General features: G+C 61.4%; 35 protein-coding genes (1 of these 35 running past the window's edge). 19 read left to right on the top strand and 16 right to left on the bottom strand.

What is annotated here, in order from left to right:
- Positions 1-1,025 carry the 3' portion of an MFS transporter gene (locus D3654_RS16780; RefSeq protein ID WP_120522600.1) on the top strand. It extends 328 nt beyond the left edge of the window, so 1,025 of the gene's 1,353 nt are visible here — the last part of the coding sequence; its start codon lies beyond the left edge, outside the window; its stop codon occupies positions 1,023-1,025.
- Between the two features lie 67 nt (positions 1,026-1,092).
- Here the strand turns inward: D3654_RS16780 and D3654_RS16775 are convergent, their stop codons facing one another.
- The 3 genes from D3654_RS16775 to purN all read right to left on the bottom strand — a co-directional run bounded on the left by D3654_RS16775 (position 1,093) and on the right by purN (position 5,621).
- Entirely contained in the window at positions 1,093-3,675 is a 2,583-nt protein-coding gene (locus D3654_RS16775; RefSeq protein WP_120522599.1) for a DUF2156 domain-containing protein, read from the bottom strand.
- Positions 3,672-4,976, bottom strand: coding sequence for an alpha/beta hydrolase (locus tag D3654_RS16770; RefSeq protein WP_162943772.1), 1,305 nt, complete (start codon positions 4,974-4,976; stop codon positions 3,672-3,674). The genes D3654_RS16775 and D3654_RS16770 overlap by 4 nt, the downstream gene beginning before the upstream one ends.
- Before the next feature lie 72 nt (positions 4,977-5,048).
- A complete protein-coding gene (gene purN, locus D3654_RS16765) occupies positions 5,049-5,621 on the bottom strand; it encodes a phosphoribosylglycinamide formyltransferase (protein ID WP_120522597.1) in 573 nt (190 codons plus the stop codon).
- A 38-nt stretch (positions 5,622-5,659) separates the two neighbouring features.
- Here purN and D3654_RS16760 point away from each other — a divergent pair, with 38 nt between their 5' ends.
- Complete coding sequence (locus tag D3654_RS16760) at positions 5,660-6,088, top strand: hypothetical protein (RefSeq protein WP_245413296.1); 429 nt, start codon at positions 5,660-5,662, stop codon at positions 6,086-6,088.
- On the opposite strand, the gene D3654_RS16755 is transcribed toward D3654_RS16760, so the two are convergent.
- Entirely contained in the window at positions 6,085-7,401 is a 1,317-nt protein-coding gene (locus D3654_RS16755; RefSeq protein ID WP_120522595.1) for a cell division protein PerM, read from the bottom strand. The two genes, D3654_RS16760 and D3654_RS16755, sit on opposite strands and share 4 nt — an antisense overlap.
- A 189-nt stretch (positions 7,402-7,590) precedes the next feature.
- Here D3654_RS16755 and D3654_RS16750 point away from each other — a divergent pair, with 189 nt between their 5' ends.
- The 3 genes from D3654_RS16750 (at position 7,591) to D3654_RS16740 (ending at position 10,023) form a co-directional block, all read left to right on the top strand.
- Positions 7,591-8,052: a DUF4383 domain-containing protein gene (locus tag D3654_RS16750; RefSeq protein ID WP_120522594.1), complete on the top strand. Its 462-nt coding sequence runs from the start codon at positions 7,591-7,593 to the stop codon at positions 8,050-8,052.
- A gap of 286 nt (positions 8,053-8,338) precedes the next feature.
- Positions 8,339-9,775, top strand: a complete 1,437-nt coding sequence (locus D3654_RS16745) for a flotillin family protein (RefSeq protein WP_120522593.1) — start codon at positions 8,339-8,341, stop codon at positions 9,773-9,775.
- A complete protein-coding gene (locus D3654_RS16740; protein ID WP_120522592.1) occupies positions 9,772-10,023 on the top strand; it encodes a hypothetical protein in 252 nt (83 codons plus the stop codon). Before D3654_RS16745 ends, D3654_RS16740 begins: the two co-directional genes overlap by 4 nt.
- Positions 10,024-10,069: 46 nt before the next feature.
- On the opposite strand, the gene D3654_RS16735 is transcribed toward D3654_RS16740, so the two are convergent.
- From D3654_RS16735 to D3654_RS16725, 3 genes are all read right to left on the bottom strand, one after another.
- Complete coding sequence (locus D3654_RS16735; protein WP_120522591.1) at positions 10,070-10,447, bottom strand: hypothetical protein; 378 nt, start codon at positions 10,445-10,447, stop codon at positions 10,070-10,072.
- The gene (locus tag D3654_RS16730; protein ID WP_120522590.1) at positions 10,444-10,926 is read right to left on the bottom strand and encodes a J domain-containing protein; all 483 of its coding nucleotides are present in this window, start codon (positions 10,924-10,926) and stop codon (positions 10,444-10,446) included. The genes D3654_RS16735 and D3654_RS16730 overlap by 4 nt, the downstream gene beginning before the upstream one ends.
- Before the next feature lie 221 nt (positions 10,927-11,147).
- Entirely contained in the window at positions 11,148-11,570 is a 423-nt protein-coding gene (locus D3654_RS16725; RefSeq protein ID WP_120522589.1) for an Hsp20/alpha crystallin family protein, read from the bottom strand.
- Between the two features lie 140 nt (positions 11,571-11,710).
- Here D3654_RS16725 and D3654_RS16720 point away from each other — a divergent pair, with 140 nt between their 5' ends.
- From D3654_RS16720 to D3654_RS16705, 4 genes are all read left to right on the top strand, one after another.
- A complete protein-coding gene (locus D3654_RS16720) occupies positions 11,711-12,154 on the top strand; it encodes a MerR family transcriptional regulator (protein ID WP_120522588.1) in 444 nt (147 codons plus the stop codon).
- Between the two features lie 121 nt (positions 12,155-12,275).
- The gene (locus D3654_RS16715; protein ID WP_120522587.1) at positions 12,276-13,457 is read left to right on the top strand and encodes a glycosyltransferase family 4 protein; all 1,182 of its coding nucleotides are present in this window, start codon (positions 12,276-12,278) and stop codon (positions 13,455-13,457) included.
- A complete protein-coding gene (locus tag D3654_RS16710; RefSeq protein WP_120522586.1) occupies positions 13,454-14,836 on the top strand; it encodes a UDP-glucose dehydrogenase family protein in 1,383 nt (460 codons plus the stop codon). The genes D3654_RS16715 and D3654_RS16710 overlap by 4 nt, the downstream gene beginning before the upstream one ends.
- 821 nt (positions 14,837-15,657) lie before the next feature.
- Positions 15,658-17,055, top strand: a complete 1,398-nt coding sequence (locus D3654_RS16705) for a hypothetical protein (RefSeq protein WP_162943771.1) — start codon at positions 15,658-15,660, stop codon at positions 17,053-17,055.
- A 69-nt stretch (positions 17,056-17,124) separates the two neighbouring features.
- On the opposite strand, the gene cspE is transcribed toward D3654_RS16705, so the two are convergent.
- Entirely contained in the window at positions 17,125-17,328 is a 204-nt protein-coding gene (gene cspE / locus D3654_RS16700) for a transcription antiterminator/RNA stability regulator CspE (protein WP_074586232.1), read from the bottom strand.
- Between the two features lie 216 nt (positions 17,329-17,544).
- Complete coding sequence (locus D3654_RS16695; protein WP_120522584.1) at positions 17,545-18,393, bottom strand: trypsin-like serine protease; 849 nt, start codon at positions 18,391-18,393, stop codon at positions 17,545-17,547.
- Between the two features lie 175 nt (positions 18,394-18,568).
- Here D3654_RS16695 and D3654_RS16690 point away from each other — a divergent pair, with 175 nt between their 5' ends.
- Entirely contained in the window at positions 18,569-19,339 is a 771-nt protein-coding gene (locus tag D3654_RS16690) for an alpha/beta fold hydrolase (RefSeq protein WP_120522583.1), read from the top strand.
- 9 nt (positions 19,340-19,348) lie between these two features.
- On the opposite strand, the gene D3654_RS20860 is transcribed toward D3654_RS16690, so the two are convergent.
- On the bottom strand, positions 19,349-19,804 hold the full coding sequence (locus tag D3654_RS20860) for a PKD domain-containing protein (protein WP_245413295.1): 456 nt from the start codon (positions 19,802-19,804) through the stop codon (positions 19,349-19,351).
- Positions 19,805-20,321: 517 nt separating this feature from the next.
- Complete coding sequence (locus D3654_RS20555; protein ID WP_162943770.1) at positions 20,322-20,957, bottom strand: DUF6318 family protein; 636 nt, start codon at positions 20,955-20,957, stop codon at positions 20,322-20,324.
- Between the two features lie 169 nt (positions 20,958-21,126).
- Between D3654_RS20555 and D3654_RS16680 the strand changes: the two genes are divergently transcribed.
- The 7 genes from D3654_RS16680 to drmB all read left to right on the top strand — a co-directional run bounded on the left by D3654_RS16680 (position 21,127) and on the right by drmB (position 36,429).
- Positions 21,127-21,903, top strand: a complete 777-nt coding sequence (locus D3654_RS16680; RefSeq protein ID WP_120522581.1) for an alpha/beta fold hydrolase — start codon at positions 21,127-21,129, stop codon at positions 21,901-21,903.
- Complete coding sequence (locus tag D3654_RS16675) at positions 21,890-23,173, top strand: flavin-containing monooxygenase (protein WP_120522580.1); 1,284 nt, start codon at positions 21,890-21,892, stop codon at positions 23,171-23,173. The genes D3654_RS16680 and D3654_RS16675 overlap by 14 nt, the downstream gene beginning before the upstream one ends.
- Before the next feature lie 275 nt (positions 23,174-23,448).
- Positions 23,449-24,558, top strand: coding sequence for a DNA cytosine methyltransferase (locus D3654_RS16670; protein ID WP_120522579.1), 1,110 nt, complete (start codon positions 23,449-23,451; stop codon positions 24,556-24,558).
- Positions 24,559-24,673: 115 nt separating this feature from the next.
- The gene (locus D3654_RS16665; RefSeq protein WP_162943769.1) at positions 24,674-29,338 is read left to right on the top strand and encodes a DEAD/DEAH box helicase; all 4,665 of its coding nucleotides are present in this window, start codon (positions 24,674-24,676) and stop codon (positions 29,336-29,338) included.
- Positions 29,328-31,136, top strand: coding sequence for a UvrD-helicase domain-containing protein (locus tag D3654_RS16660; RefSeq protein WP_120522577.1), 1,809 nt, complete (start codon positions 29,328-29,330; stop codon positions 31,134-31,136). The genes D3654_RS16665 and D3654_RS16660 overlap by 11 nt, the downstream gene beginning before the upstream one ends.
- Positions 31,137-31,145: 9 nt before the next feature.
- Positions 31,146-34,346, top strand: a complete 3,201-nt coding sequence (locus tag D3654_RS16655; RefSeq protein ID WP_245413294.1) for a helicase-related protein — start codon at positions 31,146-31,148, stop codon at positions 34,344-34,346.
- The gene (gene drmB, locus D3654_RS16650) at positions 34,339-36,429 is read left to right on the top strand and encodes a DUF1998 domain-containing protein (protein WP_245413293.1); all 2,091 of its coding nucleotides are present in this window, start codon (positions 34,339-34,341) and stop codon (positions 36,427-36,429) included. The genes D3654_RS16655 and drmB overlap by 8 nt, the downstream gene beginning before the upstream one ends.
- Positions 36,430-36,484: 55 nt before the next feature.
- On the opposite strand, the gene D3654_RS16645 is transcribed toward drmB, so the two are convergent.
- The 5 genes from D3654_RS16645 to D3654_RS16625 form a co-directional block, all read right to left on the bottom strand.
- Entirely contained in the window at positions 36,485-37,411 is a 927-nt protein-coding gene (locus D3654_RS16645) for a protein NO VEIN domain-containing protein (protein WP_162943768.1), read from the bottom strand.
- A gap of 97 nt (positions 37,412-37,508) precedes the next feature.
- Entirely contained in the window at positions 37,509-39,767 is a 2,259-nt protein-coding gene (locus D3654_RS16640; protein ID WP_205571839.1) for a 3'-5' exonuclease, read from the bottom strand.
- Between the two features lies 1 nt (position 39,768).
- On the bottom strand, positions 39,769-46,143 hold the full coding sequence (locus tag D3654_RS16635) for a DEAD/DEAH box helicase (RefSeq protein ID WP_120522575.1): 6,375 nt from the start codon (positions 46,141-46,143) through the stop codon (positions 39,769-39,771).
- Positions 46,143-50,864 (bottom strand): DNA methyltransferase, encoded by a 4,722-nt coding sequence (locus D3654_RS16630; protein ID WP_120522574.1) that lies wholly within the window; start codon positions 50,862-50,864, stop codon positions 46,143-46,145. The genes D3654_RS16635 and D3654_RS16630 overlap by 1 nt, the downstream gene beginning before the upstream one ends.
- Positions 50,864-53,725: a helicase-related protein gene (locus D3654_RS16625; RefSeq protein ID WP_120522573.1), complete on the bottom strand. Its 2,862-nt coding sequence runs from the start codon at positions 53,723-53,725 to the stop codon at positions 50,864-50,866. Before D3654_RS16625 ends, D3654_RS16630 begins: the two co-directional genes overlap by 1 nt.
- 264 nt (positions 53,726-53,989) lie before the next feature.
- Here D3654_RS16625 and D3654_RS20550 point away from each other — a divergent pair, with 264 nt between their 5' ends.
- Positions 53,990-55,417 (top strand): hypothetical protein, encoded by a 1,428-nt coding sequence (locus tag D3654_RS20550; protein WP_162943767.1) that lies wholly within the window; start codon positions 53,990-53,992, stop codon positions 55,415-55,417.
- A 106-nt stretch (positions 55,418-55,523) separates the two neighbouring features.
- Positions 55,524-57,422, top strand: a complete 1,899-nt coding sequence (locus D3654_RS16615) for a DUF262 domain-containing protein (protein WP_120522571.1) — start codon at positions 55,524-55,526, stop codon at positions 57,420-57,422.
- Positions 57,423-57,671 lie beyond the last annotated feature (249 nt).

The following is a 57,671-nucleotide window of genomic DNA, read 5'->3' as shown; positions in this document are numbered from 1 at the left end:
TCGCCCCGGATTTGCTGTGGTTCTGCGTCTTCCGGTTCATGGCCGGCTTCGGGCTGGGCGGCTGCATCCCGGTGGACTACGCCCTGGTGGGCGAGTTCACGCCGCGGAAGCAGCGCGGACGGGTGCTCACCGCGATGGACGGCTGGTGGCCGGTGGGTGCCGCCTTGTGCGGTTTCGTGTCCGCCGGGCTGATGGCCGCCTTCGCCGACTGGCGCCTGACCATGCTGGTGATGGTGCTGCCGGCCCTGCTGGTGTTCTGGGTGCGGCGCAGCGTGCCCGAATCCCCGCTCTTCCTGATCCGCAAGGGCCGCCGCAAGGAGGCCGCGGAAGTCATCGACGCCCTCGTCGCCGCCACCGGCGCACCACCACGGGCCTACAGCCTGCCCGACCCCCAGGCCGCTCCGCGGCTTTCCGCCGGGAGCGCCTGGACCCAGTTGCGCAGCCTGTGGCAGTTCAGCTGGAAGATCACGACGGCGGCCTGGGCTTTGTTCTTCACCGTCCTTCTCGTGTACTACCTGAGCCTGACCTGGATGCCGCGCATCCTGATCAGCGCCGGGTTCGAGGAGTACAAGGCCTTCCTGACGACGGCGGGAATGGCCGCCGTCGGGCTCCTGGGCGTGGTGGCGGCAGCGCTGCTGGTGGAGCGCCTGGGCCGCAAGTGGATCCTGGCGGTCACCGGTCCGCTGTCCGCCGGGACGCTCGTGATCGTGGCGCTGGTGGTGGACATTCCGTCCGCGGCGGTGTTCTGGCTGCTGGTGTTCGGCTTCGTGGTGCAGGTGGCCATCCCGGTGCTGTACGCCTACGTCTCCGAGCTCTACCCCACGGAGCTGCGCGGCTCGGGCTTCGGCTGGGCCTCCACGTTCTCGCGCCTCGGGGCGGGCTTCGGGCCCCTGGTGTTCGCCTCGTTCTTCTGGCCCACCTTCGGCCTGGCCACGTCCTTCGCGCTGGCCGGCGGCCTGGTGCTGCTGGCCGTGATCTGGATGGGGCTGTTCGCCCCGGAAACCAAGCAGCGCGCGCTCGACTGAACCCGGGGGACCTGAACCCCCGGCGCACTGAACCCCGGCGCACTGAACCCCGGCGCCGCCGAAAAGCTCAGTCCCGGCGCCCCAGCACGCGGGCGAGGACCATCCTTTCCTTGGTGGACACCTCGGGCAGGTAGGCGCGTGCCAGGGCCATACCGATGCGGGGCAGGGCCGAGAAATCGGGGAAGGCCATGAACAGCGTGGAGTATTCGGGGTGGAACTTCGCCTTGAATCGGAACAGGGAACCGAAACCGTAGGCCGGCTCCAGCGTCCTGGAAAGCCAGGCAAGGAAGGCGGCGATGCCTGCCGCGGGGGCCTCCGGCTCTGCGTCCGCGGGCACGGGCTTGGTGGCCAGCGGCGCACCGGACAGGCTCACGAACCGTGCGCCAGCCTCCTGCAGGTGCAGCGCGGCGGAGGCGATCAGGAATTCCATGACGCCGTTGTGGGACTCGGGGGCACGGCGCATGAAGTCCAGCGTCCAGGCCACGACTTCGCCCTCTTCGTGCACCGGCATCCAGGACGTCAGCGCTTCGATGCGCCCATCCTCGGCAACGGCAAGCATGAGGCGGACATCCGGGTCCTTGAGTTCTTCCAGGCCGCCGAGGGTGAATCCCATCTCGGGCAGCTTGTTCTCCGCCACCCAGGATTCGGAGATCGCCACGATCTCCGTGGTTGCCGCGAAAGGAAGCTCTCCCCACGAGGTCCACACCGCCGTCCTGCCCTCACGGATCGCCTTGTTGAGTGCGGTCCGCACGCTCTGCCAGTGTTTGCCCTTCATGGTGAGTCCCTCGGTGTGAATCACCGTCTCTTCCCCGACCGGCATGTGCCGCCAGCCGAGGCGCTCAAAGACGGGCAGCAGCCCGGAATGGAAGGAATAGAAGACGGGGGTCCAGTTGTGTTCATCGCAGAACACCAGGAACTCCCGGACGGTCTGCTCCACCCGGTCCGGGGCGCAGACGGGCTCGCCTAGGACGATGGCCTGCCCGTTGACCTCGCGGTACGCCAGGGCCCCCTCGCCGTCGCGGGTGAACCACGGCGTGTTGCCTTCCCAGGTGGTCATATGCCCCAGCGAGCCGCCGCCGCGGCGGCGCAACAGCGCACGGAACTTCTCGACGTCGTGCGCTACCGCGAGGCGGGGCGAGCGCGAGAGCAGCCACAGGGCGGCCACAACGAAAACCGCCCAGAAGGCGGGTCCGGTCCATTGGTAGGCCCAGCTCACCAGCGTGTGCCGGGGCAGGACGAAATGTCCCGCCCCGCCGAGGAAATGCGGCGGGACGAAGCGGCGCGGCGCATCGAGGAACACTCCTGAGGCGGTGATGCGCGGGGCAATCGACTTCAGCGCCGAAAGGGCGGCCACCGTGCAGGCACCAGCCAGGACCAGGAAGGAGCCCAGCAGCACCAGGAGGAACCGGCGGAAAGCCCGCCCGGGCGCACGGATTCCGAAGTGTCTGCGTTTGAACACGAGCATGATCAGGGATGCCGCCGGAACCAAGGCAGCCGTGAGCATCCAGATGACGAGTTCCTGGCCGTTGAACGGGCGGTGCACGCCAGTTCCCGCCTGCCCGATGAGCCGTACGACGCTGAAGGATCCGGGGGAAACCAGCAGGATGGCCGTGTTCACGCCCACCGCGAGCCACCAGCCGAACCGCCGGCCGCGGTACAGTCCCCACGCCGCCAGGCCCAGGAGCACCACGGGCACGAAGGCAAGGGCCACCATGCCCGGTCCCTGCGAACCGATCCGGGCCAACTGGTGGATGCAGAGCCGGGACAGCGGCAGATCACCGTGGCAGGCGGCGGCGAGCGTGCCGGGATCCACGGGGTCGTTCATGAACAGGTAGGAACCGAACGCGAAGGGCGTCAGGTCCGTGCTGCCCAGGAAGGCCACCAACGGGCCCACCGCCGTGACCAGGACGACGGCGGCAACGAGGGTGCGGGTCTCCCGGTGGGAGCTGTAGGCCACGTGGAGAGGGCGTTTGCTGGTCCTCAGCAATGCCCCCAGCGGGAGGCCGGCCAGCACGGCAAGGAGCCGGTAGAAGTCCTCGGGATCCCCCGAGTAGAGGACGAAGATGAGGACGAACGTCAGCAGGACCACCCTGATCCGGCGCCTCCACAGCAGCCCCATGCTGCCCGTGGCGGTGGAGAGGGCGCCCAGGACGCCGGTCAGCGGATCCACCGTGGCGGAGGCGGAGGCGCTGGTGGACCACCATTCCCAGGTGAGGGTTCCCAGCCACTGCAGCAGGATGCCCAGGAACCCGCCCGCCAGCCCTGTTGTGAGGAAGGCGAGCGCGGCCTTCCGGGTCCCGAGGGTCCGTTCCGCCAGGCCAAGGAGCAAGACCGCCCCGATTGCCGCCAAGGCGGTTGCCGTGGCGTCCTGGGGAACCAGCAGCGCCGTGAGCAGGGTCCACCACCGGCCTCCCTCGAAGGTGGTGTCCACGCCCTGGCCCCAGAGCCGGGCGGCATCCACGCCGAACAGCGTGCGGCTGAACACCGCCGCGGCGAGGAACACGGCCGCCATCAGGAACGAAAAGGGGATGCGCCGGAAGAAGCCGTCCAGGCGCTCCTTGGTGTTCTGCAAGTGGCTGTGCCGCCCCGCCGGCAGGCTCTCCGCTCCGCTTTGGGCGGGTGGATGCTGCCGGGTGATGTTGTTGCTCATGACGGCGACAATCCCCAACGCGGGTAGAGGATCCGGAAGGCTTCGGCGAGCCCTCCGGCGACGGCGTTGCGGACGTGGCCGGCTCCCGGAACGCTGTAGAAGGATGCCTTGATTCCCACCTGCAGGGCCGTGGCGAGCATGCGTTGCGCCTGCTTGGTGTAGTCCGGGTCCTTGCTCCCGGCCGTGTACACGGCGACCATGTCTTCGTAGCGGCCGTGGGCGAGCATGATGTTGCGGGGCTTCACGGCGTCGTATTCCTGTTGCTTCCCGCCGAACACCGTGGCCAGGTTGTAGGCGGGCTTTTCGGAACCCTGGAACTCTTCCCCGGAGATCGATATGAAGCTGCCGAAATCCTGGGGGTACTTGGCCGCGAAGTAGCTGGCGCAGACCCCGCCGTCCGAATATCCGGCGAAGGCCCAGTGCTTCCTGTCCTGCATGATGGGCAGGTTGGCGCGGGCCCAGGGCAGGACGTCCTGCATCACGTAGCTCTCCACCTTGCCCCGGTTCGTGTCCAGGCAGAGCGGGTCGCTGTAGGGATCTCCGAGCTGGTCGACCACCAGGATGATGGGCGCGAGGCCGTGGTTCTTGGCGGCCATCGCGTCGGCCACATTGGCGGCGGGCTGCGGACTCGGCGCTCCCGGCTGCCCCATCATCATGATCATGAAGGGCAGCAGCGGTGGATGCTTCACCAGGGCCGCGGGCGGAAGGTAGAGCCCGGACCAGCGTGCCTGGAAGCCGGAGTGCTTGGCCGGGATGGGCAGGGGCGTCTTGCCCCTCAGGCCGGCTCGCGGCATGTCGGCAGGGGCCGTCCAGGTCTTGTACAGCGGCAGCTCCGAACCCTTGAGCCACGAGGAGCGCAACGGGATGCGCACGGTGTTCGCGGTGTTGATGTTCAGCACCGACCCCAGGGTCTGGTTCAGCCCGTAGGCCGCGTTGACCTGGAACGCCGCGGTCGCCGCGAACACCAGGACCGATCCGGCCGCGAGCACGCTGCGCCACCAGCGGCCGCCCCGGAAATTGGCGATGGCCAGCGCGATTGCGGCGAAGGAGGCAGGCGCCCAGAACCAGACCTCGGAAATGAGGGGTCCCCCGAAGGTGTTGTCAACGAAGACGCAGTACCAGAGGACTCCGAGCCCCAGCGCGGTCCCCCCGGCCAGTGCGCCCGCGGCCACCGCAAACCAGCGGACCTTTCGCCTCTTGAACAGCAGGTAGGCCAGCAGGAGCGAACTCAGGAGGGTCCAGGCGAGCAGGAAGCGCGGACCCGTTACCGCCATATCCAAGACGGGTTTCCAAAATCCCATGACCATTCCTCGCAAGTCCGCCGGTGTTCCTCAAGGCGCGCAATGGCCTGTTCCGCCCGGCGTGCGATGTCTTTATAGCAAGCGATTCTGGGCGATGTCTGACAAAGTGCTGACAAGCAGCTTGCGCTCAACCACCTTGATGCGTTCGTGGAGGGAATCCTGGTCGTCCCCGGGGAGGATGGTCACGGCTTCCTGGGCGATGATGGGGCCGGTGTCCACGCCGGCGTCGGCCCAATGGACGGTGCAGCCGGTGACCTTCACGCCGTAGGCGAGGGCGTCGCGTACACCGTGGGCACCGGGGAATGCGGGCAGCAGGGCCGGGTGGGTGTTGAGGTACTTCCCGTGGAAGGTGTCGATGAACTCGGGGCTGACGATCCGCATGAAACCGGAGGAGACCACCACGTCCGGCTGGTACGAGGCCACCTTCGCGGTCAGGGCGGCGTCCCATTCGGCGCGGGTTTCGAAGGAGTTGAAGTTCACCACGAAGGTTTCCAGGCCGGCGTCGGCCGAGCGCTGCACGCCATAGGTGTCTTCGCGGTCGGCGCCCACGGCGGCGATCTCGACGTCGAGCTCCCCTGCCTTGACGGCGTCGATGACCGCTTGGAGATTGGAACCGGTGCCGGAGACGAGGACAACAATGCGCATTGCAATAGCTTATGGCTGCCTCGCGTAGGCTGGAAAACATGAATCCCGACGCCGGACCCCGCCCGCAGCTGCCAGCTCAGCGGGAGGCGGCGGAAGCCGCGCAGTCCCGTACCCAACTCCTGTTCCGCAGCTTCCTGTTGACCGTGCTGGGCGCGGCGTTCGTCTACAGCCTCAACGTCAGCTACGTATGGCTGTCCGGCATCCTGACCCTGGCAGCCTGGGTGCTTGGCGTTGTGGTGGTGGTCCGCACCGTACGGCTGCGGCAAAGCCGGATCCTGCTGTACGGGACCATTTCCGGGCTAGTGGTTTCGGCGGTGCTCGGCTCTTTGGTGGCCTTCTCGGCGATGTTCTTCAGCCAGGTCAGCGCCGTCCAGGAGTGTTCCCGCAACGCCCTGACGGACCGGGCCCTGAACAGCTGCACGGCGGACTTCGGGAAGTCCCTGCCCCCGGCGCTGCGCCAGCCCTAGAACTTGGCGGTCTCCAGGTCCGCCTCGCGCAGCTTCTGCCGGCGTTCCAGCCACGGCCCGGCCGAGCAACCGATGACGACGCCGGCCCCCACTTCCGCGGCGAGCCAGGCTGCCGTCCACAGAGGGTCCGGTCCGATCTCCGTGAGGCGGCCGATCCCGGCCGAGCCCCGCGCGATCCAGGCCAGCGCACCGGCGAGAACGCCTGCGACGGCCCCGATCAAGGCACCGAGCACCACGGTGGACACAGCGGCGGTGAACCAGCGGGCCCTGATCTTGATGGAAAGCCATTCGTCGAAATGGTTTTCGCCTTCGCGCAGGAACCACCAGCCGGCCAGCACACCGGCAAGGACGGGCAGCACCAAGGCCACCACGCCGAACTCCAGCTGTCCGGTGGGCAGCCCGCCGAAGACCGGGATGGCGGGCAGCGGCCCGACGGCGGTACCCAGCGGTCCGGCGTGCGAGCCGACTCCCAGCGAGAAACCTGCGCCCGAGCTCCAGGCCAGGGTGAAGACCACCAGGTTGGGCAGGTAGCCGAGCTGGGCGATGGTGAGCACGGCACCGCCGAGCGCCCCGGCCTTCAGGCCTTCGAAGACGGCGATGATCTCCGCCCAGTGGATGCCGAGGTCCACTGCGAGTAGCAGGGCGGCCAGGGCGAGCGAGGCCATGAGGGCTACGGAACCTGCCTTGATGGCGGAGGCGAAGTAGGAGCCGGCCCAGCGGGAGTGCTGGCTGGTACGGGCGATCCAGTCCACTGCGTCCACGCCGATGAGCCTGCTCCAAGAACCTGCTTCGCGGCGGGCTCCCACCACCATGCCCAGGCCGAAGGGAATGAGCGGCAGGAGCATGGCGAGCCAGATGTTGATCACCACTTCCTGCGTGCGGCAGACGAAACCGGTGGCGGCACCAAAAGCGCCGTAGACCAGGACCGCGCCCAGGAACGCCTGCCACAACTGGTCCGTGTAGGAGGCCCGGGCCAGGCGGCGGCCGGTGCGCCAGGCCAGAAGGAAGGGAATAAGGGTCAGGCCCAAGGGGAACAACGAGAGGACGCCGCTGCCCGGCTGGGCTGCAGTACCGACATTCACGGACGCCAGTTGGAGGGGCACGCCATGAATCAGCAGCCAGGCCTGGCCGGCCAACCGGGCCAGGAAGTCGATCTTGCGGTTTTCGAATCCGTCGGTGGCCCAGACGCCGGCCAAGGGCAGGATCACCACCAGCGCGGAGATGATGGCGGCCTGCGCCGATTCGAGCGCTCCCTGGAGCGCCAGGGGCATCGGGAGGCCACGGTTTCCGGTCTGGTCAGCACGCAATTTCATCGTGTTCCATCGTGCCACGAAGGCCCTGCCCGGACCGGTCGGGCGCGCTGGCGCGCGGCTGTTTTGACAGCTGCCCCTTGCACCCGCGGACCGGCAGCCTCTTGCGGGACGCGGGGGCCGTCGTCGGGCGCCTTTTCAGCTGCCCGGACGTAAGATGGGGAGTGTTCCCACGGAATGGTTGGAGGGCATATGAGCAGCGCGGCGTCACATGCACAAGGAGTCCATTTCGGGCGCAAGGATATCCAGGTCGCCGGCATCGGCGTGGCCCTGCTCGTGGCGCTGGTGGGAGTGCTGGGCTTCGTTCCCGGAATCACTACCCAGTACGCGCAGATGCAGTTCTTCGGGCCTGATTCGCATGCCATGCTTCTGGGCTTGTTCCAGGTGTCCATGCTGCTGAACTTGCTGCAGCTGGCCATCGGGGTGAGCGGCTGGTTCATGTCCCGCACGGCGTCCGGAGCACGGGCGTTCCTGTACGGCTTCGGCGCCCTGTATGTGCTGCTGAGTGCCTACGGGCTGGGTGTCGGAGCGGAGTCGGCAGCGAACTTCCTCTCGGTGAATATCCTGGACAACTGGACGCACCTGGTGCTCGGAATCCTGATGATGACTGCCGGCTGGATGTTCTGGCCCAACCAGGCCGATGGCAGAAAGTAGCCCGGATCTGGCAATCCCGGGACGATGAGGAGTGGCCAATGAATAGCGAGCACAGCTCAATCTAACGAGTCATCAAAAAGGGTTGGCGCAGTCAATCCGGCGAAGCTGCCGGGGGCTGCGCCAACCTTGTGTGTTGCGGAAGCAAGGCGGGCGGCCGGACACAGCTCGGCACAGAAAATCACTGGACTTCCATGCATTTGCCTGCACAGACTGTCTACAGAACCGGCAACCCGGCCTTATGGGGGTCCACCACGGAGCCTGTTCACTGACGCTGAGAGGATCAGTCATGGGAGACCTTATAGCTTTCCTGCCGCTTGCTTTCGGAATCATCGGTGTGCTGATCGTCATCGGGGTCGTCTGGGGCCTCACCAAGGCGATGTGGAAAGTGGCCGAGCCGAACGAGGCCCTGATCATCTCCGGCCTGACCCGCGGAACCCTCGAAAACACGGACGGCATGGACTTCAAGATCGTCACCGGCAAGGGCGCCCTGGTGGTCCCCGGCCTGCAGACGGTGCGGACCCTTGCGCTGACCCTGAACGAGACGGAACTGCAGGTCAACTGCGTCACGTCCCAGGGCATCCAGGTGGTGGTGGAAGGCGTGGTGATCTACAAGATCGGCGATTCGCCCGCATTCATAGCCAATGCCGCCCGGCGGTTCCTGGGCCAGCAGCCCAAGATGGAAAGCCAGGTCTACAACGTCTTCGAAGGCCACCTGCGCTCGATCATCGGCAGCATGACGGTCGAGGAAATCATCCGGGAACGCGACAAGCTGGCCTCCCTGGTCCGCAGCGCGAGCGGCGTCGAGATGGAGAAACTCGGCCTCGTGGTGGACTCCCTGCAGATCAAGGACCTGCAGGATCCCACCGGCTACATCCAGAACCTCGCCAAGCCGCACATCGCCCAGGTCAAGATGGAGGCCCGCATCGCCGAGGCCACCAGGAACCGGGAGGCCGCCGAGAAGGAGGCCGAAGCGGCGGCCCTGATCGCCGACGCGCAGAGCCTCTCGGCCATCAAGCAGTCCGCGGCGCAGGCCAACGCGGAAAGGGCACGGGCCAACGCCGCCCAGGCCGGCCCGCTCGCCGACGCCACCGCCCGCCAGCAGGTGGTGGTGCAGGAAACCGAAGTGGCCAAGCTTGAGGCAGACCGTGAGGAGCAGAAACTCCAGACCACCATCCGCAAGCCCGCCGACGCCAAGGCCTACGCCCAGCGCACCGAGGCCGAGGCACAGAAGGCGGCCGACATCAGCGCCGCGGAGGCACGGGCCAAGCGCACCGAACTCGAGGCCCAGGCCAACGCCCGGAGACTGGAAGTCGAAGCGCAGGCGAGCGCGGCCGCCGCGGCTGCAATGGCCGGCGCCACCCGGGTGACCGGTGAGGCCGAGGCCGCCGCCACGAAGGCCCGCGGCGACGCCGCCGCCTCGGCCGTGAAGGCCAAGGCGCTTGCCGAAGCGGAGGGCATCAAGGCGCGCGGCGAGGCCCTGGAAACCAACCAGGATGCGGTGATTTCCCAGCAGCTGGCCGAGAACATGCCGGCAATCGTCGCCGCGGCGGCCGAGCCATTCGCGCATGTGGGGCAGCTGACCGTGCTGAACGGCGGCGAAGGCCTCAACAGCATGGTCGGCGGCATCCTGTCCCAGGTGGGGAACTTCCTGCCGTCGCTCGCCGCCGCGCTAAAGAACGGCAAGGAAGCGCCCAAGCGCCCGCCAGCCACGCCCAATCCATGAGCTCGACGCATAGGAACGTCGACCGGAGCCTCACCGGCAAGATCGGCCGGGTTACGGGACGGATCGGTCCCGGAACCATCGGCGAAGTGATGCTGCCGTACCTCGGCGGGATCAGCGCCTTCCACGCCCACCCTTTCGACAAGAGCAGCGAATTCGCGGTGGGTGAGAAGGTCCTGGTGATCTACTTCGAGCCGCCGCAGACCGTCTACGTGGATGAGTTGCCGGAGGAGCTCAAGCACGACGGCTAAGGCCCGCTCGGCGGCGGGCCGGTTTGGGTTCGACGGTGCCAAGTCCTCACGGCTGCAGTCCGTAGATGAACTCCTTGGCATGGTTTACGGCCTTCTTGAAGGCGTCGTTGCGAAGCGTAACCTGTTCCTTGGTGCCACTGGAGCCCGGTTCGACAAATGCCGTGGGTCCGGGCCACAGGATCCAGATGTCCCCAGCCGGCGGCAGGTAGAAGACTCCGAAGGAGCGATGCTCGGGATCGTCTGTCCAGATCGGCACCACTGCGACGGCTGCGCCCGTATCGGGATTGATCCATTGCGCCCGTGGCATTGGCTGCTCGTGGACTTCCGGGTCCAGGAACGGCGCGGTTCCTTTGCCCCAGCGCTGTTCGAAGCGTTCGTAGAAGGCGGGCATCAGGTGGCTGTCATAGGGACGCCAGGCACTCATACTGGTCTCCTCGGAAAGTTTGGCCGGTTGCCGGGCAGGGGTGACCACCGGGTCGGTCCATACCTGAACGGCTGCTTCGGCGCGGGGCTGCCGGCCTTGGGCTGCGCGCGACCCGGCTGTTGGTAATCGGCCTGCGCGCGACCCGGCTGCGAGTGACCGGGGTCCGGGTGAAAACGCACCTTCACCGGGGTCCCGTTCGAGCCGGCAGGACCAGCAGCGGTCCCAGCGCCGGCTCCGGCGCGGCGGGTGCGGTCATAGGCCGCCCGCTTCGCCGCATCCGACAACACCGCGTAAGCCTGCATGATGGCATGCAGGCGCTCGAGGTCGCGCGCTTCGGAAGTACCGCCGTCGTGATTTTCCTGGCGGGTGTCCGGATGGAGCTGCCGCAGCAGGCCGCGGTAGGCGCGGGTGATCTCGCGTGCCGTGGCCGTAACCGGCACGTTCAGGATTTCGTAGTAGTCGGGGTGGCTGTTTCCCAAGATCGGTTCCCGGTCAGGGTGGGGTGTCGTGGAAATGGGGATGGCCCCCGGGTGGACCGGGGGCCATCCGTCGGGAGACACCGTCGGGGGCCGCGTTTCCTCTGCGCAACAAGCGCTGTGGCGTGGCGCGAAGCCTGCGCCCGTTCTCCGATGCGGTCGGTCCGATGCTCCCGGTCACGCGCTCCGCCATGGCCACCGGACCGTAGGGCGGAGCGGGCGGATCAGGCGTTGATCTCCTGGCGTTGTCCGTTGGACGTGATCTCGATGCGCCGCGGCTTGGCTTTTTCGGCCACGGGGATGCGCAAGGTCAGGACGCCGGCGTCGTAGCTGGCCTTGACGCCGTCGGTGTCCAGGGTGTCGCCGAGGATGAGTTGCCTGCTGAAGACACCCTGCGGGCGCTCTGCGGCGACCATCTCGGTGTCCTCACCCGCCGGCGACTTGCGCTCGGCCTTGACGGTCAGGACATTGCGTTCGACGTCGAGCTCGACGGACTCCGGGCTGACCCCGGGCAGGTCCAGGGCAACGATGAATTCATCGCCGTCCTGCCATGCATCCATGGGCATGCCGGCGGGGCGTGCTGTTGTGCCAAAAACCTGTTGGGCGAGCCTGTCGAATTCGCGGAACGGGTCAGTGCGCATCAGCATGTTGTTCTCACTCCTTCAGATCTTGATGCTGATTTGTTGTTGTCCCAGCCAACCATGATCTGTTGTGGCTGGTATAGATTTTTTATAGCACCGGTGAGAGAGTGGTGCAAGAAGATTTTCTTGTTTCTTGAGAGGGTTCCATGGCGGGTTTGGGGAGCGGGACGTCCGCTGGGGAGCACGACGGCGGTCCGCGCGCCGAAGAGCGCGGCGCCACCGGCAACGGGACGTCGGGACGGGACGCGCTGGGCGTCTACGCCATTTCTGTCGCGGCGGAACTGGTGGGCACGGGCCAGCAAAACCTGCGCCTGTACGAACGCAAGGGCCTGCTCACCCCGGACAGGACCGGCGGCGGCACCCGGCGCTACAGCGAAGCCGACCTGAAGACACTGCGCCGGATCGGGGCACTCCTGGATGAGGGGCTGAACCTTGCCGGGGTGAAATTGGTGCTGGAGTTGGAAGCTGCGAACCGCGGACTGACCGAGGACAACCGCGGGCTGAGCGAAGACAACCGTGAATTGAGGGCGGACAACCGCGGGCTCCGGAAGGACCTGAAGCAGGCGCGGGACACCGCGGGCCCCTGGTGAACGACGACGCCTGACAAGCCACGGCGCTGCCTGCCGTCGTCGGGCATCTGTTAACCAAAGTTTTCCCGCACCGTCACGCCCTCTCCCCCGCATCGCCAACCGCCACGCACACCGTGGAGGGGTGAGGATCGCAATCGTCGCCGAATCATTCCTGCCGCTGATGAACGGGGTAACCCACTCGATCCTGCGGGTGCTGGAGCATCTGCAGGAGCGCGGTGACGAGGTGATGGTGATTGCGCCGTCGACGTCGGATACTGATGTTTCGAGCGTCGTGAAGGGTGCGTATGTGCACCGGCTTCCGTCGGTTCCGCTGGCCGGGTACACGAATGTGCGGGTTGCGTTGGGCGGTGTGAGTCGGGTCAAGCGAATCCTTGCCGATTTCGCCCCCGACGTCGTTCACCTCGCCTCCCCGTTCGTGCTCGGCTGGCGCGCCGTGCAGGCCGCACACCAGCTCGGCATCCCCACGGTCGCGATCTACCAGACAGAGGTTCCCAGCTACGCCGGCCGCTACGGCGTGCCGTTCCTGGAGAACTGGGCCTGGAACCGGGTGGACAACATCCATCTCCTGGCCAGCCGGACATTGGTCCCGTCCACGTTCGCGCTGAACCAGCTGCGCGGCCGCGGGATCCTGCGGGTGGGCATGTGGCGGCGCGGTGTGGATACCGCGCGTTTCAACCCCGCGAAGCGTTCGACGGCGTGGCGCAGTTCCGTGGCGCCACGCGGTCACCGGATCATCGGCTATGTCGGGCGGCTCGCCGTCGAGAAGCAAGTGGAAGACCTGGCCGTCCTTGCCGATCTGCCCGGCACCCGTCTTGTGGTGGTGGGCGACGGCCCGCAGCGCGCGGCCCTCGAGGCTGCACTGCCGAACGCCGTGTTTACCGGATTCCTGGGCGGCGACGCCCTGGCCGAGGCCGTGGCCTCCTTCGACCTGTTCGTCCATCCGGGCGAATTCGAAACCTTCTGCCAGACCATCCAGGAGGCCATGGCCTCCGGCGTTCCCGTGGTTGCCACCGGCCGCGGCGGCCCCTTGGACCTCGTGGAGAACTCCCGCACCGGCTGGCTGTACGAGCCGGGGAACCTCGGTCAGCTGCGCGGTTACGTCCAGGACCTGATGGGCGACGACGCCAAGCGCCGCGCGTTCGGAGCGGCGGCCCTCGCCTCGGTCCAAGGACGAACGTGGCCCGCCCTCAGCTCCGAACTGGTGCGCCACTACAAATCCGTGATCGACGGCGAGGAACTGGTGGAGCTGCCCGTTGATTCTCCTGCCTCACCCCTGACTTCCAGCAAAGGACTTGCCTCATGAAGATCTCCGTGATCGGCTGCGGTTACCTCGGTGCCGTGCACGCGGCTACCCTCGCCTCGATGGGCCACACCGTGGTGGGCATCGACGTGGATGCCCAGAAGGTGGCACACCTGAACAAGGGCTTCGCGCCGTTCCACGAGCCCGGCTTGGACGAGCTCCTGAAGGACGGTTTCGCCACCGGGCGGCTGAGCTTCTCTGCCGAGTTCGAGGACGCTGCCGGCGCCGCCTTGCATTTCCTCTGCGTGGGCACCCCGCAGTCCAAGACTTCGGACACCGCGGACCTGTCGTACCTGATCGCCGCCACGAAGAGCCTGCTACCGCACCTGGCGAAGGGTGCCGTCGTGGTGGGCAAGTCCACTGTTCCGGTCGGCACGGTGGACATGCTCCGCGGCGTGCTGGTCCGCCGGCCCGACGTGCTGCTGGGCTGGAACCCCGAGTTCCTGCGGCAGGGTACTGCCGTGAAGGACTCCCTGGTGCCGGACCGGCTGGTCTACGGCGTACCCGGAGGCCGTTCCTCTGCGGCCGGCATTCCTGTTACGAAGGCGCTGGACGCCGTGTATGCGCCGCTGATCAGCGCGGGCATCCCCCGGCTCGTCTGCAATTTCGCGACAGCGGAACTCATCAAGTCCGCAGCGAACGCCTTCCTGGCCACCAAGGTCAGCTTCATCAACGCCATGGCCGAGCTGTGCGACGCCTCCGGTGCGGACGTGTCCGAGCTCAGCGAGGCGATGGGCTTGGATCCGCGGATCGGCAACCGGTACCTGCACGCCGGGCTCGGCTTCGGCGGCGGTTGCCTGCCCAAGGACATCCGCTCCTTCCGGGCCCAGGCCCGGGCCCTAGACGTGCCGTCCGTCGACGAGTGGATGGGCGTGGTCGATTCGGTCAACCTGGGCCAGCGTGCGCGAACCGTGGAGGTCGCGCGGGAGCTGTGCCGCGGGCACCTCTCGGGGCGCACCGTGACGGTGCTGGGTGCGGCGTTCAAGCCGGACACGGACGACATCCGCGACTCCCCCGCCCTGGACGTTGCCCTGCAGCTGGCCGCCGCCGGCGCGCACGTGACCGTCACCGATCCGAAGGCGATCAACAACGCCTGGATGCGGTACCCGCAGCTGCGCTTCGAGTCCTCCACCACCCGCGCGCTAGAGGGCGCCGAGCTAGTGCTGCTGCTCACCGAGTGGGATGAATACCGCTCGCTGTCGCCTGAATCTGTTGGGGCGCTCGTACGACGCCGGACGGTGCTGGATGCGCGGAACGTGCTGGACGCGCCGGCATGGGAAGCCGCTGGGTGGACTGTGCGAGGGCTGGGGACCGGGGGTTCTGGCGGGGTTGCGCCAGTTACAGCGCCTGTCATATCCACCCCCACAACTTCACTCATCTAGCTCTCGCTAGCACCGTGGACTCGTGAACCAGGGCCATGTCCAGTTAAGGCTTGCAGACTTCAACACCACGCATGGCAAATTGTCGTGCCCTAGTTGCCGCGCCACGGCGTCAGTCCATTAACCCGGGAACCCCCCTCCCGAACCACTCTGCTGGGCGCCTACTTATTCGTCGCCTCGGCCTGCCGCCCCGCCAAGGCCGACTCATTCGGAACAGTCATTAACTGCAACAACTTGAGCGCCCGCAGCGCGGAGATCCCGGTGAGCCGGCGTACACTATTGCGTTGCCCAGAGCGCCCAACTATGCTTGCTCCGTGCGGTAATACGTCGTATTTCGCGCGGCGTTTGTTGACGCTCTCAAGCACCGATGCTTCTCATGCATCCTAAGCTCCAACGCACCCATGCATTCACGCTCCAACGCACCAATGCATCCTAAGCTCCCATGCATCCACGCTCCAACGCGCCTATGCATCCATGACGCACTCACGCATCCACGCTCTAATGCACCATAGATTCACGCACTGAAGCTCTCAAGCAAACCTTCATTTCTTGCTAGAGAGGAAACTGCAGTGAATAGTTCTACCCGCGTTGCGCTGGCCACCTTAATGATTTTGCTCTGCCAAGCAACGATAATTCTTCCAAGTGAAACGACAGAAGTAGTTTGGGGACTCTTCCTTTCGACAGTCATTGACTGGCTGTCTAAGGATGGAGATTCGTCCCCACCGGCTCTATAGCCCTTTTGTCTATACCTAAAGATTTGAGAGGTCTCTCGCATAAGCGAGAGACCTCTCCCGAACCGAAGGGCATGCAAGATGCGCACTCACATGATTGACATCACTGGGGCAAAGGCACACACCGAGCAACGAGCACTGGCAGCACTTGTCGATTTCGCGGCGCTTTCCGCAGATGATTCTGTGGTGATAATCGCAGGCTTTAACCAAAATTTTCCTCCGATCAACAACGTCAACGAAACAGCTACTTCAGACGATGAGACAATCAGAATTTCCGAGGACACACTCCTGGTTGACGAGAAGTTCGCCGAGCGAATCATGAACGAAGTTCAACACCGGCTGGACCAGGGCGGAGAGGTGATTCTTTACTCATTCCTCTCTCGAGTGGGCGATGCTTTTCGGTCGAAATTCGCCGGAATCCCGGCGGCTTCATATGAAAGCATCGGACGGATTATGGCAGGCACCGCGGCGGATTCCGCTGTCACTGTCAACTGGGATTCCCGATTCATGGACGAGGATGAGGCCGTGAGCCACTTGGTCTCGGCTGTTGCGTCCAGGCCGGAGGGGGTCTATCAAACAGCACTCCACGATCTGCTTGTCCAACGAGACAAGCGGTTCGAAAAGCGTGATGGAAGCTTCACATCTTCAAAAGGCTTCATGAAGTTGCTCGTCAAACTCGGCATCGAGCGTGGATTGATCGGTGTGCTCAAAGACGGGCAGAATCCAACGAATCCCATGTTGACCGTTAGTTCCACTCCCGCAAGGGGTGCTGGCAACCACACTGCCGTCCACGGAACTACATCGCCGACGCCGGAGGCGCGGCGAGAAAAGCCGAGCCCGGGCTCGGGATCGGGATCGAGAGAGCTTGCCCAGTATTACTGGGATCTCATGCGGGAGCACCGAGTGGGGCCATACCAACAGGTTCGGGAGCATATCTACAATGCGCTCGAGCGATCAGTTCAAGAGTCAACCGATCACGGCCCAACTTCCACAGCCGAAGAAATCATAGAACGAGCGATCGCCGTCGTGCGCAAGGCCTGGGTTATTCCCAACGGGCGAAAGAATCTCCCCTGGGATGATGTTCAAGAATTCCTCAGGAAACTGCTCCGAGAGGAACCAGTTCTCCGCTCAGGTGAACAACTCATCGGCCCTTGGTACGGAATCGGCGAACCCAAGGTGACAGACATCTTGCCTAAGTTTCGGGAGCGTCTCGATGGTCAATGCCTACGGTTTCTGCTGAATCTATCCGAGGTCTCCGTTTCGGAGAAGGCAGCTCTTGCAAGCGTCCTCTTCAACAGCCCAACCGAAGATAATCAGCGCCGCGTCCAGGACATCATAGAGGGCATGCTGCACTCCAGTGAGCTGCTCATCGACAAAGCAACAGGTGCGCTCTCGCTCCTTCCGCGAAACCCTCCAACCCGAGGAAACTCGGTCGATGCATCCATCGAAAAGCTGACTGACACCTCGGAAACAACCGCGCATGACGAATAGCTTGATCCCTGAAGGTCAAAAAAGCAGGGCCGGTCAACGACCGGCCCTGCTTCTTAGTGAATCCGAAACCTAGATGGCCTGGATGTTCACTGCCTGGGGACCCTTGGGGCCCTGCTCGACGTCGAAGGAAACCTTCTGGTTCTCTTCGAGGGAGCGGTAGCCCGAGGAGTTAATTGCGGAGTAGTGGGCGAAAACGTCCTGGCTGCCATCTTCCGGGGAGATGAAGCCGAAGCCCTTTTCGGCGTTGAACCACTTGACGATACCTGTAGCCATTTTTTCAGTTCCTTACTGAAGGTGGAGGGTTGTCCCGACTGTCGGGCCTCCGGTGTGGGGTGTTCTCCACCGTTACTTCAGAAGTCGCGGGCGGTGAGCCGCGGGAACTGCCTGAACTACCAAATGCCAAACACAACAACACCGTCTAGTCTACAGAGGTTTGGGCGTATGGCTAGTGGTTTGCGAAAATCCGTCCCGCGCCACAGGCCCGCTCCTCTACGGGGTCACCCCGAACGTCGCCAGCCAGTCCTGCACCACCGGAATGTCCACACGCTGGTAGCCGTCAAGGTAGCGGCAGTTGGCGGTGTAGCCGTAGCTGGTCACGCCGACGATCTGGTTGTCCAAGAACAGCGGTCCACCGGAGTCACCGAAGCAGCTGCCGCCGGTTCCACGGGTGTCATTGGGGTTGCCGTTCACTTGCAGGATCTGCGGAGTGAGCTTCTGTCCCGGGGTCTCCCAGTAGCGCCGGATGAGCGGGTAGCTCATCGGGGTGGGCTTCTGCGGTCCGCTGTCCGGCTTGCGGACTTCGGTGCCGTAACCAACGCCAGTGAAGATGGTCTTGCTGAGGCTGCCCGTCGGGATTTGGTCGAGCCTGCCGGCGGGGGCCAGGGCCGACGTCGCGTGGTCAAGCGGCTGGCTGAGAACCACGACGCCGACGTCGTTCCAGTTCTTCAGGTCAGTGAAGTTCGAGTAGTTCGGGTGCGCGTAGGCGGTGCCGTACGTGAGGCCTGCGAGGTCCACGGCGGTGTAGCCGACGCTCGGGTCGGCAGCGGCCGGAATGCCCGACGGCGGCTGTTCAGCGATAACCGACTCGAACGTCACCAGGGTGAGGCCGAGGGTTCCTGCCGTGCAGTGCGCGGCGGTGAGGATTACTGTTGGGGACACTTGGGTAGCACTGCACCGGAAGCGCCCGTCCGGCTGGTAAAAGACGATCATGCCGACGCTGGGATGCAGCTCGCCGTCGGGAGTTCCACCCGTGCTGGCCTGGGCGGCCGGGACGCCGATCAGTAGCGCGGAGAGCGCAGTTCCCATGACCGCCAAAGAGGCGACAAGTCTCTTGAACATCAATCAACCCTTCTGCTGAGAGCCCCTGATCGGGACCCGCTGGATGAAAGTTTCCTCTTGCTGGTGCGCGTTGGCTAGATGTGACTATCGCTTATTGCTGGGGCTGCTGGGGCAGGCCCAGCCGGCGGGGTTGCGATGTCTCCCCCGCGGGCTGTCGCGGGCGTACAGTTCTGCCATGGAACCGAAGCGGGTCATCCTTCTTCCAGGCGCCGTCCTTCCCGCCGAACCGGCATACAGCGAACTAATCAAAGCGCTGGGTCCGGACGTCAATGCCGTCGCCAAGGACCTTGAGCTTTACTCAGGCGACGCTCCCCCGCCGGGCTGGACCTTGGACACCGAGATCGACGGCATCCTGCGCGAAGCCGATGCCCGTAGGTGGAATACGTTCCATTTGCTCGGATACTCCGGCGGGGGCGCCGTGGCCCTGGCTTTCACTGCGAAGCACCCGGACAGCGTGCAAAGCCTGGCGTTGTTGGAACCCGCGTGGGCGGGCAGTTGGGACTGGAGCCCGGAGCACGCCCAGCTCTGGGAAGAGTACGACGAGCTGGACCTGCTCCCGCCTGATGAGTTCATGACTGCGTTCATGCGGTTGGGTGTGAAGCCCGACGCCGTCCTGCCGCCTCCGCCTGCTGACCCGCCGCCGTGGATGGGCAAGCGGCCCGCCGGCGTCAGGGCGTTCATGCAGACATTCAAGGACTATGCCCTTGAGCGGGAAAAGCTGGCTGCGTTCCCGCGCCCCGTGTTTCTGGCCCTCGGCGGGCTGAGCAACCCGGTGGACTACGGCGAAGTGGCCGAACGGCTGTCCAAGGTTTTCCACGATTTCCGGCTAGAAGTGTTCGAGGAACGGCATCATTTCGACCCGCCACACCGCATCGAACCGGCGCGGCTGGCAGGCCTGTTGCGCGCCCATTGGGAGAGGGCGGAAAACCGCGCCCGCCTGGGCTAGGCGCTCTGGCTATTTGGCCCCGGTGTTGCTGCCGGGGCAGGCCCAGCCCATCGGGTTCTCGATGCAGTCATCTGCGACCTGGCGGGTCTCGCTTCGCCAGACACTGACGAGTTGGGCCGGCGAGGCGAACTGGCCGTTTCCAGTGATGGGAAGCGGAGGTCCGCCGTTGACCGAATACGTCCCGCGGAACCCGGTGGTGACGGTGAGCCGGAAGTCGCCGGTCTGCTTGTAGACGTGGCTCGTGCGGGTCTTGGTGCCCCATTCGTCTTCCGAGATCGAGCCGCCGGCGAACATCGTGGGGCCAAAGCTCGTGCCGTCACCGTAGTTATAGGTGTACTCGACCGGGGTCGCCTCCAGGTGGACGTTCTGACCCAGGATCACGACGTCGAACATCTGCTTGCTTGCCGCGGCGAAGACATTCGTCTCCATGCCCTTGAGGGTGTGCGGCCCGGGCTGGACGGTCACCTCCGCAGCCTGGATTGGCAACCGCCGGAAGTCGTTCGCGATGCGTGCCGCGATGAGCCTAAGGACGTCTTCAGGCTTGGGGTCGTAAATACAGCTCGGGCCGCCTTGCGGCTGCCAGTCAGACCAAGTGGGGTTCGAAATGGTTTTGGGGGCATATTGCCACTGCACCGGTTCCCCTCGCTTACCGCCAGGTGTTCGTGGCTCACAGTTCACAGCCAGCGATTCACAACCAGTGTCCAAGCCATCACGATCGATGTCGCAAAGCGGCAAGTACTTGTACTGGTAGGGGTCGTTGTCCACGTAGCCGGGCGGAGCCTGGATATAACCCTCGCCGTCTGGATTCTTGACATATCTCACTTTGGCATCGGCACCGTTGGGCGCCCAGCCGAGTTCGGTATCGGCTCCTGACTCCTCCCCTGTAGGTTCTGTGGCTGGCGCCGTCTCCGTTGCAAAAGCAAGGGTTCCCGAGCCAAACGTCAAAATCATCAATAGGAGAGGAACAGCGGGGACCAACCTTCTATAGGAGGCCAAGGTCCACCACGCTCCAAGAACCGCTTTCATACCTGGCGACTATCAGGGAACCTGAATTTGATGCGGGAGTTGGTTCTCGGAGGGTCGTCCCGTCTGCCTTGAAGTACTCGATTTTCGACTGAATAACTTGGATAACAACTTGCTGCGAGGGATTCGCGCCTTTGTACTCAGCCTTTACCGAAGGAAGCGTGAACTTTCCGCCAACTGCCCACCGACCATCCTTGTTGGCGTTATTGACGCCCTTCTCAAGATTGGAACAAAAGGCGCACCCCTTCGAAGTTACCTTGGACCACGCCGTGAGATCACCAGTCTCATACCCATAGCTAAGAAGCGCGAACCAGTACGTCGTGAACGCTTCGAGCCCTGCCTTCGAGTTCTGATCCGCCAAAGCAGGCTTGACCGGAACCGGAACGTTCTGCGCCTTGCCCTTCGCCGAAGCCGGAACGTACTTCGCGGACGGAGTGGGCGTCGCGGTCGCTGAAGGTGACGCTGAGCTGCTTGAAGCACTCGGCGAGTCTCCCGGCGTCGGGCTTCCACCCTGGCACGCCGAGAGCAAGAGGCCGGCCCCTACAAGAGCGGCGACAACTCGGCCGCGGGCGGCGAAAAAGGAGCGTTCAGTCATCGAGATCCCCAGCGAATTCATCTAGACAGTGGAAAAGGGTGTCAATTCGAGAATAACGGATCTGTCACATTCTCGAAAAAAGTTATCCACAGCCCTTTCTCAGGGCCTCGCGGTTCAGCCCTGCCCGGCCACACTCCCGCAACACCACCCCCGGGCGTACAGTTCAGCCATGGAGCCGACCCGTTCCATCCTCTTGCCCGGCAGCGTCCTTCCTGCCCAGCCGGCTTACGGTGCCCTCATCGAGGCCCTGGGGCCGGAGGTGCAGACTGTCGCGAAAGACCTTGAGCTCTACGCCGGCGACGTCCCTCCACCCGGCTGGAGCCTGGAGACCGAGATCGACGGCGTCCTCCGCGAGGCAGACGCCCGTCACTGGGACACCTTCCACCTCGTGGGCTACTCGGGAGGAGGCGCCGCCGCCCTCGCCTTCGCCGCGAAACACCAGGAGCGGTTGCTCAGTCTGGCCCTCCTGGAACCTGCGTGGGCAGGCAGCTGGGACTGGAGCCCGGCCCACACGCGGCTCTGGGAGCAATACGAAGCGTTGGACGCCCTGCCGCCCGAGCAGTTCATGGCCGGGTTCATGAGGCTGGCGGTCAGGCCCGACGTCGCCCTTCCGCCACCGCCCGCCGGTGACCCGCCGCCGTGGATGGCCAAGCGGCCGGCGGGCATCCGGGCGTTCCTGGAGACGTTCCGGACATACGATCTGGCGCGCAACAGCCTGGCAGAATTCCGGCAACCGGTGCTCATGGTCCTCGGCGGCCTGAGCAACCCGGACGACTTCGGCGAAATCATCGAGCGCCTGTCGTCAGTCTTCCCCGATCCGCGGACAGAAGTGTTCCAGGAACGCCACCATTTCAATCCCCCGCACCGCATCGAACCGGAGCGCCTCGCCGCCGTCCTGCACGCACATTGGGAACGGGCCGAAGGAATCAGCCATGCCGAACTCTGAAACACAACAAGCCGACACCCTCATCATCGGCGCCGGCCAGGCCGGTCTGGCGATGAGCTACTGGCTCAGCCAGGCCGGCGTCGAACATGTGCTCGTGGACCGGCGCCCGGAACTCGGCGGCGCCTGGCAGGACCGCTGGGACGGCTTCTACCTGAACACCCCGAACTTCTCGATCGACCTGCCCGGCATGCCCTACGACGGTCCCGAACCGGAGGCGTTCATGCCGCGCGACGACGTCGTGAGCCTCTTCCGCCGCTACGCCCAGCTGATCGGCGCACCGGTCCGCACGGGCACCGATGTTACGCGGATCTCGCCCGCAAACGGCGGCTTCACAGTCACGACCAACGACGGCGGCTGGCAGGCGCGGAACGTCGTGCTGGCCACCGGCGCGTTCCAGGTACCCCGGATCCCGCCCCTCGCCGCCGCCATACCGCCGCACCTCTTCCAGCTGCATTCGCACGAGTACCGCAACCCCGGCCAGCTGCCCGACGGCGCCGTGATGATTGTGGGGACCGCGCAGTCGGGCGGGCAGATCGCGGAGGAACTGCACGCGGCCGGCCGGCAGGTCCACCTGGCCGTGTCGAGCTGTCCGGAGGCGCCCCGCCGCTACCGCGGGCACGACCTCATCCACTGGATCCTGAACCTCGGCATCCACGGGCCCGAGTACGGGCTGAACGCCTTCAGGACCGAGCAGCTGCCCTCCCCCGCGGCGCGCTTCGCCTGCAACCCGCTGCTCTCCGGCACCGACGGCGGCCACGCCATCCACCTGCGCGACCTCGGCCGCCAGGGCATGCGGCTGCACGGTCACCTGGAAGCAGCCGACGACGGCGGACTCGTCTTCACGGACGACCTCCCCGAACGCCTCGCTGCCGTTGAGGCCGGATTCGGTCAGCGGATGCAGCCGCTGTTTGACGCGTACATCGAGGCGGCCGGGATCTCCGCACCGCCCGCGAAGCCGTCACCGGTGGATGACTGGCTGCCTATGCCTTCCCCGCCGCGCATAGATCTGGCCTCCGAGAAAATCACCACGGTCCTATGGGCCACCGGCTACAAACTGGACATGGGAATCGTGAACATCCCCGTCCTGGATGAATGGGACTACCCGCGGCATACGCGCGGAGTCACGGAATACCCGGGCCTGTTTGCAGTGGGGTTGCCGTGGCTTACCGGACACTATTCGCCGCTGCTGGGTGGTGTGGGGCTTGATGCGGAGTATCTGGCGGAGCGGATTGCTGGAACTGATCCGTTGGCGGTTATGCGCAGGAGATGATCAGTAGTTGAACTTGCCGAACGCGGCCCCAGGAATACTCAGAACAATTTGCAAGATTCTGACACCTAGCGACATAAGTGTCAGGATCGATCACGGATTCTGACAAATACGGCTCTGTGTGTCCTTCCGCCAGGAGGAACAAGACTCGTCAAGTCCGTGTGACTAGTACCCCACCGCTGCTGAGGACAGCGAAGGCGGCGGGTCGTGCGACACTCAAAGCAGACACGACCTGAAGGTCAGAGGCAATGCTCTCGGGCAGATATCCTTAGTCCACCATGAGCTCAGACACCGCCGCCCCAACCGCTCCATACGAGCGGAAGAAGACTGCGAAATCCGTCACAGTCTTGGACCTCTTCGCCGGCGCTGGCGGGTTGACGCAGGGGTTTTATGCAGCGTCCCCTAGGTTCGTAACTGAACGGGCCGTGGAGTTCGAACCGGCCGCGGCAGCATCGTTCGCGAAGACTTTTGGCGACAAAGTTTATCCCGGACCGATCCAGGACTGGCTGGTCAAGGAGAGTGTTCCTGAAGTCGACATCGTCATAGGTGGCCCGCCCTGCCAAGGGTTTTCCCAACTCGGGAAGCAAGACCCCGACGACGTCAGGAATCAACTGTGGCGCCCGTATGCGGAAGCCCTCAAACGCGCGAAACCGAAGTACTTTATCGTCGAGAACGTCCCGGCGTTCGGCAAGTCTCAGCAGCTTCAAGACTTTCGAGATGCGACTGCTGAGGAAGGCATCATCGGAGACTACTCGTTCCAATGGCACGTTCTGAATGCTGCAGATTATGGAGCGCCGCAGTCGCGAAAGCGGGCCATACTTATCGGCCACCACAGAGACTTACCCTTCCCCGGATTTCCGATGCCAACCCATATAGGGCGTCACCGTACAGTACGGCAAGCGCTTAAAGGCCTGATGTCCCAGGTATCCGAGACAAGACTCCCGGAGCGCACCACTCAGTACGCTGGCAAGACATTTTCCGGGTCTTTCCGAACCTCTGAGCTTCACCTCAGCCGGGACTATGCCGAGCTGTCCCTGAACAGATTCGTAAATATCCCTGAGGGCGGCAACCGATTCGATCTTCCAAAGAACCTAAAGGCTCCGTGCTGGTTGAACCATAACTCCGGGTCCGGCGACGTTATGGGACGTCTGCACTGGGACAAGCCCTCCGTCACCGTTAGAACCGAGTTCTTCAAGCCTGAAAAAGGCCGGTACCTTCATCCCGTTGAGCATCGCGCAATCACTCATCTTGAGGCTGCGAAGCTTCAGGGCTTCCCGGACGATCGACTATGGGTTGGATCCAAAACTGCCATTGCCAAGCAGATCGGCAATGCGGTCCCCACAGCCCTAGGTAGGGCGATAGCCAGCCAACTCGTGCAACACCTCTAAGACGCCCTGGCTTAGTAAAGGTCTGCGCGAAAAAGTCGCATCTTGGTGGTAGATATTATCGAGAAGACTTCGGCGTTGGCCGACAGCACTGATCTCGATGTGGGGGACGGAGCCAATGATGGTTCGGGATTCATGGGCGGGCGTGACTTCGCCGCTAAGCAAGTTTGTTGCGGCCGAAACGCAGAGTGCGCTCAACGCTTACAAGGCTCGTCCCGATCTCATCCGTGAACATAGCAACATCGAGTCTGCGATCTCGCAGGGCGGGTACGGGCGCAAGCAGCTCAACGAGCTCATCCAAAATGCGGCCGACGCGATCAAAGAGCCGGGTGGCCGCATCAAGGTCGTCCTGACAAGAGACGCTCTCTACTGCGCGAACGAGGGCCAGCCTTTCACCGAAGCCGGCTTTCGGACTCTTATGCTTTCCCACTCTTCCGAAAAGCGTGACGACGAAATTGGGCGCTTTGGATTAGGGTTCAAGTCGGTCATCCAAGTGACCTCCGATCCAAAGATTTACAGTCGAAGCGGCTCTGTGTCGTGGAGCCAGGCTCAAAGCCGGGACCTTCTCCAGGGTCTGTATCCGGACCTGGAGACGTATCCGGTCCTTCGTCTGGCCGAACCAGTGGACCCAGATATTGCGGCGACAAACGACGATGTGCTCGCTGAACTCTTCCTGTGGGCCACTACAGTGGTGAAACTACCTCTCACGGCTAGCGCCTCCTGGATATCGGACGAGATCAAAAAGTTCCCCGGCGAGTTCCTTCTTTTCTCCGAAAAGATTGGGTCACTGGAGTTCGAGGATCGCCTCGAAAGGTCCTCCCTTACCTGGACAGCCAATCGGGACGGCAGGCGCGTCATCCTCAGTGACGGGACAGCAACCAGCGAGTGGCGCATTTTTCGAGACAAGCACAACGTCAGCACACAGGCCGCCGTCGAGGCTGGCAGCATCGTCGCCCGCAAGCAGATTGATGTAACTTGGGCCGTCCCGTTGACGGACAATCAACGTCGAAAAATCGGGCGGTTCTGGAACTACTTCCCCACACAGCACGAGACTTCGCTTCGAGGCATCGTCAACGCTGCATTCAAGATGAACGAGGACCGTCACAGCATTCTGGAAACCCTCTACAACAAAGAGATTCTCACACTCACTCTTCCGCGGATGGTAGCTGGGGCGCTGAAAGATCTGAACACCCCGACCGATCCTGCACTATTTCTCGACATTCTTCCCTCACGTGCTCGGGAGTCCTATTCCTGGGCTGATGCTGCCATCAATAAACCAATCTTTGCGATTCTTCCTTACGCGCCGTGTCTTCCGGACAGGTCTGGAACCCTGCGACTTCCGAGCGAAATCAAGGTCCAACCTGTCCTGGAAGAGGCAACCCGGCTAACAGCACTGTGGGATTCATGGATCGCGGCAGACCGGCCCTGGCTGCACCCGGCCGCGTTGAGAGGGCGAGAGGCCCAGGTTGTGCGCATCTTGCAGGAAGCGAACCTGAGACGTGCTTCGGTTGAGGAGTGGCTGGAAGAGGTAGTTGCAGGAGGCGAGCTCCAGAATTACGAGAATGCTTTGCAGTTAGCCGCCATGATCGATAAGTCCTATGCGGATTACCTGCCAGCCATGAGGCGAAGCCGTATCGTGCTTATGTCGGATGGCAGCGTCCAAGCCCCGATTACATCAAGGGTGTTTCTCCCCATGAGCGCCAATGACGAGTCGGCCAACGTTGTCTCATATGACCTAATGCACCACGGCAGCGCGAGCAGCTACCTTCGCGCTCTTGACCTCCAAGCACAAGACGGCCGTGGCATCGTCAGTCGAGTCGCGAGCGACGTCGCTCAGAATTACTCCGATGCCGAGCTTGCTCAGTCTCTATGGAGGCTTACTCGGTCCCTCGCAGTTCCCGAGAGTCTGGCTGTAATCAATGAGAGAACCGAGCCAACGAAAGTCTTGGTGCGCTGCCGAGATCATAAGTGGCGCCAACTGGGCGATGTGTGGCTTGCTGGCGGGCTGTTCGCCCAAACCAGTGTTGGTGATGAGCACCTTATAGTGGACGACCAGTTCCACGCCAACGACCTCGCCCTCCTAAGGAACCTTGGCGCGAGGACTTCACTCACAGACGCCAAGATGGCGCGAGGCGGTGCAACCTACGATCTATGGAAGCACAGCGAGGCAAGCCGCATTGCCGATGCTTCACGTAACGGACCGGCGCCCCTTTCCGAGGCCGGGATACGCTTCAGCCAGGCCCTGACAACGGACGGTCTTCACCTTCTCATCGACGCCTCCGCCACGACTCGCGCCAAGGTAACACGGACGATTTTGGGTAGGCCCCAGTATCCTTCAAAGGTCGAATTCAGCAGCGGTTTTCGACCGGCAGAAACGATAGATGGGCCCGACCTCTGGTGGGTCAAGAAGTACGGCGCCTTCGAAACGCCACTGGGAAAAGTGGACGCCAAGCAATGTGTCGGTAAAGTCGAAGGAATCCCCTCAGATTACTTGCCCTTTCCGGGAGTGGAAGAAGCAGCGGCGTTAGGCTTCCCAACAGATCACACCCGAATCAAATGGGGGGTTGTCCTTTCCTTGGCTGAGCAGCAGTTGCCCATGCAGCAGCTGCACGAACTCTATGGGGCGCTGGCCGCCCTCGATGTTCGTCCTCCGAAGGAACTTCTTACCCCCTTAAGCGGAGGGCGGAACACGCGCTATTTGACTGGGGAGGTAGTCCTGGCCACCGACCTCAAATCCCGCGACCACCTAGTGGAGGTAGCCAGCGTTCCAGCTCTCTACACAGGTCATCAGGATCTGGATGAGGCCCTAATCGAAAGCTGGGGAATCAAACCAGTCGGCGTCGAATTCTTCACCTCGGTTCGAGCTATTCCAGTTGAGGGTGAAGATCCGGAAAGCATCAAATCGCGATTTCCATATCTCAAGCGTGCTGCCAGCGAAGTGGCCGTTCAAACTTTGTGTGTTCCGTGCGTATCCGTCGAAGAGATTCAAACCAACAGCTTTGACGCTAGATCTGTGGCTACGCCGCGAGCTTCCTATCTACAGGACGGGATGCTCTACTATCGAGCGCCTCAAGGCGACCAGGCCCTATTGACGACAATTCTGGGCGCTTTCAGCAGCAACCGAGCGCCAGCTCAGGTCGCGCAGGCAATGCGCCAGCTGAAGAAGGATGCAGAAGCTCAAGAACGCCTTGGACGCGTTAACAAGCAGAAGACCGACGCCGGAAAGATCGCCGAACTTGTTGGCAGAGAAACTCTTCTGGAGCTCATCCCCGATGCTGTCGCGAAAATGCTGACTGCACGCGACCTTGAGCTGACGGACGAACGCATGTTCGACATTGTCAGTAACCTCCATGGCAGCAGCTTGCTCAAGGTTCTCAAACCAGCACTTGAAGAGGCTGGAATCGAAACCCCTGACCAATTCCGTGGAGGTCGAACGGCTCGGGAGTTTGTCAAGGAACTCGGCTTCTCCCCTGCACTCGCCGGCGAAACCATCAAGAGGAAACCGGAACGCGAAGAATTTGTCGGACCCGTGGGTCTTAAGCCACTACACGGCTACCAGGAATCCACCAGCCGAAAAATTTGCGATCTTCTGGCTGAGCGAACTCCGCATCGGCGCGGCTTGGTGCAGCTTCCGACAGGTGCAGGCAAGACCCGCGTTGCCGTCGAATCAGTGGTCCGAGATATTGCCTCGACGCCCAAGGACCAACGTCGTCTGATCCTGTGGATTGCCCAGTCTGACGAGCTCTGTGAGCAAGCTATCGAAACCTGGACCTACGTTTGGCAAGCTGCAGGTTCTCCTGGCGAACGAATGGCGGTCAGCAGGCTTTGGGGCGGAAACAAAGCCATCCGCGAGGAGACCAAACTTCACCTGGTCGTCGCGACAATTCAGACGCTTTTCAGCATCTATCAGAACAGGCGCCAGATGTACGACTGGATGTCCGATCCAGACCTTGTCATCATCGATGAGGCCCACGGAGCAACGACTACTCAGTACACGCAGGTCCTTAGTTGGCTAGGCCGTTCGTACACGGAGAAGTCGCGATCGCTGCTTGGGCTCTCTGCCACTCCTTATCGGGGTTCCAACGAGAAAGAGACAGAGCGGCTTGTTGCACGTTTTGGCAGGAACCTCATTGAGCCAGACGAATTCAGTGCGGAAAACGCGCATGAGTACCTGCAGGGAATCGAAGTCCTGGCCAGGGTCAACCATGAGGAACTGAAGGGGATCGAACTTAGGTTGAAGGACATGCCTTCCGCTACGGATCAAGAGTCACAAAGTTCGATGCTTGAGGCAAGGATCGACCTCCAGCAAGTAGCGGACAGCACACAGCGTAACGAGGCCATTTTGGATCACATCATGGCGTCCAAGACAAATGGACCAACGCTCGTCTTTGCCGCCTCGGTAGAGCACGCTGAGGCGCTTGCAGCCGTTCTCTCGGTGGAAGGCATTCCGGCGGCCGCCATTTCAGGAAAGACAGACCTCGGGCATAGGCGCTCAATTATTGAGGACTTTCGGAATGAAAGAATCCGGGTGCTCACAAACTTCGACGTGCTCACGCAAGGATTTGACGCACCCAGGGTCGACGCCGTTTACGTGTGCCGCCCAACCTTCTCACCGAACAAATACATTCAGATGATCGGGCGGGGTCTTCGCGGGCCCCGTAACGGCGGCAGCGAAGAAGTCTTGATCGTGAACGTCAAGGACAATCTGGACCAGTATGGACACAAATTGGCCTTCACACAGTTCGACTATCTCTGGAGGAACGAGGCAATGAGTGCTCGCTGACATTGAGCTGGACGAAAGCCAGCGGGCGGTGGCAGAAGCGGAACCAGAGGACAGGCTGTTTGTCATCGCCGCGGCCGGGCAAGGCAAGACCGAAGTGCTTCTTGCCCGAGTAAAAACACTCGTAGAAGACGGTCTAAATCCAGCAGACGAGATTCTAGTGCTGAGTTTCTCACGAGCCGCCGTAGAGGCAGTGCGTAAACGTGCTCGCGTGCATGACCTGGATGGCTTGCAGATCAGGACCTTTGACTCCTTTGCCGCGCAAATACTGATCGACATGGACGAAGACACTCTGGGTGATAGCTTCGATGCACGGATCAGGAAAGCGACAGAACACATTTCTGGCGACGAGACACCCGACCGAATCTTCCACCTGAAGCACATTCTGGTTGATGAAGCCCAAGACCTCGTCGGCGATCGTGCTGAGCTTGTTCTGGCGTTGCTGTCCGTCCTCGGAGATGACATTGGCTTTACAGTTCTTGGTGATCCCCTTCAGGGCATCTACGACTTCCAGCTGGATGAATCGAAGTCAAAACTAACGTCGGCGGAACTTATCGACAGACTCGTCAGTGATTTCGGCGCCGAGCGCCACGCGCTGGCGAAACACTACAGGGCGGTCACTGACCGCACCCGGGAGCTCATCTCCGTGGGCGACGAAATACGTAGCCTCGGTGAGCTCAATGCTTCACGTTCAGAGACTGCACACGGACTTCTTGACGACTTCCGAAGGCAAGTGTCTAGCACCTCAGTGTTGAATGAGTCCGGAGCGCTCAGCCCGAATGCCGGCGAGACGACTGTCGTCCTCTGTTCGACAAATTACGAGGTGCTTATCGCAAGCGAACTTCTGTGGCAGAACGGCTATCCGCATCTGGTTCGCCGCAAAGCTCAGGACATGAGTGTGGCGCCTTGGGTACACCAGGTCTTTAAAGACCTCGAAGACCGAACCTACGATGCGGACGACATCAAGTCACGCCTTACCGGACTCTTCGGCGACTCAGCAGCTGACCTGTGGCTTGCGCTCAAGACAGCCGAAGGGAATTTCACGGCCTACAACTCCTTGAATGTCCCCCAGCTGAGTCAGCGACTCCGCAGCAGGTCCATTCCGCTAACCCTGACGGTGGAGGATACCGCGAGCCTCATACTGTCGACTGTTCACCGGGCCAAAGGGCTTGAGTTCACGAACGTTCTCTATCTGCAGCCCGAGTTCGGATCGCCGGCGGCTGAGCAGAACGAGGCGGCACTCAAGCAGAAGTACGTTGCACTGACCCGCGCACGGGAAGAAGTCATCTCAACAAAGTTGCCCAAGAAACTACTGCAGAACGCCGATGGCTCCACAGGGCGTTGGCTCGAAAAAGCCTTTGGCAGGAATCGGATGCAGTACAACGCCCGGATGGAATTCCTCAACTCGGATATCGATGACGTCTCCCCGTACTACCCCGAAGACGGCGACGCCCAGGCAATCCAGGACAACCTCGTATTGGATGACCTCTTGGGTCAGGTCATATCTGGCTCTCTACAATCCGAACCGGAACCCGGGGAAGCACCCCGCTATGTATTGACCACCAGTGACGGCAAGGTTATCGGGCGAACGAGCCCATCTTTCGCGTACGCGCTGAAAAAGAACTTTGCATTCAATACCCACCGCAGGGACGAGTGGCCCGCAGGGTTCACTGGGGCGCGCGTCACTTCGATCGAATGCGCTACCGGCCACCCTGAAGAGACCAAGCTAACGGGCCTAGGTTCCTCGGGCATGTGGTTGGTCCCGCGGTTGACCGGTTTGATCAAGCGGACAAAGAACTAGGAGCAATAAGTGTCGATATTGGATGCCAAGTACAGTTTCCGCCGTGAAATGGTGGACCGCCTCGAGACCGACCTCTACGGACCGGGGGCCCCGGATGAGTTGATAACGGAACGTCCACTGGAGCGCTATGTGACGGGCGTGCTTTGGCCCGCAGCTGACGACACCTATGTTGAAGCCCCTGATGAGCCCGAATCAGTTGCTGCAGCTTCCGGAGAGGCTTCCGTTGACAGCTCCGTCGCAAACGCCCGACTGACCTACCCCAGCAGTGTAGGCCTTACCGTCTCCGTGGATACAAACCGTTCAACGTCTCTGGCTGTCACCCCGACAGCAGCGCGCTATACGCCAATAGCTACCGTCAGGGACAGTGGCAGCAAACGGCGCGACACTTTTGACTGGCAGAGAGCTGCCGCTGATCTGCCCGAGATCGAGGTAGATCTTTCGGCACCTGGGCCGCAGCGCCACCTGCTTGAGGGCGGCGCGTTGGAACTCTATGCCTTAGTGCGCGTTCCGGAAGATGCAATTGTTACTGTCACCGTTGTTCTCAGAAACACCCAGCCCAAGCCGGACCCGACCTCCGACAAGGATGTGGCGTGCTGGTTCCAAGCAGGCGTTTCAGTCCACACGTCAGTCCCGGCGCTGGTAGACCGTTCCAAGCTTCGCACCAGCGTCCCGTCCGACCCCGACTTGGCGTCCTCGGAGCTTCTCTACCGCAACCACATGGTCTTCGGGGCAGGCCACGGGTGCGCAATTGAAGTACATGAGGCCGACGTCGACGGGCGGCTTTGTCAGCGTGTCTCGTCAACCTTCGTCCCCCGTCAGGACGTCCACCGATCCATGGCCGGAGGCAGTGCGGCCAATCTTTCGCTGCCTTTCATGGCAACAGCCTCTCGCGACGAAGTCATTGCCGAACTGAACCGCCTCGCGGAGGACTACTCGTCCTGGATCGCCGCATCTACTGCATCTGCAACACAGGACGGGCCAGCATACGTGCCACCCCACCTGCGCGGGGTCGCAAATGAACACATGAAGCAGGCGGGAAGCGCCCACAGTCGCATCAAGGCTGGAATCCAATTGCTTGCCGAGGATTCAAAAGCCTTCGAGGCGTTTCAGCTAGCGAACAAAGCTATGCACATGCAGCGTTCCCGCCAGGACTGGGTACGAAAAGGAGCCAAGGGCGATTTCAAACTTGGCGAGCAGAGCTGGCGCCCCTTCCAGATCGCCTTTATCCTCATCAATCTGCCGTCTCTGACGGACGACCAACACGATGAGAGGGACGTAGCCGATCTTCTCTGGTTCCCCACCGGTGGTGGCAAAACCGAAGCATACCTCGGGCTTATCGCCTATCTCCTGCTGCTTCGGCGACTTCGCGATACCCGCGTTCGCGGCGTTGCCGTGATTATGCGTTACACCTTGCGGCTTCTCACCATCCAGCAGTTCGAGCGCGCTGCTATGCTCATCTGCTCCCTTGAATCCGTGCGCTTGGACGACGAGGACCGCATCGGAGAAGCACCATTCAGCATCGGCCTCTGGGTCGGCGGAGGCGCCACCCCGAACGACATTGCGACTGCGAGGACGAACCTCGGAAAGCTCAGGAACAACCAGGAAGTCATCGAGGGCAACCCAAAACAGATAGAAGCTTGCCCTTGGTGTGGCAACCGACTCACAGTTGACGACTACCGGATCACCAAGGTCCCCACTGATCGTATGACTGTGACGTGTTCAAATCGTTTATGCGACTTCGCTGGCGGCCTTCCAGTTCATATTGTCGACACGGACGTCTACAGGGAACGCCCGGAGCTCGTGATCGGTACTGTCGACAAGTTCGCTGGTATGTCCTGGCGTGGCGAAATCGCAACGCTTTTTGGACGCCTCTCCCCTGCTGATTTGGGCCCGGACCTGATCATCCAGGATGAGCTGCACCTTATTTCCGGACCACTCGGTTCCACTGTCGGATTGTTCGAAACGGCTGTCGACCTGGCCGCCAGTGGCATCGGGCGTGAAGGGGGCTCAGAAGCCAGAAAGCCAAAGATCGTTGCCTCCACGGCTACAATTCGGAGAGCACAAGACCAGATTCGGTCCGTCTTCAACCGCCAATCCAGCCTCTTCCCGCCCCCGGGACTTGATCCTGACGATTCCTTCTTCGCCCAGAAGGCCCCCTCCGACGAATTCGGAACACGACAATACGTTGGAGTGCTCGCGTCCGGCACCAGTCACGCGACGCTCATGGTCCGCACCTACGCCTCGTTGTTGCACTCGGCCAACATTATTGAGGCGGCAAAGGCCGAAGACCGGGACCCCTACTGGACACTCATGGGGTACTTCAACAGTCTCCGTGTTCTTGGCTCCGCTTACCTTCAGGTATACGACGACGTCCGGGCGCGCCTTAATCTCTTGGCGAAACGCGACGGCAGGCTCGAGGGGCGTGGAATCCAGTTAAGTGAGCTCACCAGCCGCGTGGAAAACCACAAGATTCCGGAGGCCCTCAAGTCTTTGGAAAAGAGCTTGATGAGCAGCCAGAGGCCCGAAGACGTTGTGCTGGCAACCAACATGATCTCAGTTGGTCTGGACGTCGACCGCCTGGGTCTTATGGCAGTTATGGGACAGCCTCAATCAAGCGCTGAGTACATTCAGGCCACGAGCCGCGTCGGGCGACAGCACCCGGGCTTGGTAGTAACAGTCTTCAATGCAGCGCGGACGCGGGACCGCTCGCACTACGAATCTTTCAACGACTTTCACGGCTCCCTTTATCGGGCAGTTGAAGCAACCAGTGCCACGCCTTTCGCTGCCCGGTCGCGAGACCGGGGACTTCACGCGACGCTGGTGTCAGCACTGAGGATGCTTGTCCCCGAGCTACGTGGCACTGCCGGGCACGTCCGAGACAAGTCCCCCGCAGTAGACGAAGTTATGACCTGGATAGGAAATCGGGTCGCATCCGTCGATCCTGAGGAATTATCCGCTACGCGCGAAGAGCTGGAGCGGCTTCTTAACATATGGCGGAAAGCAGCCCTCGCGGACGCTGACCTGCCTTACGAGGGCAAGCGGAATTCGCCCCGTGCGTTGCTCATCGATTCCAGCAAAGCCCTTGAAGACCCCGATTTCGTCTACAGCACAAGTACCATTCCATGGCCCACACCCCGCAGCATGCGCGACGTTGACGCAGAAACCGCCCTCCGGCCGGCCCCAATGAGGAAGGATGCCACCCTTGGCTAAAAAGACCTATGCCGCCCGGCGCAGCCAGTTGATCTCCACCTTCGGAGTCGGCAGTCTGTTCCCTGCTGAAAACAACAGCTTCATGATCACCAGCATTGATCAGTGGGACCGGAAGCATTTGAAGCCGGTCATTGAGCCGCGTCTGGCCAGAAGCTTGAGAGTGTCTGAGCTCCTCCTGCCCCCTGCAGGAGCTCGCGGAAAGATTCCGGTAGTTCGTTTCCCACAGATGCTTGTTTGTCCGAATTGCGACCGCCTCGGGAGGGTCCAGCAGTTACAGGCGTCCTACGAGGATCCCAAGTGTGGCTTATGTAAATCGCTCGCTCCACTAACTCCATCACGCTTCGTCGTCGCCTGCGAAGACGGACACATCGACGACTTTCCGTATTCCTATTGGGTTCATGGCTTTACCCCGACAGAGGATGCCAACCACTTACTTTCGCTTGCCTCGGAAGGCCGAACATCTTCCCTGGCCGATATGGTGGTCCGGTGTTCTTGCGGAAAGTCCCGGACAATGGCCGACGCGTTCAACTCCATCGCCTTAAGGGAGATGAAGTGCCAGGGGAACCGGCCGTGGCTCGGATGGGGATACCGTGAGCGTGAATGCGGTAAGCCTCCAAAGACCGTGCAGCGCGGTGCGTCTAACGTCTGGTTTCCAGTAGTCAGATCGGCAATCTCGATACCTCCATACTCTGAATTTCTTGCGAAGGTTGTCACGTCGAAGGCTGCTCAACTCAGCCAACCACAGGCCCTTGAACCGTCGTCCGCGTGGGTCTTGGAGGGCGTCGTTCAGGAGTTTGATGGGCGCTTCTCTGTGGACGAGCTGCGGGCGGAAATCAGACGCCAGTTCCACGGCAGTGAAGAGACAGAGCTCTCTGAAGACCAACTTCGCGAGCAAGAGTTCCTTGCGCTGATGAACGGCCGGAAGGACAGCCCGGACACGGACTTTGTCGCTGAGAAAGTAGCCGTGCCGGCCGACCACAAGCATTGGATCAAGGCTGCACGAAAAATCACCCGGCTACGGGAAGTACGTGCACTTTACGGGTTCAGCCGGCTGCAACCGAGGGGCGAGGACAAGCCCGACGCAAAGCTGTCACCGCTCTCCCCTGACGACAACCGACAGAACTGGCTTCCCGCAATCGAGACGCTCGGCGAGGGACTCTTCGTAGCCCTGGACAGGCCCCAGGTTGAAGCGTGGGCAAAAACTGACTTTGCCGCGAGCCGGGAAAATACCTTGTGGGTCAACGCCAGGCGTGCAGCGAAGCAGCGGGGACTGGACCCCGCCCCCGTGAGCATTGTGGAGACCCTGGTCCACACACTGTCCCACATCATCATTGACCAGCTTTCCCTCGATGCAGGCTACCCCGCGTCTTCGATCCGGGAACGTCTCTATGTTGGTAAAGATCAGGTCGGAGTGCTTCTTTATACGGCCTCTTCGGACTCGGCCGGCAGCCTGGGCGGCATTGCAGCGCAAGCGAGCCCGAAGCGGCTTGGTCCTGCCCTGGATGAAGGTTTGTTCCGCACCTCCTGGTGCTCGGCCGACCCTGTTTGCATCGAGTCGCGGGGCTCTGGAACGGATGCCCGTAACCTCGCGGCATGCCATTGCTGTGTCCTCGTGCCGGAGACCAGCTGCGAGCTGTTCAATTCAAATCTGGACCGAGGCTCTCTATTCGGCGTGCACGGGCAAATCGGGCTCGGTTTTCTCGAGTGGGCCAAGTTGAATCCGCTGGGCGGGTCTGGCGGCGCGGCCGGGAAGGAACCTACGGCGCCCGACCATGTCGACATCCCCGAGAGCATACGACACAGCGCCTGGCTGACCGTCTTTGCCGAATCCGGCCCCGATTTGAAGGAACTGATCCCCGAACTTGTAGAAGTCGAGGTGGAGCTAGGAGACTGGGGGGCCGACATTGGCCCAGACAACCAGTGGCAGGTAGATCTGTTGTGGCCTTCCTCCCGTGTGGCAGTACTCGTGGACCGCGACGACGAACGGGACGACTGGCTCGCGGAGCAGGGGTGGACCACCTATCACACGAAGGACTTCGCGCCTTCCGATCTCGCCGACAAGCTGGCGGACATGGTTTATTAGGGCTTGGTGGTGGGTGGGGGTCGGGAGTCCGACCCCCACCCACCACTCAGTAGTTCTAATCCAGGAAGTACTCGTAGCTCAAGGGCATGAGGTTTTCAGGCGATGGCTTCCAGTCCGGATAAACATTCATCAGTCCGCTTTCAGTGGTGATGGTCCCATCCAGATGGCGCTCCCACTGAATTTCCGCAACGACAACCAGGTCCGTCCGGTCGAACTCATTAGCGTTGGTCACCTCGTTCCGGGTCAGAATCACCTTTTGAACGTGCCCCTGAGAACCCTTCACTTCGACGCGACGAACTTCGTCGCCGCGCACTGCTTCGAGGTCATATGGCCTGTAGGCGCCAACATCCTCTACCGCATAACCGGCAGCTTCGTAGTGCCTTATCGCCTGTCGCACGGCCTGCATCTCAATGGCCCTTTTCAGTACCGGATCAGCACAGAAGCCAGCGTACCGCTGGCGCACACCGTTTTGCCCACTCACAGGAGGGGCAAGGAGAGGCCGGTCAAAGCCGCCCCAGTCGCTATCTGGTAATAGGTCGGGCACAAGTTGTACGACCTGCTGTGGCATTTTGAAGAGGTAGCCTTCGTTTGGCTTTAGGCCAGCTCTCGGATGCCTGTTGAACGGAAAGTAGATGGTCCGCTTTGGTTTGGCGAATTCTTCAGTCAATGTGGCCAGAACCCCCAGGATACTTTCCTCGTAGTTCTCCCTCAGATCGGTAAGCAGTAGTGGCTTCTGCAGTGCAGTGTAGTTGGACAGAGGAATTGTGTCCGCTGGCTGGCCCAGCCAGCTTCCGCTGTCATTCTGCAGAGGACCGGCTACAACTGAGGCTCCGTAAATTCCTGGTTTCCACTTCATGGGGTTTTTGCGGCTGAGCCAATGGATTATGACGTCCCCGACTCGGACGTCGTTCATCCGGTCATGGCGGCCACCTCCGGGAGCAATGAGCTGGCTTCCAAATCGCTCCTCGTAAACAACCTCCATCCAGTACCGCTGCTTGGCGTCCCCGTCCCACCATCGGGACTTCGTCGCCGTCGACCCTGCCGCCATTTCTCCCCCAATCACAGATGATGTTGCAAAACTACTTTGTACCAAGCAGCTCTGACGGTTTGCCGCTCCATGACACGACGAGCCCGTCCCTTGCCCTCGTAGCAGCAACGTAGAGGAGCGAACGCTCGCGGAGAAGCGCATCCGCTTGTTCAGCCGGAGCCAAATTCTGTAACTGGTATGCCGCGGGCATCGACTGATCCGACATCCCAAACAGAACAACCCGGGTGAACTCCATGCCCTTTGACCGGTGCATGGTCATCACATACGGAACGCCGGAACCGGCAGGGGAGCCGGCAATACGCGCCTCTAATCCCCGCTCGTTGAGTCCGTTGATTACTTTGCCGATCTGGAAGTTCGCGCGAACCAGGATGCCAACTGTTTCAAGCGGAACGCCTTCCTCCTCCCACGCTCGAAGTGTCTGGGCAAGGTTGTCCAGCTCTTCCACATAGGACGCCGCCGCGTGCTCCTGCGGCTTAGGTCCTACACGGGAAGACGTGTATCCGTTGACGGACTCGTCTGTGTCTTCGATGTCCGTGACCGGAACCCCCTTCAGCAGTCCGACGGCGTATGCCAGGTTTTGCTGTGTGGTCCGGTAGTTGAGTGTCAGCCTCCGAGACCTGCCTACAATGCCAATTCCAAAGCGCGATAGCGGCACCTTCTGTCCGTAGATGCGCTGGTGCGAGTCCTCGGCAATGAACAAGTCGTCGGGCCCCTGCTGAACCAATTCCCGGAGGAAGAGCCAGTGACCTGCATGTAGGTCCTGTGCTTCGTCGATCAGCACGTGGTCTGCCAAACGTGTCATGCCATTCTCACTGCGGTGCCGGAGCACCAACGCTGCGAGGTGCGCCATCTCGACAAAGGACGCGTGCATGTCGATCCGGTTGTAATACCGGTAGCCCTCAATGATCTTCCAAACGGCCAGCCTCTTAGCGCGGTTGAGCGCAGTGCCACGCCCCGTGCGGGGGACTTTAAGATACTCGTCTTTACCCGTGATGAAATTCGGCAGCACAACGGTCTCGTATTCCTGCTGGAGGAAGGTGGGATTGGCGAGCTCGGTCTCAAGTTCATGTTCCACATCGCCAATCGCGCTTTCCCATTGTTGGCGGGCACGATCTGCATCGAGGATCTTTCCAGGTGCGGCGCCCCCGAGGCCAAAGAGATCCTTCATCGACTGCCGTTGTTCTGCCTCCATAGAAGCCCGGAAGACCTTGCTCACCAGCGAATCCACGCCCGCGATGTAGATACCCGGCTCGCCTGGCTTAGACGCACGGGGAAGATCGGCGTCGAGCTTCGCGAGTCCGCTCTCCAGCGACTCGGCAAGAGTGGTCGTGTAGGTCGTCAGCACTATGCAGGAGGAAGGCTCCGCGAGAGCAAGTGCTCTTGCCCGGTGCAGCAATACAACCGTCTTACCCGTGCCGGCTCCTCCTGAAAGCCGGAAAGATCCGCTGTAGCGTCGTTCAGCATAGACGCGCTGTTCGGGATGAAGAAAGGTACGCCAGGAATCGAAGTCGCCGCCTTCGATGACCTTTTTCAGCTCTTCGGAGTCGTCTCCTACGAACATGAACTGCATCTTGCTTGCCGGGTGCTCCAGGGCACGTTTGATCTTGTCCTCTTCGGACTCTTCTGGATCATCTACGTACCGGCTCAAGGCCAGCTTGTCCTGCACCTCCGAGACGGACGTACCAGCGGCAAGCTCCAGCAGCGCCGTCGCCTGCCACTCGGGAGAATCGCCCAGAACATCCAATAGTTCTTCATCAGACGAGGCTGAGAAAGCCTTATCCACAAGAGCCGCAGCGAGACCGAGGCTCGTTACGAGGTCGCGCTGATTCATTCCGCAGGCCGGGAGCGGATTCGTCCAGAGCTCGGGTGATTCCGCTTCTGGTTCCTCCTCAGGACCTTCGGGAACAACGACCTTGAATGGCTCGTTCGCGGGAGTCTCCGCTGGCGCCCCGGAAGCCGGTGTTGATGCGCGCACCACCTCGAGAACACCGTTGACAGAGTTCACCTGGAGCACGCTGGACCGGGCAATGTCAATCGCCTGATCGTGGGGCCACGCACCGTAATAGAAATAGTGCGGAACATTCTCGAATGCCACCTTGAACAGCACCGCGCGAAAGTTCAGATCGATACGGCCAGTCCGGACGCGCGAGTCGGCAGGGTTGACCATCGGCTCGATGTGGAGGCCAGGTGCAGTGTCGTCCTTCTGCAACTTTTCAAAGAATGAGTAGACCTTAGCCTTCATTGCGCCATCGATCTTGTCCTTCTGCTTGATCCATGTCACTAGTGCCACTTCAAGCCCCCTTTACCTTGAGCAGTTCACATATCTCATCCACATCAATGCCTACGGTGGTCCATCCTGCGCCTTCCAGTCCCTCGCGCTCGTCACCGTCGAACACGACGGCAATATGATGATCCGGCCAGGCGATTGAGACCGGCACGCCGTCCACCTCGTATCCGAGCTCGGGCAAAACGTCCAGGCCTGCTGTGGCGAGTTGCAAGAGCAGTGTCTTTTCGAATTCCGTCGCCTGTTCCAGGAGAGACTGCCACGCAGATCCAACCTCGACAGTCATTTCCCTTCGTGCAGTTTCTGCAGCAACTGAGCCTCCAGCGCTGACGCCGGATCCCGCGGACCCGATTGTCAGCCCAATAGGCTTGAATGCCAGTAGGTTCGAGAGCTGCAGCCAAAGCCGCCAAGAGGCTTCGTGGGAAATAGAAGCCAGTGCTTCCTGTCGATCATCGAGGCAGAGGCCGACGGCGATCGTCGACAGACTGTTGGGCGAGCCTGCTGCAGCAAAGCCAACGCTGCCGGATCTGTACGTCCAGGCTGTCACACTGCCGGTTGGCAGCGGGGGCTGTTCTCCACGTGCCAAGGCCACAGCATGCCCGTAAACCGCGTCCGCGTCCGAAGGTTGCGGCTTCTGCTGCATGAGCATCAGCGGCACCAGCTCAGAGAACTTGTTCCAGGACTCAGGATCCGGCTTGTTGACCCACTGCCAGAGCATGCTCATGGCATCCCGGCCCAGCAAGCCCATGATGGACGCGTCCACAGGGAACTTAGCCATCAGCTGTGCGTTCAGCTTGGCGTTTGCCCAGGACGGCAGCGCAACCGACGCTGACGGACCCACCTCAAACGCAGTCACGTCCTCCCATGTCACAGCCCAGGGAACCACCGCCGAAGACAGTTCTGAGGTGTGGCGAAGCTTATCGCGCTTCTCGGCGTCGTCCGCGATCCGGTTGTGCTCCGGCGACGCGTGGAATGCGAACCCGTCGGTGTAAATCGCCAACACCGGAAAGTTAGGGTCCGGGGGCCCTTTCAGCAGAAAGTCCGGCCGTGTGCCGGCAACATCCACCTGTGGAAGAAGCTGCCACTGGAAGTTCTGCCCGGGGATGCGGAAGGTAATAGTGTCCGCGAGCGCACCAGGTGTGACCTTGGTGTGCGCGCCGACGGCTTTGAGCCGGTCCATCCAGGCTTTCCGGAACCGCTTTTCCAGCAGCGATTCGATGGAACTTTCGGGGCTGGGCGCTTCTTCGGTTACGGTCCAGTCCGCGTACGACGGCGGAGCGTCACCCTCGGCGGCCTTCTGCCCGGAGCGCAGAAGGAAACCAAGCAGCCGCTCGGCACTGGCACGGGCAACCTTGTCGACCTGCCACGGCTCGGCGTGCGGCAGGAGGCAGTGGTGGCAGGCGAGCCGCTCCTCGAAACGGCAGCTGCAATCACGCACTATTTCCCACGCTGCGTGAAGCAGCTCCCATACACGATTCGCATCTGCGAATTCGGCGAGGTAGCCGGTGCCTCCAGGGACCTTGTCGTGGAGCATGAGTGCGATCCGACCACCGCCATGTGCGGGATCATTGATCTTCAGCACCGCGAGGTGGTCAGGTGCGCCGCCCAGGACTTTCTGGAGACCCATGAGCAGCGCGGCCTGAAGACTCGGCACCGAGAAATCATCACCGTAGGTGACGTCCAGCGGAAGGTGCAGCAACACGCCCTGGGTATTGAGCTCGCGAGCCAGGACTACTTCCTTAATGCTCTCCTGGGTTTCCTTCCGGAACTTGCACCAGAAGCGGTGCTCGTTCGGCCGGTTCTCCTTGGCCGACTGATCCAGCTGGCCGCAGTAGGAACACAACCGGAACATTGGTGTACGCACGTCGTCGCCGGCGATGGTCCGGACCCCGCCGTTTGACGCGGTCCGCCCGGTGTTGATCCACCGGATGTCTACCCGGTTGAAGTACTCGGCGCCGAACTCATAACCTTCCACGAACCAGCGCTTTTGCAGGTGCTGCTGGTCGATGTCAGCCGCGGCAGCGATGGTGAATCTTTCACGGACGCGGTTGTCGCGGCGGTCATTGATGGCGGCCTCGTCGCGTCTTACTTCGGCGGAGACCTTTTTCATAACCACGACGTCGAAGATCTGGCCCATGTCGGCGATTGCCGCCGTCGTACATCTGACGCAGCTGGCGACCGGTGCACTGGTGCCCACATCCTTCTTGACCCAGCCACACTGCGGGCACACCTGCCATTTCTGAACGTGGCTCTGCTGCGGCCCAAGGTCCACCGCATCGATCAGGATCTCCATGCCCTGGGCATAAAAGGTGGCACCGGGGGCGAACTCGCTGAGCGCTACGGAGGCGCCTCGGTTGTACGTCACGGTGTCCGTGACGAACTCCTGCGTGTCGGCATCCTTCCAGGACAGCCCGACGTCCAAACTCACGGAATCGTCCAACAGGGTGTAGTTGGGCAGGACGCCATAGGCTTCCAGCACGGAGATCCAGTAATCGCAGCGAAGCTGCTTGAGCTGGTCGCCGATCATGCGAAGAGTCGCTTTAGCAGTGCGGAGGGCCTGAACTGCATCAGACGACTTGTCCTCCAACCGCTCTGCTTCTTTGGCGGCGGCCTCCAGCTCCGGCAGAGCCTTGTCGATTTCCTTGCGGCGGGCCTCGAGCTCGTCGATGTCGGCTTTCCACTCCCCTGCCGCCCGGATGAGGTGCCGGGCGAGACCGCTGGGCTCGCCGTCGTCGTGCTGGGATGCCCACGCAATCAGCCGCTGGCGGCTTCCGTCGGAGACCCTTTCGCCGAACTGGCCTAGGAACTCACCCAGGTACACCTTGGCATTCGCCGTGGCGTCCTGGATCAGGTCCCCGATGAACGAGCCCGGTGCGACGCTGCCGAGGGCCTGGACCGCGTCGCGGGGGTGGGGGCGACCGGCGGTCCGGGCGAACCGGTCTGCCACGTGGGCCACATACTGGCGCCCCAGAATCTCTTCTGCGTCCAGATACGTTGCAGGCGGACGGACCTCACCGTTAATGACAGACAGAGGGTCATGCAGCTTAGGCAGATGCTCGCCGCGGCCCCGCACAAACGCGAGGACCAGCGAGTTGCCCGTGAGGCGGCCGGCACGCCCAACGCGCTGCAGGTAGGAGGCGACTGAAGTGGGAAGGGACGCAAGCATGACGCACGAGAGGTCGCCGATGTCGATGCCCATCTCCAAAGTGGGCGTGGCGACCAGGACATTGGGGGCCTGCGGATTGTCGGACCCTGATTTGAACCGGGTTTCGTAAAGAATCCGGGTCTTGTCGTCCAGGAGGGAGGTGTGCTCCCGGGCCACCACACGTTTGCTTTCCCGTGAGGAGTAAAGGTCCCGGTAGAAGTTCCGGTAGTCGCCCGCCTGGCGTTCCAGCCTTCCGCTGCACCGGACCAGAGTGCAGGGGGCGCCGTCGAGCTGGTCGACGACGGCCAGGCTCCCCGGAGTCACGGCCTTACAGACCTTGCACCCGAGTAGATGGCGTCCGGACTCGAGGTCTTCAACGGCGGGCACGGAGAGCACGATCTTAGCCGGATCCAGCCAGTAGACGTCAGCTCCGGAGTTGGTGCTGGTCTTGCCCAGCACACCGTCCTCTTCCAACGCCGTGATTAAAGCCTTGGAAAGATAGCCGCTGTCCGACGGAGCGATGCCAAGGCAGCGCGCCGTCCATCGCGAGTACCACGAAGTCGATGGCGTGACGCTGTCCAGGTTCTCGGTTGCGGCGTCCGCCCGGCCGATCCGCGGGAACGCTGGCGCGGGACGCCCGGAAGGGAAAGCGGGCATGCCTTCGCCTTTGGGCCGGCCTCCCCAGATCTGCCACCGCTTGCCGTCAGTGGCGATGTAACCCTTGAGCCACTCGTGATTGATGCCGCCTTGGAGGCGGACACGTTCCACGGTGCCGCGGATCCACTGCAGCAACTGCTGTTCTGAGGGCGCGGTGCCCCCAACCATGGTTTGGTGCTGGGCGGATTCGTAAGCCCGGCGGGCGACGGCGACCATGCGCGTGGCACTGCCCGCATCCGTCTCCACGGCGAGAGAGCCGGTGAGCTCCAGCGTCCGGCCGGTGCGGGACTGCAAGCCGAGCTCAAGGAGGGCGTCGAACTGCAGGCGGCGCCTGGCGAACCGGCGTCCCCGCGCCTGTTCGGCCGGTGTAGCTTTCGGGTTCCAGAACTGACGGAAACTTTGGCGGTCCACGTATTCGGGGGCCACCAGCTGATAACGCTCCGTCGGCGATTTCGCATTGGCAATGGCAGCATCGACAACCTCTGAGAGTGTCGCCGTATCCTCGCCCAGAGCACGGCGCAGTGCGGTGCGGAGCGTCATGGTGTGGGAGCGTGACTGGACATAGCCAGCACGGTGGGCGGCGTCCTGAACGCTGTCGGTGAAGACCAGGGCCTTCTTTTCTCCCTCGTCCAGGCCCTCGGCACCGAAGAGGTTGGAGATGCTGACGGAGAGCATCGTGGCGATGGCACTGCCCATAAAGGCGATGCCTTCCTTGGCAAGGCAGGAAGGGCAAACATCCCTCTTGGACTGGTCATCCGCATCCTGGCCGGTAAGCATCAGCACGGGAATGACGCGGCCTTCGGCCATGTCTGCGCTGTCGGCAGCAGGAGGAGTCTTGGAAAGTCCCCGATTGACTGTGTGCAGCCAGTGCAGTCCCTGGACCTGCTCCGCGCCATCCTGACGGAATTCGATGATGTCAGCCTCGGCGGCGGCGGAAATGAGCGTTCTGAACCTCGGGTTGTTCGCCAGGCGCGCCTCGCGGATCTTGGAGTCGTCCAGTTCCAGGTCCATGCCGGTGGGTGCCAGAACGGCGCCCCAGCCGGACCGTCCGCAGTGCCTGCAATAGACGGCGGGCAAAAACATGTCGTTCGACTGATCCACACCGTCATCTGACCAGCGGAACCGAGGCACCGTGTCCACAGCGGCATCCACCCGGGACATTTCCCGGATCCAGAGGTGGGTTTCGACGGTCAAGGCTTCGCGGCCATGACGCGCGCGGATGTGGCTGAGCAGTGCGATAACGTGTGACAGGAATTCTTCGCTATCCGAAGCGGTCACACCCTCCGGCAGGGCATACGCCGGGAAGATTGTCTGTGACAGTTTGGCGAGCTCGACGGCGGCGATTGCGTGGTCGAGGAGGGCTGCGGTGAGCGGATGCGTGCGCATCGCGTCCAGCAGGTCGATGGGCCGCTGCTCGAAGAGCGAGTCAAGAACGGGTTCAACCACGGTTTCCGGCCCGGCACCAGCTTCCCGGAGTGCCGCTACGGCCGCATTCGTTTCGGAGATACTTAGTGTGACGGTGTGTAGATCATTCGCCCGTACAGTGCCGGAGCCCAACGCCGACCAGTCCTCAGGGCTCAGCCTGGATTCAGTCACAACCGCTTCAGGGGGGAAGGCTTCGCCGAAGACAGTCTCAGCGAAACGAAGCATCGCCTCGGGATCACCCTTGCTGCCAAGGGTTGCGGATGTGGCGACGGGAGTCACGCGGCCGAGCGGCCGGGCCCGGTCCCCTTCTGTTAGACCGTCAATACGATCGGTGAGGTCTTCCGGCCAGTAGCTCTTAAGCGACAGCCCCAGCCGGCGCAGCAGCATGGCGACGTCAGTTCCTTGGGCGCCGTCGTAAGTATGGAATTCATCCAGCACCACGTACTGCAGACTTGTCGCCGACTTTTGCCAAAGGGGCGCATCCTCTTGGCGGAGCAGGAGCATATCCAGCATCTTGTAGTTGGTTAGCAGGATGTCCGGCGGATCTTCGCGGAAGACCTGACGATCGTTGATGAGACCATCCCTGGATACTTTGGTGCGGCTGGTGTCCTGCTGCCCGGTGTAGATGCCGGCGCTGATCCCGGAGAGTTCGGAGTAGGTGGTCAACATTTCGGCCAGGCGCTTTGCCTGGTCATTGGCGAGGGCGTTCATCGGATAGAGGATGAGCGCCTTCATGCCTGTGACGCCATCACGTTTTGCCCGCAGGACATGATCCAGGATGGGGTACAGGAACGCCTCGGTCTTACCGGATCCCGTTCCCGTGGTTACGAGCGTGGGCTCCGGCCAGCGGTTGGGGCTAACACCATCGCGGACGATGGCCTTGCTGCTCAGCCGCTCAAACGCCTGGGCCTGGTGGCCGTAGGGCTCGAAGCCCTCGTACCAGTCAAGATAGTCCCGCCAACCAGGCTCGGCACTTTTGAAGGGCAGACGCAGCCGAATGTAGGAGCCCTTGAACAGACCGTCATCTGGATGAGAAAGGAAGTCCTTAATGGCGGATTGCGCGTTTCCGTCGGTGAGGGCGAAGGTCGTGGCTAAGTAGTCCGACAGGCCACGGCGAAGGTCGCCGGCTTGGCTGGTTGGCAAGAGTTCCGACATCAGGCGCTCTCCCCCAACATGCTCGAGAAGTGCGCGTACGCCTTCCGCATATCTTCTTCGCGGTCGAAGCTCTGGAACGGGAATTCAAAGACGTACTCGACTCCGCTCTGCGGATGCGGCCAGGTCCGATCTTCAAGGGGTATGCCTGTTCCAAATTTGTTGTAGAGACGATTGATATCTCCAGGGATTTTTCGGCCATTGGCATCGTATAGATCGTTCTGCTCGTAGGCGCGCAGCACGGGAAACTGCGTTCGATAGAGCGCACACAGTTCGTCGATGGTTAGTCCAAATTCGAGCGCAATAATTGCATCTATCTCCAAACACGCCTGTCTTCTACCGATTGCCGTTCTGAGCGGCACCGAGGCTCGCCACTGGCTACCAGCAGCGGCAAGAACGTTATCAGGCCCCTTAATTTCACGGGTCCATGCGTCGTCTATCCACGCGTCGGAAAAAAGTTCCTCGTACAAGCCCGAGAAAGACGCCGTCAAGCAGGTCAACCGAGTCAATCGGTGGACCAGCTGATCCTCGAGCTTAGGTCTTAACAGTGATGGCAGCTCTTCCATCGCGCTCGGAGTGAGGTTCGCGATGCCTGACACTTTAACGACGAAGTCAACGACAATGCTGGAAAAAGTTGCCGCAAGGATTGCGATTGACCGTGTCGCTGCGGCCGGGTTACCTGAAGATCGTACCCCCTCGATATGCCGGGCCCCGGCTGGGAGCATAGCCGCGTGCAAAGTACGTGAGCCGTTAGTTGCCGCCATTTTTCTCCACGCAACGCGGGGAAATCTCCAGCTCGGCACCATCAAACCATCCGCGTTCAGACGCCACTGATCGTAGTCGGCATCATACGTAGCTCTATCCCCGTGTGGCTGATAACTTGTCCGCGGAACGAAATTGACTGGAAGCGCCTCCAAGTCGATCTCCGTCCAGTCTTGGTTTGTCCGCATCGATGGGTTGGGTTCTTTGTATAAGGGATTCGCAACACTAAGATGAGGTCCTTGGAGGACAACGTCTTCCCACGAGGTAGTGACAGCCGAGCCTACGACGATGCGGCCGTTTTTTTGATCAAGGGATTCGTCCCATCCTCGCGAATATTGAAGTCCCAACTCCCGAACACGTGAAGCCTTCGTCAACTTCTCCAGTACGTGCACGCTGGCTATGTTGAGCGGATATACCATGCGCGTGTGGATGGCAGAGGTCCCTGGCTCCTCGAGAATGCCTGCCCAAACTCCAAGCACCGTTTCGTCGACTCTAAGAATGCGCTCAAGATGGGGTCGTGTATCCCATCGGCCCGCTTCGTCTTTGAGGCCCGGCACTGGACCCGTGCCATCGTGAGCTTCGGAGCGCGAAACTGTCTCGGGATGAAATAGCGACGCCGCCATCCGGAAATTCGGAGACTCTCTGCGAGCACCGTAAACATGCACTCCGTAATTCACGCGATGGTGAATCTCGAACAGCGACAATTCATTCACAAAGTGCCAGTGACTTCGCAATCGGCGATAAGTTTCACCGCGCAGATGCGCCGCCTTCTTTTCCGTGAAGTGCGATTCGGGATGGATTAGAGCCACGATGCCCTTCTCTGACGAGGACCGCCATGTGCGCACCATGAACGCCCGATATAGATCTGGCTGGAGGCCTGCGAGAAGATTGTAGTCAGATACTGATCCGACGAATTCTGCAATAACGGGTGTGGGAGCCGCTGATTCTATGAACGTGTCCCTGGTACCCGTGCGAGATAGCGTCTCTTCCCTTTTGCGTTTCAATTGTGTCTGGTTAGGTTTGACTGCCAGTTGCCACCAGGGATCGCTTTCGGCGAGCAGCGCGGCCTCATCGGATCGCGGGCGGACCCAAGGAGGATTTCCCACCTGCAAGTCGAATCCACCGCGTCCGAATACCGGAGCGAAGTCGAGGTTCCAGTGGAAGAAACCTTGGTTTATAGCGACTCGCTCGCAAACCAAGAGCCATGGGTTTTCCTTGATCACGATGTCCATTGGCCTGACTTGCGCTGTACCGAGGTCAAAGGATTCCATGGCTTCCAGCTCTCCCCATGATGCCATTGAGAGAACGGACGTTTGGCCCTCAATGAGCCCATACTTCCGTGACGTCTTTCCTGCGGGAGCTTCGATACCGAGAATGCCTTCGAGGGCGGAAATCCATTGCTCGAGCGATGGTGGTTGGATGCCGCCAGTCGCACGTTCCGTTAGAGGCCAGAACCACAATGAGTTCCACGCGTCCATGACCCGGCGGAGCCGCTGATAGGAGCCGTGTTCATCGTTTAGCGACTGCTCGATTTGTTCGCGAGTGACGGCCGGGGCTTCGACAGGGTCAACCAACCAAGTGCTGACTTCAATGACTGACTTTGGCTTTCCGAAGTAGTCCATTTCGCGACGTGCCTCGGTCTCCGCCACCTGCAGGCGACGCAGCGTCAACTTCCACAGCGATTCCACCCTGGTGCCCAGAGCGACCAGGCGATCGAGCTGCGTCTTATTCGGCTTTGCCTTAACCTTGGTTCGCCAGGCCTTCAGCTCTTTCTGTGCTTCACCCGCCAGGTCTTTGACTTCCTTGGCGTCGGCCGCTGCCCCCCAGCCTTCAGCCGGCAACAAGAAGTGGTGGATGCGACTGGCAACGTTAGGATCGTCATTATCGTCCTCCATTGCACTAACAAGACCTGTGAGCGGCGCTTCGGCTGGCTCGGACTTCAGCCATGTCTTATCGTTTACTGACTGACGTGAATACGTGGCTCTTCGCGAACCGACGAGCGAGTTTCCTCGTCGCAATCGCAGCCCGAACCACGGAGCTTGAAGGTCCCTGACCATTGTGTCCAGCCACAGTGAAACTTCGGCGAGTTCCACCGCCGTCGAATTCAAGTCAACACCGTGGACTTGATGCAAGGCGATCTGCGCTTTTACTTTCTGCAGCTCCTGTGGGTATTCATCAGCTGGGATCTGGAAGTCGAGTTCCTTTTGCTTGCGCTTCAGATACTCATCCGCAAGCTGACGGACCGCTTCGATCGCGAACGCGCCGGAGCCAAGCGCCGGCTCGCAGACGGTGAGCTTCAGGATGTCGTCGGCAGGAGTGGTTCCACCATCTTGGTCCAGCAGCTCCTCGAGGGCCTGCGAGACAACGAACTTCGTCAATACCTCCGGGGTGTAATAGGAGGCAGACTGTTGACGTTCGCGGCCAGCAAGTCGAAACACGAAAGAACCTGTCTCGTGAAGGACGAGCTTTTTCTCGCCTGTCCGCTCGTCCTCGTATCTGACGAAGTGCTTGGCATCTATAGACTCGGAGCGGTCTACCGGGACCACCCAAGAACCTTTCTCCGGGTTGCCGTCCTTCGCCACCTCGTAAAGGGGTTCTGCGGCGATGAAGCCGGTGTAGGACATCAGGCCTTCATAGACGGCGCCAAGCTGGTTGATGCCCAGTTCTGCGTAGGAAATGAATCCACGGTCTTTTCCGCGGGCTTCCTTGCTCAGTAGCAGGTGCTGCAGGACGCGCTGGAGCTCCCCGTTGCTCAACTTTGCATCGTTGATGAGGGAAGTGGCTGATTTTTGGAAGAGGTCGGCCTTCAGCGGCTGGAAGATCAGGCCTTCGTTGTCTCCAGAAGGGCCGTCAGTGGCGAACAATCCGGGCCGGGGGTTGTGTCCGCCGTCGACAAGCCGGAACAGCCGTTCCAGCGATTCGTAGATGTGGGTGCCACGCAGTGATTCCTGGGATTGGATGTTGACGAGCGTCAGTTCCCGGAGCCGGTCCAGGCCGTAGCCCTCGTTGTATTCACCTGCCCCGATGGGCAGCACGCCCATCTCCGGGGAAGCCTCGGCGTACAACAGGAACAGTATGCGGTAGAGGAACCGCAGGGACTGCCGGGCCAGGTCCTGACCGTCGACGTCGTCCGCCGGAAGGCCGCGCGAGGCCCGCCGCCGGAGGACATCATTGGCGATGATTTCGATGGACCGTCGGATGCCCTCCCGCAGGTCCTGGGAGACACCGACGGTGTGTTTGACGGATGCCGCCAGGACTTCGTCCCACCAGATGGATCCGTCAGGAGCCGGCATGAGCGAGTCGCGACCAAAGATGGCCAGGAAGCGGTCGGTTTCAGAATGCTTCTTGATGTCGTTTCGGTCCGCTACCAGCAGGGCGTCAGCGGCGAGGTAGCGGCCCTCGGCCCAGCGCTCCTGTTCGGTCAGCATCAGCCATCGTCCGGCCATGATGACGACGTACTTGGGCGAGCGTTCCGCAAGATAAATTTCAGAGACGACCTTGGCTAGAGTCAATGACGGCATCTCTTTGCCGTCGACGAGCACGCGTCCGAGCGGTAGGACTGACGACAGTACATCTTCAGCAGCATCGGCTGCACCGGCCTCAAGAAACACTACGTCTGCGTTGTCCGTCATCCACACACCGGGAACCAATGTCTCGGTGCCGCTGCGCTCAAAGGTGACTGCCGCCGTCGTACCTTTGAACCCGAGCGCGGTGCGAAGGAGGGCGTAGGCTTCGCGAGCGCGTGCAGGGTCCTCTGCCAATCCGGCGAGGAGGATCTGCAGCCGGCCGCGGACTTCCGAGAAGCGAGAGAGCGTGCTGGAGTGGCCTTCCTTGGCTTGCTCGTCCCAGGATTTCCGGAGTTGGATGACCTCCGCCTGGAAGGACTCTTTGGTGGAATCCGTGGTGAAGAAGTGTTCGCTGATCCAGTCTTCACCGACAACGATCGAATCAAAGGACGGCATTAGTGGTCAGCACCTTCCGGTACGGCTGTAGGGGTATTGCGGGGAACGACGATCAGAAGCGGGCGGACTAAGCGCTGGGCCGGTGCGAGCGACTCTGCGATGAGCTGCTCTTCGGTGACGCGCTCGCGCTGTTTCTTGACCTCGGCCCGTTGCGTGAGTTCGAAGGACAACTGGGTCCAGCCGGTGGCGCGGTCGGTCCACGACTGCAGTCGCTGCTCGGCTGCCGTGGCCGCAGACTCGAACGTCATTTGCATTGTCTGCCTGGCATTCTCGACGGCCTTCGGGAGGAGGGCCTGGAGTCCGTCCAAGCTGACGGGGCCGGGATTGGTCGCCTTGTTGTGGACACCAATTGCTGCCAGGTGATCCCCCAAGTCCTCCAGGGGCTGGTCCATGCAGAAGTTGGGGTTGCTTGGGTCGGGGAATTCGACGGCGATGAAAGCCTTGGAAACGACCTGGCCGCGGCGATTCATGAGGGTGCCCATGAGGAGAACCTGCGGGGCGTCGACGTCACCGCGGACCGCGAGCACTTCGCTGCGGGACATCGACCCCAAGGCGCGGTCGCTGGCCCAGTCCAGGACGGGGTGAAGCGGGCCAAGGTAGTGGGCTTCCGGCCAGCTCATGTCATCGGATTCGCGGGCCCTGTCCAGCTCGCGGGTGCCGGCTTCTACGGTGGTGGCAAGTTTGAGGCGCTCCGTGACTTTGCGTTCGGAGAGATAGTCCTGGGGAAGATAGCCGAGCCGATGTTGCAGATCAACGGGCGGGTTCAGCTCGGCAAGGCCGTGGCCTGCGTGGACGGTCCAGCCGAGTTTCTTCTGGGGTTCGCCGAAGGCCTCGTTCAGCGCTTCCTCGAGGAAGTCCAGGTCCGTGGCGTACAGGCCTGACGGCTTCTCTACCGGTACGTCCTCGCTGGGGCCGACCTGGTTGAGGGCTTCGAAGTCGAGAAAGTCCCAAACGTCGCCTGATTCGGGGTTCGGGTCTGGCTTGCTGACGGTATCTTCCAACTTGGCTTTGCCGAGGAGGACGTCCAGGATGGCGTCTTCCTCTTGCTTGACGCTGTACTTCCCCATGAGGGAGGCGACGTCGTTCAGCACGGCGTGAGCCTCGTGCTCGCGCTCCATCAGTCGGGTCAGAACCTTGATATCGCCGGAGAAGCGGGTGTTGCTCGGGTTTAGCAAGAGGGTGGTGATCTGGGGCCTATGGCGCTGACCGAAGCGATCGATACGGCCGTTGCGCTGCTCGATCCGGATGAGGCTCCACGGGATGTCGAAGTGGATCAGGTGGTGACATTCGGCGTGCAGGTTGACACCTTCGGAGGCGACGTCTCCCGTGACCAGGACCCGGAGCGGACTGTTGCCGCGTTTGAATTGGTCCACGATGCTCTGCTGTTCGACGTCGCTGAGGCCGCCGTGGAGGAGACCGACGTTTTCGGGCTTGAGGCCGAGGGCCTTGGGCAGGGTCTCCTGGAGCCACTTGAGCGTGGCGACGCGTTCCGCGAAGACTACGGCCCTTGTTGGAGACCCTTTGCCGACGCCGATCTTCTTGAGGTAGCTGACGAGTTCGTTGTATTTGCCTGATTCGCCTGTGTTGGCCATTTCTGCAAGCTGGCGGAGGCGACCCAACGCCTCAGTCTCTTTCGCCTCGGTGGGGGCATCGGCGTCGAGCTTTTTCAGACGCTCGGTCACTGTTTCCAGCAACGCGGCTGGGCTGGAGAGGAAAGCCTTGGCGAGCGTCCAGGAGAACAGGGACCCGTTCTGTCCTGAGTAGGGGGACGGACGACCATTGGGGTATAGCCAGGTGTCGGAGAGCTCCTCGGCGATTGCATTCTCAGCTGCCGACGCGGCGACAGGCCGGTTGTCCGGTTCCTCCCTCTCGGCCCAGTCTGCGCCGACCTCTTGGGCGACCTCGGGACTGTGGCGATGCCGCCGGATGATGAGGTTCTCCACCTGCTTGGGATCAAAGGTCCCGTCAGGGCGGACGACCGTGGGGTCGAGGAGGCGGAGGAGCTCGGCGAAGGACTCGTTGCGGCCGTTGTGCGGGGTGGCCGACGCCAGGATGAGCGCCTCTGTGTTGGGGGCGAGGATGCGGGCGAGCTCGTTGTTGAGTGTGCCAGTGTTGGTGAGATTGTGGGATTCATCAATGACCACGGCGTCCCAGTTCAGCTTGCCGAGGTGGGCCCGATACCGGGCGCTCTTGAGGGTGTCGATGGAGATGATGGCGCGCTTGTAGTAGGTGAAGGGGTTACGCGTGGCCGGCAGTTTTTGGCGGACCTTCTGGATGCCGGCGGAGTCGAGGCGGACGAACGGCAGGGCGAAGCGGCACCACAGCTCATGCTGCATCTGTTCAAGAACGTGGCGGGGCGTGACCACCAGGATGCGCTCGCCGCGGCCGCGTTTGACCAGCTCGCTCAGGATCATGCCGATCTCGAGTGTTTTGCCTAGGCCAACCGCGTCCGCGATGAGGATTCGGGGCCTGATGTTCTTAGTATCGAGTGCTTTGGCGACGGCGATCTGCTGGTACTTCAGGTTGCGGGACAGCATGCGCGTGGAGACCGTCAGGTGCTCCGCGGACTGCGGCGTGGGCGTCTTACGGAGCGTGGTCTCGAGGAAGAGACGCGCCTTGCGGTAGTTCGGGGTGTCATCGGCAACGACCTTGGACTTGGCAGGGTCAACGACCTCGATGTGGTCCAGGGCTGAGTAGAAGGCCGCCGTCGTATCTCTTACGAGTTCGCTAAGACCTTGGACCCTTATGAGGGTTCCATCGACGGACTTCTCGAGGCTGGTGACCAGCCACTCCTCATCACGAACGTGGACCACCGAACCGGGCGCGACGTCAAGTTCCCGATTTTCGGCTGTAACTGTCAAGACCTGCTCCTGTGCTTGCTGTGTCCCCACGCGGAAGCTTTGCCAACTGCGCCTACCTCCAGACCCATAATGTACCTGAACGACTCGATGACCCCTTTGTGTTGTAATCCGCCATTTCTGCAACGCGACCAACAATAGGATTTATGCTGGGTCCGAGCATGGGATTCGGCTGAACATGCACCTCGTCTCCGGGCGGCGCCAAGAGATAGATCGTGGGGACCTGAGGGCAGTGCGCTCCCGTCCAGGCCTAGGGAGGAGTTCGTAGTGGAAACATGGCAGGATAGCCCAGCATGGCTAAGCAATCGCCGGGGAAAGGTCGATGGACAACTCTCCTTTGAACTCGAGGGCCCGACTGGGTTCCTAGAGGCGCAATTCAAACCGGAACGTGGTGCGCTGTTTCTGGCCGATTCATGGTCTTCTAACGGGCGGATTCGGCACCTGATTAAGGACACGCCTGACCACTGGACACATCACGGGTGGAGTCCAACCGCGCAGTACAGAAGTGGTGGAAAGTGGGTTCCGATAGCAGATGCTCTCGAAGAACATGCCGATGCCTTTAACCAGCACCCGAGCGGCTCGACAAACCTGAGAGGTCGATGGCGCCTCGGTCATCTTCGTGGCGCCGGAATCTCAATCGCCGCAGAACTTTGCCGGGATGCTATTAGGTGGTGGGACGCCAACAGCGACGACATTGGGTACGATCAAGTCGGCCCAAACATCGAGGATTTCTGCGCTGTTTTTCCTACGCTCACAGCTCGACGCACTCGTGGCGACTCTGAATGGCATCTCGTGTACACCACGGACACTGCCGCGTGGACACGTTTCCCAGGGGGTAGATGGTCGTTTGCCGGCAACGTTTCAGCACGCGACAAAATCTCGACAATTTCGAAGCAGAACTACGTCGAAGGTCCGTGGCGAGAATATGCTCAACTTCTTAGGAAAAGGAAGGCCGGAAGTGCTCCCAACCCAAGACGCACGCTGCGCGAGCAAGAAACTCTTGCTGAAGTCCTGAGCATAGGAACCGAGTTCCCGCTCATCTTGCCGCTACTTGAGAAGCTCCTGACTGAGGCGCCGACCGGCCGTTGGACGTTTGATCTGCTCTCCAAATACACCGCAATCAATGCGCGAGCTGGCGTCAACATGCTGGAGGGGCAGGACACAGGCAAATTGCATGTTCAGAATGATTTTTGCAGATGGATAACTCGAGGTGAGCGCTGGGTCGAAATCGGCCTGGAACCCCCTTCGAAATCAACCATCTCCATTGATCTGCCCCAGTTGACGGAAGCAGCCCTTAGTCTCACATCAAACCCCAGGAACGCAAGTCAATACTGGGCCAAGGACTTGCAAACAACCCAGACATGGGTGATCACGGATACCGAGGCCAAACGCAATGGTGATTTTCCTCTTCTTGACGTGGTTCGAGGTACGTCACGTAACTCATCTGCCGGTTGGCGGTACTTTCCCGGCCTTTCGGGCTGGATGTGGCAAGAAGTTGATGAGCTCCACCGGGAACACCATCTTCCTCGGTGGGAAGGCGACGACCGGGACTATGCAGACAAGACGGTTGTTCCTGTAAGCGACAACTTCGGGCTTCTACTACAGGATTACCAGGAAGCTGGCTCGCCCAGGGACTGTGAAGAACTTCCCCCGATGTGGTCCGATTTTCTGCACTGGATCCAAGCGGAATCCTGAGATGCCTTGGAAAGCCTCAATAAATGCCGATCGAAGTATCTATATGGGGACAAGGACGTAAGGTGGCCTTGCGCTACAACCTCATCCAAAACGAAGGGGGAAGAACTTGAAAGCTGGTGACGTCACTCTTGGACATGTCTTTGCTGCTGACCATCATTTGGTCGTGCCGCGATTTCAACGTCCCTACGTTTGGGATGAAGAAGCTAACTGGGAACCGTTGTGGACCGATGTTCGCACCGCGGCGGAAGAAGTCGAAGCTGAAGTCCTAGACGAACACGGACGCCACGATCCCCGCACGTACTTTCTTGGTGCTGTCGTAATCCAATCACGCCGCCACCTTCCCCGCCGGCTCTCTTCCTCAAGCGTCATCGACGGTCAACAGCGCTTGACCACTCTCCAAGTATTGTTAGCTGCCGCCCGGCGAGTAGCCGGAAGAATCGAGGCACGCACTTCAGCTGGTCTTTTCAGCACGCTTCTGGACAACAAGCATGAAGCCATCCACCCGGATCACCCAGAGGACCTCCACAAACTCTGGCCCTTGCCGCAAGACAACGAGGCATTCCGCTGGGCGCTTAGAACAACAGACCTTCCCATCCCGCCCAACCAAGCCGAACACAAGCTAGTAAAGGCCGCTAGCTGGTTTGAGGAAGCTATATTCGTTTGGTGCCAGAATACTGATGATTCTGAGCTTCGACTGGGCTATCTGTTTGAAACCCTTCGAGACCGAATGCAACTCGTCCAGATATATCTGGAAGCATATGACGACCCGCAGGTGATCTTTGAAGCCCTCAATCACCGCGGAGTCAAATTGGATGCGGCCGACTTGGTTAAGAACTTGCTGTTTCAGAAAGTCGAACAACAAGGCGACCACAAGCGAGCAGATTCGCTTCTTCTTGACAGCTGGCTCCCTCTGGACGGTCAAGAGTGGCGCCGTCAAGTAACCACAGGCCGCATGAAGCGATCACGCGTCGATCTGCTGCTGAGTTACTGGCTCACAGTCCAGACACGGGGTGAGGTCAGCGCGGAGCACTTGTTCGTCGATGCTCGCGAGTGGCTTGCCTCCGCCCGTCCTAGCGCTGCTGAGCTGATCGTAGATATAAGGCGGTACGCTGACAAGTACGACGAATTGGACAGAATGCCGTCGTCCACACGTGTTGGTGCACTTCTAAACCGCATGCAAGCTACGGGGACAATGACGCCCTGGCCCCTGTTGCTAAGCGTCTTTGCTGACGAAGGGGTTCCTGTCGATCAGAGAGAGCTTCTTGCAGGAGCCATCGATTCCTTCCTCATGCGCCGCGGCGTGGCCCGCATGTCGAACGGTGATTACAACAGACTATTCGTCCTACTGATCGATGTCGCGCGCACGGCTGAACCGCAGTCGGTTGGTGACGCCGTTGTTTCTGCGCTCGCTGCACAAACGGCCGATTCCCGAAGGTGGCCAACGGACGAGGAGTTCGCTGTCGCGCTGGCTGACCCAGGTCTTTACAAGTCTGTGTATAGGGCACGGTTGAAGAGTTTGTTGGTTGGGTTGGAGAACCATCTTCAGTCTGGCAAGACAGAACAAGGAAGGCAGCTTTCAAGCACCGATTCCAAGCTCAACATCGAACACCTCATGCCCCAGAAATGGGGACAACATTGGGCCTTACCGGGTCAGCATACTGAAGCCGACTTGTTGCGGCGGGAATCGTCCATCCACCAACTGGGTAATCTCACGCTCGTAACAGCGAAGCTAAACTCTCCCCTCAGCAATAAGAACTGGGAGTTTAAGCGGCCAGCCATTCAAAAGCACAGCCTTCTGCGTCTGACCACGGGTTCCGTATTGTCCCGGCCCGAGACTGCAGATGAATTCGAGGAAGAGACGTGGTCCGCACAGTGGGACGAGACTCGAATTGCCGCACGAACCCGCCACCTCATTGGAGTAGCCCTGGAAGCCTGGCCGAGACCGACGGATGGCGCGCCCGGGCCTGAAAGCGGCAGTGAATTCGCCAGTTCGGAGCCGGTTTAGAGGCAGTCAAACGTAGAGGTCTTTGTCACGATGGCCGACCTGCTCAATCCCAGATTAGATGCGTGGCTGGGCCCAATGACCCGCGGACTTCGCCGGCGGTCAATCGGCCGAAGTGTGCACTACACGCGTTTGAAGAGCCCGTGTGGATGCAGGACCTTATCCGGCTCTTCGTGGTTGGCAGGGAAATGATTCCGTGTCGTAGATAAAGATGGGGCCCGTGGCCCTGCTGGGATGAGTGTGTCTAAGCAT

Origin of the sequence: Arthrobacter celericrescens, from assembly GCF_003614925.1 — a bacterium.
In the GTDB taxonomy this organism is placed as follows: domain Bacteria; phylum Actinomycetota; class Actinomycetes; order Actinomycetales; family Micrococcaceae; genus Arthrobacter; species Arthrobacter celericrescens.
The sequence above is the reverse complement of the archived record's forward strand: the minus strand, read 5'-3'. Positions and strand labels throughout refer to the sequence as shown.

What these genes read in the sequence shown, in the direction of transcription:
- D3654_RS16710 (WP_120522586.1), top strand. Translation starts at nt 13,454, where the DNA reads ATGAAGATCTCCGTGATCGGCTGCGGTTACCTCGGTGCCGTGCACGCG.
- D3654_RS16760 (WP_245413296.1), top strand. Translation starts at nt 5,660, where the DNA reads ATGAATCCCGACGCCGGACCCCGCCCGCAGCTGCCAGCTCAGCGGGAG.
- D3654_RS16755 (WP_120522595.1), bottom strand. Translation starts at nt 7,401, where the DNA reads ATGAAATTGCGTGCTGACCAGACCGGAAACCGTGGCCTCCCGATGCCC.
- D3654_RS16775 (WP_120522599.1), bottom strand. Translation starts at nt 3,675, where the DNA reads ATGAGCAACAACATCACCCGGCAGCATCCACCCGCCCAAAGCGGAGCG.
- D3654_RS16690 (WP_120522583.1), top strand. Translation starts at nt 18,569, where the DNA reads ATGGAACCGAAGCGGGTCATCCTTCTTCCAGGCGCCGTCCTTCCCGCC.
- D3654_RS16680 (WP_120522581.1), top strand. Translation starts at nt 21,127, where the DNA reads ATGGAGCCGACCCGTTCCATCCTCTTGCCCGGCAGCGTCCTTCCTGCC.
- D3654_RS16670 (WP_120522579.1), top strand. Translation starts at nt 23,449, where the DNA reads ATGAGCTCAGACACCGCCGCCCCAACCGCTCCATACGAGCGGAAGAAG.
- D3654_RS16635 (WP_120522575.1), bottom strand. Translation starts at nt 46,143, where the DNA reads ATGTCGGAACTCTTGCCAACCAGCCAAGCCGGCGACCTTCGCCGTGGC.
- D3654_RS16645 (WP_162943768.1), bottom strand. Translation starts at nt 37,411, where the DNA reads ATGGAGGTTGTTTACGAGGAGCGATTTGGAAGCCAGCTCATTGCTCCC.
- D3654_RS16720 (WP_120522588.1), top strand. Translation starts at nt 11,711, where the DNA reads ATGGCGGGTTTGGGGAGCGGGACGTCCGCTGGGGAGCACGACGGCGGT.
- D3654_RS16630 (WP_120522574.1), bottom strand. Translation starts at nt 50,864, where the DNA reads ATGCCGTCCTTTGATTCGATCGTTGTCGGTGAAGACTGGATCAGCGAA.
- D3654_RS16750 (WP_120522594.1), top strand. Translation starts at nt 7,591, where the DNA reads ATGAGCAGCGCGGCGTCACATGCACAAGGAGTCCATTTCGGGCGCAAG.
- D3654_RS16675 (WP_120522580.1), top strand. Translation starts at nt 21,890, where the DNA reads ATGCCGAACTCTGAAACACAACAAGCCGACACCCTCATCATCGGCGCC.
- D3654_RS16745 (WP_120522593.1), top strand. Translation starts at nt 8,339, where the DNA reads ATGGGAGACCTTATAGCTTTCCTGCCGCTTGCTTTCGGAATCATCGGT.
- D3654_RS16705 (WP_162943771.1), top strand. Translation starts at nt 15,658, where the DNA reads ATGATTGACATCACTGGGGCAAAGGCACACACCGAGCAACGAGCACTG.
- D3654_RS16740 (WP_120522592.1), top strand. Translation starts at nt 9,772, where the DNA reads ATGAGCTCGACGCATAGGAACGTCGACCGGAGCCTCACCGGCAAGATC.
- D3654_RS20555 (WP_162943770.1), bottom strand. Translation starts at nt 20,957, where the DNA reads ATGACTGAACGCTCCTTTTTCGCCGCCCGCGGCCGAGTTGTCGCCGCT.
- D3654_RS16695 (WP_120522584.1), bottom strand. Translation starts at nt 18,393, where the DNA reads ATGTTCAAGAGACTTGTCGCCTCTTTGGCGGTCATGGGAACTGCGCTC.
- D3654_RS16770 (WP_162943772.1), bottom strand. Translation starts at nt 4,976, where the DNA reads ATGGGATTTTGGAAACCCGTCTTGGATATGGCGGTAACGGGTCCGCGC.
- D3654_RS16725 (WP_120522589.1), bottom strand. Translation starts at nt 11,570, where the DNA reads ATGCTGATGCGCACTGACCCGTTCCGCGAATTCGACAGGCTCGCCCAA.
- purN (WP_120522597.1), bottom strand. Translation starts at nt 5,621, where the DNA reads ATGCGCATTGTTGTCCTCGTCTCCGGCACCGGTTCCAATCTCCAAGCG.
- D3654_RS16665 (WP_162943769.1), top strand. Translation starts at nt 24,674, where the DNA reads ATGATGGTTCGGGATTCATGGGCGGGCGTGACTTCGCCGCTAAGCAAG.
- cspE (WP_074586232.1), bottom strand. Translation starts at nt 17,328, where the DNA reads ATGGCTACAGGTATCGTCAAGTGGTTCAACGCCGAAAAGGGCTTCGGC.
- D3654_RS16735 (WP_120522591.1), bottom strand. Translation starts at nt 10,447, where the DNA reads ATGAGTGCCTGGCGTCCCTATGACAGCCACCTGATGCCCGCCTTCTAC.